The sequence below is a fragment of the Clostridium lacusfryxellense genome, assembly GCF_018861735.1.
In the GTDB taxonomy this organism is placed as follows: Bacteria; Bacillota; Clostridia; order Clostridiales; family Clostridiaceae; genus Clostridium_AD; species Clostridium_AD lacusfryxellense.
In genome coordinates, this window is sequence record NZ_JAHLEB010000016.1 from 57672 (window position 1) to 98297 (window position 40626).

Annotated in this window: 45 protein-coding genes; 2 read left to right on the forward strand and 43 right to left on the reverse strand. The window is 29.0% G+C overall.

Features of this window, described 5'->3' with window-relative positions; translation table 11 throughout:
• Positions 1-36: 36 nt before the first annotated feature.
• The 4 genes from KPL55_RS11245 to KPL55_RS11260 all read right to left on the reverse strand — a co-directional run bounded on the left by KPL55_RS11245 (position 37) and on the right by KPL55_RS11260 (position 3165).
• On the reverse strand, positions 37-357 hold the full coding sequence (locus tag KPL55_RS11245; protein ID WP_216306811.1) for a hypothetical protein: 321 nt from the start codon (positions 355-357) through the stop codon (positions 37-39).
• 113 nt (positions 358-470) lie between these two features.
• Complete coding sequence (locus tag KPL55_RS11250) at positions 471-2078, reverse strand: hypothetical protein (RefSeq protein WP_216306812.1); 1608 nt, start codon at positions 2076-2078, stop codon at positions 471-473.
• A complete protein-coding gene (locus KPL55_RS11255; RefSeq protein WP_216306813.1) occupies positions 2071-2781 on the reverse strand; it encodes an ABC transporter ATP-binding protein in 711 nt (236 codons plus the stop codon). Before KPL55_RS11255 ends, KPL55_RS11250 begins: the two co-directional genes overlap by 8 nt.
• 81 nt (positions 2782-2862) lie before the next feature.
• Positions 2863-3165, reverse strand: coding sequence for a hypothetical protein (locus tag KPL55_RS11260; protein ID WP_216306814.1), 303 nt, complete (start codon positions 3163-3165; stop codon positions 2863-2865).
• Between the two features lie 221 nt (positions 3166-3386).
• Between KPL55_RS11260 and KPL55_RS11265 the strand changes: the two genes are divergently transcribed.
• On the forward strand, positions 3387-3872 hold the full coding sequence (locus tag KPL55_RS11265; protein WP_216306815.1) for a ferritin family protein: 486 nt from the start codon (positions 3387-3389) through the stop codon (positions 3870-3872).
• A gap of 143 nt (positions 3873-4015) precedes the next feature.
• Here KPL55_RS11265 and KPL55_RS11270 read toward each other — a convergent pair whose 3' ends face one another.
• The 5 genes from KPL55_RS11270 to KPL55_RS11290 form a co-directional block, all read right to left on the reverse strand.
• The gene (locus KPL55_RS11270; protein ID WP_216306816.1) at positions 4016-4864 is read right to left on the reverse strand and encodes a carbohydrate ABC transporter permease; all 849 of its coding nucleotides are present in this window, start codon (positions 4862-4864) and stop codon (positions 4016-4018) included.
• A 26-nt stretch (positions 4865-4890) separates the two neighbouring features.
• Positions 4891-5781, reverse strand: a complete 891-nt coding sequence (locus KPL55_RS11275) for a carbohydrate ABC transporter permease (protein ID WP_216306817.1) — start codon at positions 5779-5781, stop codon at positions 4891-4893.
• A 101-nt stretch (positions 5782-5882) separates the two neighbouring features.
• Positions 5883-7181, reverse strand: a complete 1299-nt coding sequence (locus tag KPL55_RS11280) for an extracellular solute-binding protein (RefSeq protein ID WP_216306818.1) — start codon at positions 7179-7181, stop codon at positions 5883-5885.
• 114 nt (positions 7182-7295) lie between these two features.
• The gene (locus tag KPL55_RS11285) at positions 7296-8894 is read right to left on the reverse strand and encodes a response regulator (protein WP_216306819.1); all 1599 of its coding nucleotides are present in this window, start codon (positions 8892-8894) and stop codon (positions 7296-7298) included.
• Positions 8887-10644, reverse strand: a complete 1758-nt coding sequence (locus KPL55_RS11290) for a sensor histidine kinase (protein WP_216306820.1) — start codon at positions 10642-10644, stop codon at positions 8887-8889. The genes KPL55_RS11285 and KPL55_RS11290 overlap by 8 nt, the downstream gene beginning before the upstream one ends.
• Before the next feature lie 208 nt (positions 10645-10852).
• Here KPL55_RS11290 and KPL55_RS11295 point away from each other — a divergent pair, with 208 nt between their 5' ends.
• The gene (locus KPL55_RS11295) at positions 10853-11071 is read left to right on the forward strand and encodes a hypothetical protein (protein ID WP_216306821.1); all 219 of its coding nucleotides are present in this window, start codon (positions 10853-10855) and stop codon (positions 11069-11071) included.
• Between the two features lie 57 nt (positions 11072-11128).
• Here the strand turns inward: KPL55_RS11295 and KPL55_RS11300 are convergent, their stop codons facing one another.
• The 34 genes from KPL55_RS11300 to KPL55_RS11465 all read right to left on the reverse strand — a co-directional run bounded on the left by KPL55_RS11300 (position 11129) and on the right by KPL55_RS11465 (position 40434).
• The gene (locus KPL55_RS11300; protein ID WP_216306822.1) at positions 11129-11668 is read right to left on the reverse strand and encodes a hypothetical protein; all 540 of its coding nucleotides are present in this window, start codon (positions 11666-11668) and stop codon (positions 11129-11131) included.
• 137 nt (positions 11669-11805) lie between these two features.
• A complete protein-coding gene (locus tag KPL55_RS11305; protein ID WP_216306823.1) occupies positions 11806-12309 on the reverse strand; it encodes a hypothetical protein in 504 nt (167 codons plus the stop codon).
• 164 nt (positions 12310-12473) lie between these two features.
• A complete protein-coding gene (locus KPL55_RS11310; RefSeq protein WP_216306824.1) occupies positions 12474-13616 on the reverse strand; it encodes an acyl-CoA dehydrogenase in 1143 nt (380 codons plus the stop codon).
• Positions 13617-13662: 46 nt separating this feature from the next.
• Positions 13663-15096, reverse strand: coding sequence for a D-lactate dehydrogenase (locus tag KPL55_RS11315; protein ID WP_216306825.1), 1434 nt, complete (start codon positions 15094-15096; stop codon positions 13663-13665).
• 162 nt (positions 15097-15258) lie between these two features.
• Positions 15259-16197 (reverse strand): electron transfer flavoprotein subunit alpha/FixB family protein, encoded by a 939-nt coding sequence (locus KPL55_RS11320; protein WP_216306826.1) that lies wholly within the window; start codon positions 16195-16197, stop codon positions 15259-15261.
• Between the two features lie 19 nt (positions 16198-16216).
• Positions 16217-17002, reverse strand: a complete 786-nt coding sequence (locus KPL55_RS11325) for an electron transfer flavoprotein subunit beta/FixA family protein (protein ID WP_216306827.1) — start codon at positions 17000-17002, stop codon at positions 16217-16219.
• 377 nt (positions 17003-17379) lie between these two features.
• Entirely contained in the window at positions 17380-17520 is a 141-nt protein-coding gene (locus KPL55_RS11330; RefSeq protein ID WP_376770440.1) for a GMP synthase (glutamine-hydrolyzing), read from the reverse strand.
• Positions 17521-17961: 441 nt separating this feature from the next.
• Positions 17962-18153, reverse strand: coding sequence for a holin (locus KPL55_RS11335; RefSeq protein ID WP_216306828.1), 192 nt, complete (start codon positions 18151-18153; stop codon positions 17962-17964).
• A 28-nt stretch (positions 18154-18181) separates the two neighbouring features.
• A complete protein-coding gene (locus tag KPL55_RS11340) occupies positions 18182-18868 on the reverse strand; it encodes an N-acetylmuramoyl-L-alanine amidase (protein ID WP_216306829.1) in 687 nt (228 codons plus the stop codon).
• Positions 18869-18886: 18 nt separating this feature from the next.
• Positions 18887-19150 (reverse strand): BhlA/UviB family holin-like peptide, encoded by a 264-nt coding sequence (locus tag KPL55_RS11345; protein WP_216306830.1) that lies wholly within the window; start codon positions 19148-19150, stop codon positions 18887-18889.
• Positions 19151-19369: 219 nt separating this feature from the next.
• Complete coding sequence (locus tag KPL55_RS11350) at positions 19370-19627, reverse strand: hypothetical protein (RefSeq protein WP_216306831.1); 258 nt, start codon at positions 19625-19627, stop codon at positions 19370-19372.
• Positions 19627-21489 (reverse strand): hypothetical protein, encoded by a 1863-nt coding sequence (locus KPL55_RS11355; RefSeq protein WP_216306832.1) that lies wholly within the window; start codon positions 21487-21489, stop codon positions 19627-19629. The genes KPL55_RS11350 and KPL55_RS11355 overlap by 1 nt, the downstream gene beginning before the upstream one ends.
• 18 nt (positions 21490-21507) lie before the next feature.
• A complete protein-coding gene (locus KPL55_RS11360; protein WP_216306833.1) occupies positions 21508-21948 on the reverse strand; it encodes a hypothetical protein in 441 nt (146 codons plus the stop codon).
• Positions 21949-22027: 79 nt separating this feature from the next.
• A complete protein-coding gene (locus tag KPL55_RS11365) occupies positions 22028-22555 on the reverse strand; it encodes a YomW family phage-derived protein (RefSeq protein ID WP_216306834.1) in 528 nt (175 codons plus the stop codon).
• Between the two features lie 30 nt (positions 22556-22585).
• Positions 22586-23824, reverse strand: a complete 1239-nt coding sequence (locus tag KPL55_RS11370) for an Ig-like domain-containing protein (protein ID WP_216306835.1) — start codon at positions 23822-23824, stop codon at positions 22586-22588.
• A 10-nt stretch (positions 23825-23834) separates the two neighbouring features.
• On the reverse strand, positions 23835-24149 hold the full coding sequence (locus tag KPL55_RS11375; protein ID WP_216306836.1) for a phage head-tail connector protein: 315 nt from the start codon (positions 24147-24149) through the stop codon (positions 23835-23837).
• Between the two features lie 71 nt (positions 24150-24220).
• Positions 24221-25033, reverse strand: coding sequence for a phage major capsid protein (locus KPL55_RS11380; RefSeq protein WP_216306837.1), 813 nt, complete (start codon positions 25031-25033; stop codon positions 24221-24223).
• A gap of 82 nt (positions 25034-25115) precedes the next feature.
• A complete protein-coding gene (locus KPL55_RS11385; protein WP_216306838.1) occupies positions 25116-25745 on the reverse strand; it encodes a DUF4355 domain-containing protein in 630 nt (209 codons plus the stop codon).
• A 165-nt stretch (positions 25746-25910) separates the two neighbouring features.
• Entirely contained in the window at positions 25911-26798 is an 888-nt protein-coding gene (locus KPL55_RS11390) for a structural protein (protein ID WP_216306839.1), read from the reverse strand.
• Positions 26798-28132: a phage portal protein gene (locus KPL55_RS11395; RefSeq protein WP_216306840.1), complete on the reverse strand. Its 1335-nt coding sequence runs from the start codon at positions 28130-28132 to the stop codon at positions 26798-26800. The genes KPL55_RS11390 and KPL55_RS11395 overlap by 1 nt, the downstream gene beginning before the upstream one ends.
• A 33-nt stretch (positions 28133-28165) precedes the next feature.
• On the reverse strand, positions 28166-29923 hold the full coding sequence (locus tag KPL55_RS11400) for a terminase large subunit (protein ID WP_216306841.1): 1758 nt from the start codon (positions 29921-29923) through the stop codon (positions 28166-28168).
• Positions 29924-30588: 665 nt separating this feature from the next.
• Entirely contained in the window at positions 30589-31389 is an 801-nt protein-coding gene (locus tag KPL55_RS11405) for a recombinase family protein (protein ID WP_216306842.1), read from the reverse strand.
• A 301-nt stretch (positions 31390-31690) separates the two neighbouring features.
• Positions 31691-32110: a hypothetical protein gene (locus tag KPL55_RS11410; RefSeq protein WP_216306843.1), complete on the reverse strand. Its 420-nt coding sequence runs from the start codon at positions 32108-32110 to the stop codon at positions 31691-31693.
• Between the two features lie 152 nt (positions 32111-32262).
• Complete coding sequence (locus KPL55_RS11415; protein ID WP_216306844.1) at positions 32263-33075, reverse strand: hypothetical protein; 813 nt, start codon at positions 33073-33075, stop codon at positions 32263-32265.
• Positions 33076-33335: 260 nt separating this feature from the next.
• Positions 33336-33803, reverse strand: coding sequence for a putative toxin-antitoxin system toxin component, PIN family (locus KPL55_RS11420; RefSeq protein WP_216306845.1), 468 nt, complete (start codon positions 33801-33803; stop codon positions 33336-33338).
• An 8-nt stretch (positions 33804-33811) separates the two neighbouring features.
• Positions 33812-34060: a hypothetical protein gene (locus KPL55_RS11425; RefSeq protein WP_216306855.1), complete on the reverse strand. Its 249-nt coding sequence runs from the start codon at positions 34058-34060 to the stop codon at positions 33812-33814.
• A 446-nt stretch (positions 34061-34506) separates the two neighbouring features.
• Entirely contained in the window at positions 34507-34680 is a 174-nt protein-coding gene (locus tag KPL55_RS11430) for a hypothetical protein (protein ID WP_216306846.1), read from the reverse strand.
• A 16-nt stretch (positions 34681-34696) separates the two neighbouring features.
• Positions 34697-34834, reverse strand: a complete 138-nt coding sequence (locus tag KPL55_RS11435; RefSeq protein WP_246599406.1) for a flavoprotein — start codon at positions 34832-34834, stop codon at positions 34697-34699.
• 98 nt (positions 34835-34932) lie between these two features.
• Positions 34933-35544, reverse strand: coding sequence for a GIY-YIG nuclease family protein (locus KPL55_RS11440; protein ID WP_216306847.1), 612 nt, complete (start codon positions 35542-35544; stop codon positions 34933-34935).
• Between the two features lie 328 nt (positions 35545-35872).
• A complete protein-coding gene (locus KPL55_RS11445; protein ID WP_216306848.1) occupies positions 35873-36244 on the reverse strand; it encodes a hypothetical protein in 372 nt (123 codons plus the stop codon).
• Entirely contained in the window at positions 36244-36510 is a 267-nt protein-coding gene (locus KPL55_RS11450; RefSeq protein ID WP_216306849.1) for a hypothetical protein, read from the reverse strand. Before KPL55_RS11450 ends, KPL55_RS11445 begins: the two co-directional genes overlap by 1 nt.
• 308 nt (positions 36511-36818) lie before the next feature.
• On the reverse strand, positions 36819-38276 hold the full coding sequence (locus tag KPL55_RS11455; protein WP_216306850.1) for a hypothetical protein: 1458 nt from the start codon (positions 38274-38276) through the stop codon (positions 36819-36821).
• Between the two features lie 288 nt (positions 38277-38564).
• Positions 38565-38732, reverse strand: coding sequence for a hypothetical protein (locus KPL55_RS11460; protein WP_216306851.1), 168 nt, complete (start codon positions 38730-38732; stop codon positions 38565-38567).
• 55 nt (positions 38733-38787) lie between these two features.
• Complete coding sequence (locus KPL55_RS11465; RefSeq protein WP_216306852.1) at positions 38788-40434, reverse strand: hypothetical protein; 1647 nt, start codon at positions 40432-40434, stop codon at positions 38788-38790.
• Positions 40435-40626: the final 192 nt, after the last annotated feature.

Genomic DNA, 40626 nt, shown 5'->3' on the forward strand with positions numbered 1-40626 from the left:
AAAATAAAAATATATTATAAAATATTTTTTAATTATTTACATTTTTTTCATAGTTATTTGAATATTTCGGTCTATTATATCAGCTTGTAATTTAGTAATGGTACCACATTCAACCAAATATCCCAATACATAAGTATTACCTCTAGCTTCTACTGTATTTCTTAATACCTCTACAATCACTTTATCTGATTGCGACTGAGTTATTGTCTTAGAAGTAACTAGTTCCTTAAGAGTATTACTATATATCTTATTTGTTATGTTTACTGTAGCTTCCATTGGATCAGAGCCACAGCCAACAAAAACTAAAATAAATATAATGGCTATAATTAATATTGAAGTACTTTTCATATTTTTCATAATTTCACCATCCTAATGCCATACGGTTTTTATTCTAATATCATTGTTTATGATTAGAATATTTAGGTAGAAATATACTTACAATATAAAAAATAAATTATAAATCCCTATAACTATTTCAATTTAAAAGTTTTTGGAGCTACTTTGTAGGTTAATATCAAAGCAAGTACCATATATACTACAGTTATTATAATAACTCCTGCCGTAAAATAATATGATGATGTTTGAACTTGAAGACACCCATAACAAGCAAAGTATACTAACATGTTTATGAATTTAAACAGCGGACTTTTTACTGTTAACTCTGCTGTATAAGGCTGCAGAACATAGTACATAAACAAGTGATGTATTGAGAAGAAACAAGATAAGCATATTATGCATAAAAATAATGGTACCATGCTAACAAGTTGCAAGCTGTACCCACTTGTTAATATAATACAAGATATAGATACACATAAAGCTATAGCAGGCATTATATTAAGAATAACCACCCTTTTAAGTCTTGAGGTAAAGTTAGATAAAATTACACTTGCCTCGCGGTAGTATGCATATCTTAATAAACTAGAATCACAATTATAAAACATAGCTTTGCAAATTCTTTCCCCCGTTGACATACAATACATTACGAATACCAATACTGGTATGCTCTTTTTTATTCCGGTTAGTATATCAGCTCTTTTATCTGGCATAAACAATACAAAATACATAGCAATTAAAAATAAAACACCAATAAATGCAACTCTTTGTTTTATAGGATTTACCATTATTCTTCTAAAACGAAGAAAAAATATTGAATTTAAATATTCATATCCCTTTTTTTCGTCATATTTTCTTGTATTTAATTCTTCATTCTTCATTTTATTTTCATCTAATTTTACAGTTGCGAAAGTTGCTGCATTTCTAATAGCCTCTACATTAAATAGCTTGTCCTTTGTTAATAAAAATTTTGCTATCTGAGTATACTTTCTATATTTCCATAGATATAAAAATGATAACACTCCTAAAGCTAAAATAATAATTACTGTAAATATGTTAAATAATATTATATTAAAATTAATTACTACTCCAAATATCGGTAACACATAGGCAAGAATAAGTCCGCTAAGAACTACTAACGCCATAAATGTCACTTTCTTTTTGATCAAGATTTCTGCCTTGTCATATACATAAAGCTGTAACCATTCGCCTATTAATTTCAAAGCTATTAATTCAATAACCAACACTATAGCATTTAAGGGCGAAAATCCTAGTATTAAACCAATAATGGCCATAGGAACTATAAAGTATATAAAATCTGTTGTGTTTTTATATACTATCTCCCCAAGGTAGTATTCTCTAGCGTCTGCTCTCATTAAAGTTACCATATTAAATGCTGCTTTATTGTTTTCATCAAAAATTACATTTTTTACAATTGGCCCTAAAACAAAACTTAAAAAGAAAAGTATATGTATAAAAACAGGTAACATCTTTGTTATATCTTTAGTAATTAAATATGATGGTAAAATAATCATTACACCTAAATATATAGTTTTGCCTATGAATCCTCCAAATACTCTTAAAACTTCTCGTATGACACCTATAATCAGTTTAGCCTTAGTCCTTTTGTATAAGCTATCGGGAATCTTTTTTCCTAAGAGAGGTAACCTTTTAAGAAAAAATATAAAGGTATTCGCTCCTTCTACAAAAGATACCTTAAAACTATTAATGAATGTATTAATCATTACCTCCCTCCTTTAATATCTCCATGATCTTTTCTTCAAATTCAGTACTCTTTAGAACCTCACTATCCACTTCTTCTAGAACACAATTATTTAAAACTAATATTTCATCACACAAATCTGTAGCAAGTTGAAGAATATGAGTAGAAAATATAATAATGTGATCACTCTTCATTTTCTTAAGCAAATTCTTAATCTCTAATGCTACTACAACATCAAAAGAAGTCAGTGGTTCATCAAGCAAAATAACAGCAGGTCTAGTTATCAAAAGACAAACCATCTGCATTTTATTTTTCATTCCATGCGAATATCCCTTTATTAAACGATATCTATCATCTTCATTGATTTTTATAATATCAAAGTACTCATCTATAGTTAGTAATTTCTCAATCTTATCTTTATTAATATCAATATAGAATTTCAAAAACTCATACCCAGTCAAGAATTCTGGCAGCACTGGCTCTGAAAAAACATAGCCTACCTTTCTATAATCTATTTCCTTGGCTGCTTGTCCATCTTCAATAATGCTCACACTACCACCTTCATATTTAAGTTCCCCGCTTATGCAATTAAATAGAGTTGTCTTACCTGCTCCATTTCTCCCAAGTAGCCCATATATCTTACCTTTTTCAAATGTATAAGATGCTTTTTTTAACACCTCTTTTTCTCCATAACTTTTTTCTATATTTTCAATTACTAATCTCACTATATTCCTCCCCCTTTAACCCAATTATAAAAAATAAATAGGAACAGAAAAAATCTCCTGCTCCAACTTATCTTTACTTTATTATTTTTTTACATCTAATTTAGGTGTTTCTAAATTATGATTATCAATTTCCGTATATTTCGGTTTTTTATTAGTAGCATCTATTTTTTTTACATTTTCTATATCTTCTACTATCTCTAACGAAGATATATGCATAGAGCATATTATAGTATTATTATCAAACTGTATAAACTTATTGGTAAAAGTTTTAGTTGTATCCCCCATAGGTAATTTTGTATCCGAATAACATTTTTCTAATATCTCCTCCGGGCTTTCTTCTACAATGTATTCTTTTCCACTATCCATTATAATTTTTGTTACCATATCTAATCACCCCTTAAAATATACATTCTACATTTGCAAGTAAATTCCTTCATAAATTACATGTTTTGGATTACTTATATTGTAGCAGATGTTCTAATAATATATAATTATTAAAATAAATATATATAAATATAGAATATTTATCTTTTACATTAAGCAATATAAATAGTATACTAAAGAATATTAAGTATATTATTAACAATAATAAAGGGGATGTTTTTATGACAAGTAGTACTTTTAGTGCACTTGAGATGTTTAAGATCGCTATATTAATGGAAGAAGAAGGTTATAATTTTTACACCAATGGAGCTAATTATACAAAAGGAAAGACTAAGGAATTTTTATTAGTTGCTGCTGGTCAAGAATTCATTCATAAAGAAAAATTTACAAAGCTTTTTAACGAATTAAGTACCAACAAAGAAAACGATTCTGAATATCTCTTCGATCCAGTCGTAACTAAATATTTAAGAAACTTAATAGAAAATCAAGTATTTAATAAAGAAGAACATCCAAGAGATGCTTTCACAGATTTAAAGTCGGCACTTACACATGCTCTCAAATCAGAGGAGCTTTCAATAAGTGTTTATACAAAAATGTATGAAACAGTATCTCAAAATGACGTTACTGGCATATTGTCTATTATACTCGAAGAAGAAAAGGCTCATGCAACGTATTTCTCTAAATTACTTAAAGAAATAGTAGCTTAGTTATTAAACTAGTATGATATGCAACTATTCTTACTCAGAACAAAAGAAACTACATCACGATAATGGTGTAGTTTCTTTTGTTTTATTTCTATTTAATAGTTTGAGCTTCACTGCATAATCCATAATACATTAACTCCTCTCCATTATCCTTTAATAGCACCCGCCATTAGGCTCTTTTGTACCTGATTGCTTAGAGGTATATATATGAGAATAGTTGGTAATGTTGCAATAACAAGGCCTGCTAAAATCGGACCCCACTCAGTAGCATGTTGTCCTGCCATTGACATTATACCAACTGGCAATGTCTTAAGCTTTGGATTATTCAAAAATGTGTTTGCAAACATCAATTCATTCCAACTTGATAAGTACGTAAATATAGCAACGGTTGACAATGAAGGTCTTAATAGTGGTAATACAATTTTAAAGAATATTTGATATATATTGCACCCATCAATACAAGCTGCTTCCTCAAGCTCCCTTGGTATACCTTCAAGAAAACTAGTCATTACAAATATACCCATGGGAAGTGCAAATGCTACATACGGTATAATTAGAGACAAATAAGTATTTAATATATGCATTTTTCTTAAAATTAAAAATAAAGGTAATAAAGTAGAGTGTATTGGCACCATCATACCTAATAAGAAAATAACTAGTGTCAATTTACTATATTTCCAGTTCATACGAGTAATAGCATATGAAGATGTTGCAATAAGAACGCTTGAAACAATAATTGTTGTTGTTGTTACAATTACGCTATTTAGAAAGTATATACCTACATTACCACTGGTAAGGGCACTAGTATAATTAGATAATTTCCATACTTTAGGTAGTCCAAGAACATTTCCTCCGAAAATTTCTGTATTGTTTTTAAATGAAACTAATACAAGCCAAATTAGGGGATATAACTGAATTACTGCTATTATAATTAAAATAGTTATTAATATTAAACTTTTAGCACTTATTTTTTTACGATTTTTCACCTGTTCCATAAAAACTCCTCCTGTTCTTATTAATATTAAGCTTGATTACTTTTTCTAGCTTGGAACAATTTGCCCATGATTAAAGTAAATATTAGACATTCTACAATAATAAACGTGGACATAGCACTTCCATAACCGTACATGTACTTATTAAAAATAGTATTATACATTAATGTGCTTGGTACCTCACTTGCATGTAACGGTCCTCCATTTGTTATAATGTAAATTAAATCAAAAGCTTTAAATGAACCTGTAACCGCAAATACCACACATACCTGCAAGATTGGTTTAATAAGTGGAATGGTTATTGCAGTAGCCATTTTAAACTCTGAAGCCCCATCTATTTTTGCTGCCTCATATATATCTGGCGAAACCGATTTAATTGCGGCATACATTAGAAGCATATGATAACCAATATATTGCCATATAATTGGCACAAAAACTGCAAACAATGCTATTTTAGGGTCTGCTATCCAAGCATGTGCATATTTTTCTAATCCAATATTTTTAAGAATAATATTTAACATTCCGTAATCCGGATTATATATTTTCATCCAAAGTTGACCAATAACAACCGTTGACATTATTACCGGTATAAAATATATAGTTCTAAAGAAACCTTCCCCCTTCACACCTCTAGCTAAAATTAAAGCTAATGAAAGTGCTAAAGGCAACTGAATAACAACTGAGGCTATCGCTAAAACAAGTGAATTTTGAACTGATTTTGTAAAACCATCTGTATTATTTACAAATAAATTCACATAGTTCTTAAACCCAATAAATGTAGCTTTTCCGATTCCGTCCCAACTTAATAAGCTGTAATATGTCGACAATATTATAGGAAGTATGATAGCTATAAAAAATATTAATAGAGCTGGGAACACAAATATAAATATAGCTTTTTTATCTTTAAAAACCTTATCCATGTCTTGCTGCCTCCTTCTACTTTTAAGTATAGTCCATAAAATTTTTATATGAAATATCTCCTGTCAACTACTTCTAAGTTGTAATTAACAGGAGACTTTATCTATTTTTTATTTATTACTTGCATCTGCTTTGCAAAATTTTCTGGGGTTATTTGTTTACCAAAAAGCTGTGCAACTAAATCCTTATGAACATCTGCATCTGCACCATCGAGGTAAGTATCCCACCAAACAACGTTGTCTGTTGACTTTTTAGCAATACCCGCTATTTGTTTAGTTAATGGCGGAATCTTTGATTCGTCAACATCTACTTTCCAAGTTGGTATACCAGCACCTGTTGAATATAATTTCTTAGATATGTTTTCAGTTATATATTTAGTAGCTTTTGCGGATTCATCTTTGTACTTTGTATTTGCATTAACCATAAATCCCATAATAGCTCCACCTAAAACCTCATCTTTAGCGCCTTTACCATCAGTAGAAGCTGGGAAATTCATAGCTATAACTTTACCTTTAACAGCTGACTTAGCATCATCTATAGTACCGCCTAACCAACTTCCATTATAATACATAGGAATCTTTCCTTGAAGAAATGGCACTTCAGATTCATCACGAGTTAAGCCAAGCGCCGCAGGATTATATGCACCTGCATCTATAAGTTTTGTTAATTTTGATGCTGCATCTACGAAAGCAGGATCTTCAAATGATGCCTTTTTAGCTAGTGCATCATTACTAAGTTTTGCACCGCCAGCTCGAAGAGCTAATGCATCATAGTAGAACATTCCTGGCCACTTATCTTTTTCTCCAACAGCCAAAGGCGTAATTCCTTTAGCCTTGAATGCCTTAACTGCAATTAATAAGTCATCATATGTCTCAGGTATTTTTATTTTGTTAGTTTCAAACATTTCTTTATTTACATAGAAAATACCGATATCACTGGTGTAAGGTAATCCATAAGTTTTATCATTATATGTTAAATAAGTAAGTGCTCCAGTTAATAATTTTTCCTTAGTTCCATCCTTTAAGTAATCATCTAAAGGCAAAACCTTACCTGCATCTATAAAAGGTTTAGAAAAGCCAGCTCCCCAGGTTACAAATATATCTGGTGCTTCATTAGCGGATATAGCTGTTTTTATTTTTGTCTTATATGCCTCATTTTCAGTCCCCTCTGATTCAATCTGTACATTAGGATTAGCAACATTCCACTCTTTAATTACAGCTTCTACATTTTTCTTATTTGAGTCAGTATCTGATGTCCAAATATGCCAAAACTTTAATGTTATTTTTTCTTGTGTTCCCCCAGATTTTGCCTTATCAGCAGCCTTGTTACCACAAGCCATAAGGCTTGAAGTTAATAATATTGTTAATAACAATGATGAAATTTTCTTAAATCTTTTATTCATATAAATCCCCTCCAATTATATAAAATTGTTTACGTTTACAACACTAATAATAAACCATTATCACTTTAAAATAAATTTAGAATTTTTACTTTTTCATTAGATTTTTTTACCTTTTTATTTAATCTTTTTATATTCAGTAATTGAAAATCCCGTGTATTTTTTAAAGCAAGTACTAAAATAGCTTGAATCAGGTATTCCTACCTTTTCTCCTACCTCATATGCCTTTAAATCCATATTATTAAGTAATATTATCGCCTTATCAATTCTAAGTTTAACTAAGTAATCCAAAAAATTAATTCCCATTTCTTTTTTAAATACTCTGCTTAAATAGCTTGGATTAACGAAAAATATATGAGCTACTTTTGATAGAGACAGTTCACAATCTCCAAAGTTTATCTTTACATATTCAGTTATGTCATCAATAAGTTTATTTGATTTCTTACTCTTATAATAATTTATTATTTCAATTACCTTATAACTAATATCCGTTACATACTTTTTGATATCTGGAATTGTATCAATTTCAAATATTTCCTCGTATATACTGTATTTTTCAACATTAAGCACTTTAATATTAATATCAAGATCTTTTAAAATTTCTAGAATAGTAGATACATAGCTAAAAGCATACTCCCTTATATTATTTATCGACAAATTCATATTGGTATTTTTTTTATCAAAAATACCGTCTATTATACCTTGGATTATCTTATGAGATCCAGATAAAAAATATACTTTAAGCTTATCGTCAATTTTAATTATTACATCCTTTTGAGTTTCCATATGTAAATTTATATCCTCATATCTTATCATAGAATTATTTCCAACAATTATCCTGTAATTAAGAGCTTCTAATGCCTCCTTATATGATTTCTCTATGTTTTCAACTTCATTTTTTATTGTTCCAATTCCAATACAGTAGTACCATTTAATATCAGATAAAACGTTTACTATTATATTTTGAAACGCTTCTTGAAAGCAACTATCCTCAAAGTTATTTATAATAATTATCCTATAATTATCATCCAGAAAAATGTTAATACCCTCATGTTGTTTTAAATAATCCTTTAACTTTTCAATAATTGTTTTATAATAAATTACGTTTCTCTTATCATGACTATCTTGAATCTTTAATATTATTTCTATAACAGCTACTTGAAAAGTATCATACTTAAACCTGAAATCTAGATAATCCATTTGTCTTTTTATCTCGATTATAACTACACCAGGCTTAATAAGTCTATTTAAGAGCCTTTCTTTTAAAAAAGGTAAATTTCTTATAATTTGTTTTTTCATCATAGTATATTCAGAAATAGATTCTCTCTCTTTTTCTATTTCTTCTTTCATATTCAGTGCAGTCTCGAGAACAACCTCATCATCGATAGGTTTTAGCAAATAAGCCTTAATTCCTGCTCTAATACTTCTTTGGGCATATTTAAAATCATCATATCCTGAAATAACAACTACTTTAATATTAGGATTCATTTTTATTACAGCATCAGCAAATTCTATTCCATAGATATTAGTCATGCAAATATCCGTAAAAATTAAGTCCGGCTGATATTTATAAACTAACTCTATTGCGTCTTCTCCTGAGGATGCTTCGCCTATAATTTCCATACCAATAGAGTCCCAATCTATACATCTTTTTAATAGATTTCTTACTAAATGTTCATCATCAACTATTAAGACCTTTATTATATTACTACTCATTACTTCCCTCCTGATCTATAGGAATATAAATTATAACTTTTGTTCCTTCTCCGAGTTTACTCTCAACCATAAACTTGCTTTTTCCATTATAAAAAATACTTAATCTCTCCATTGTGCCTCTGAGCCCTATACCTTTTGTGCTTAGCTCCATTATACTAAGAAGCTTATCCTCGCTTATTCCAGCTCCATCATCTTGAACCACAAGTTCAACATAACCATTTTTAACAGATGTGCTTATAAAAATTTTCCCCTTTCTCCTTGTGGGCTTTATCCCATGATAAATTGAGTTTTCTACTAAGGGTTGTAGAACTAATTTCAATATCCTATATTTATTGACGACCTCATCAATATCCATACTAACTGTAAATATATTATCATACCTTATTTGTTGAATAGTAATATAACTTGTAACCGTCTCAAGCTCCTCTTTTACAGTTACAACTTCCCTTCCATTACTAAGGCTTGTTCTGTAGAAAGCACCCAAAGCCTTTATGATTTTATATACTTCATCATTTCGCCCTTCTAATGATAAACAACTTATTGCATCAAAAGAATTATATAAAAAGTGAGGTTTAATTTGTGACTGTAACACATTTAGTTCTGCCTTCCTCTTTATCTTCTGCTCTCTCTTAATTTGCTCTATTAAATTTTCAATTTTATAAATCATAGTATTATATACATTTTTCAATTTTCCAATTTCATCATTTCCTGTATCTATATTTACTTTTTTAAATTCTCCGTTTTCAACAGCTCTCATAGATTTAATTAATTTATTTATGGGCCTTGTTATACTAGCCGATACAAATATCAGCCCCGAAAAGCTCATAATACCACTCAAAATAAGCATACATAGTATTACAAGCATATATACATTTGACTGCTTTGAGATCTCACTAAAGGGAACTATACTGATTATTGTAAAATTCAAGTTATTCTTTAGATATGAAATAATATAATTACTCCCCTTAACCTTTTCAATATGAAAGTAATGATTTTCTTTCATATCATACGTTGTGCTTTCTTTAATATTAAATTGAGAAACATCCTTTGTATGAATAATATCGCTATTCTTCTCATCCCTTAACAGAATGCCAATATCACCTTTTTGTGTTATATTTTTAAAAGAACTGGCAATTGCTTCTTCAGGAATATTTATTACCATTGTCCCAATAGGCCTCTGTGTTTCTAAGTCATTTATAACCCTTATAACTGATACAAAAGTCTGATCGGGCTGATTAAACAATCCCCCGCCATTAATTTTTATTAAATATCCACCTCGTGCTTTTTGAAGCTCGTCATACCATTCACAATTCTTTACATCTTCAAGACTAAAAGACTTATGCACGTTCTTATCCACAAAGTATCTATTTCCATAATTATCAAATATATATACAGATGAGATTAACATATTTGATTGTATTACTTCTGTCAAATTTCTATTAACAGTAGTTTGACTGTTGTAATTAAAATTATAGTTAGCATTTTTCAATATGTTTTGCATATTCTGGTTAGATAAAAGAATTTTAGATTCGTTATTAACTGTATATATTAATAAATTCAAATTTGAATCTATAGTCTTAAGGGTTTGTACCGCCATTTCGCCTACTTTCTGCGTCATTATTCTTTTATTTATTTCTTGATATATAAAGGTGCTAAAAGATATTGATAATACAGCAATTATAAAATAACATACTATTATTTTTGTGCCTATATTGAAATTCTTAAATATACCCATAATTTTTTTTAGCATATAATACTCCCCCAAGTTTAAATGAATACCTATCTGATTAACTATACAATCCCTAACTATTCCATATTTATAGTATATCAGCTCTTGAATACTTTTTAAACCGATTTTATAAAGTATTTTAACAGAAAATATAATAGATACTCTTCATTCGAAGTCTATTTTTACTTTTTTTACCATATAATATAGTATATATTAAGGAGGCTTTATAATGGTTACAAATAAAAAAATAGAGATATTTATAGGTTTATTATATAGTATACTGACTTTAATGCTAATACTTTTAGGATTTGTTTATACGGTTTCCTTTTTAGGTGCAGCTATAAGTGGTCTTATGGCATATATTGCTTTTCGTGGTGATAACGTTACTAATAAATTTGCAAAATTAAAAAAGGGATTCAGACTAAGAAAAAGCGCTAAACATATTTGAATATAACCTTGATTTAGATATCATAAAAAATATCTAAATCAAGGTTATATTATAATATTATTGCTCTTTAAATAATCTGTTAAAATTATTTACTTTATCACTTTTCTCCCGTATAATTCGCTCCTCCCTTTTTACTTTCTCAGTTTCAAGTTTAAATTTACAATTATTTATTTCTATTTCTAATTCATTAATTTGGGATATTATATACCTACACCAAGTTCCTTTTATCGTCCACTTAATTGCATCATTTTTAATTAACACTTTACAACATGACAGCTCATCATTTGCTTTTATTAAAAGCTTTCCAGAATTCTTTTCTCTTACATATAATATAGGGGATTTATATACAGTAAGCACATTTGATTTATCATCAATAAGTTCTATTTCAACATTATGCTCTTCCTCTTGTAAAGATGTGTCACTCTTTACTAAATCGATTATATTTACTTTATCTAGTTTCACTATTATTTTCTTATATCCCAAGGCAACCATATATTCTGGCTCCTCTATGTTAGCATCACTTAATCTTATCTCCCTTATTGTTCTAATGAGTTTATCCACAGTCAAATTAGGCTTTTTATTAAAAAATTTAAACATAATATAAAATTACCTCCCTCTCATCGATTCCACTATTAAATATATGCTTTTATATGTAGATTAATAACATATCCACCCTAAGATTAATATGTTCCAATAAAAAAGAAGCTCTTTTAAAGGGCTCCTCTTCTACGTCTTTATAATTTAATTGCCTTATCTACATATTTAGCAAATAATCCACCTCTATTGCTAAATTCATCTTCATTAATTAATTTACAATCTTCCCTTATTGTTACCTCTGGATTCCTTAATATTAGTTCTATGTTTCTCCCATGCCTGGTCCTTAATTTATTGTAATTATTTTTCACATATTCTAATGAACCCATCATATCATTAATCTCACACTTACCATCTAAAACTTTTTTCCTTAAATCCATTACAAAATCATCTTCTATACACAGATTACCTGAAAAATAATCTAGATTTTCTTGGCACCAGATAGATTTGTCATTTAAATCAACATCAAGTTTTAAAACACTAATTGGTATTTCTAATAATAATTCTACTTCATCAGAGGTTAGTTCTCCCATTGAAAATCTTATTTCGTCTATTATAGTTGCCACTGTACTTAAATTAAAATCACCTGTTTTAAATTTATTACTTATTTTTAGAAATCTTTTCTTTAAAGTTAAACTTCTCATAAATTTTCACCCCCATATTTTATATTCAAGGCGTAGTAATTTTATGTATAACAATTTCATAACTCCTGATATTATTTATTGAAAAACGTTAAAAAAGTGGTTATGATGTGCTAATAATTTAATAGCACTATCATAACCACTTTTTATTTAGTTTTAGTTATATATTATTTAACGCCCATCCATCCAGCAATAACCATCATTTGAACTTCTGATGTTCCTTCATAAATTTCTGTTATTTTTGCATCACGCATCATTCTTTCAATTGGATAATCACTTGAATATCCATATCCACCAAATAATTGTAAACAACGTCTTGTTACATCGCTGGCATTTCTAGAAGCAACTAATTTTGCCATAGCAGCTAAATGTGTAAATTTTTCATGATTATCCTTTGCACATGCAGCTTGATATACTAAAAGTTTTGCAGCTTCTGTATTTGCACGCATTTGAGCAAGTTCAAATTGTGTATTTTGGAATTTTGAAATAGTACGTCCAAATTGAACACGTTCATTAACATATTTAATAGTTTCTTCTATGGCACCTTCTGCAATACCAAGAGCTTGTGCTGCAACACCGATACGGCCTCCATCAAGAGTTGCCATCGCAATTCCGAATCCTTTTCCTTCTTGTCCTAAAAGATTTTCCTTTGGAATTATGCAATTATCAAAGAATAATTCACATGTAGATGATGCTCTAATTCCCATCTTTAATTCATGAGTTCCAACAGAAAAACCTGGGAAATCTTTTTCAACGATAAATGCTGAAATACCCTTTGTTGCCTTACTCTTATCTGTCATAGCTAAAACAATATATACGTCTGCATATCCTGCATTAGTAATAAAAATCTTGCTACCATTTAATACATAATGGTCTCCTTCGAGTACTGCAGTTGACTTTTGCATAGAAGCATCAGTTCCAGCAACTGGTTCTGTTAATGCAAAAGCACCTAACTTTTCACCTGAAGCAAGAGGTTTTAAATATTTCTCTTTTTGCTCATCTGTACCATATGTGTAAATTGGTGTTGCACAAAGACTTGTATGTGCTGAAACAATAACACCAGTTGTTGCACAAACTTTAGATAATTCTTCTACACATTGTACATAACTTAATGTATCCATTCCAGCTCCGCCGAATTCTTCAGGAAATGGAATTCCTAGAAGGCCCATTTCAGCCATTTTTGCTACATTTTCTTCTGGGAAGCGCATACTTTCATCAATTTCTTTTGCGATTGGTTTTACCTCTTTTTCCGCAAATTCGCGGTACATTTCTTGTAATTGTTGGCTATCTTCATCTTGTTTAAAATTCATATCAATTCCCACCTTTTTTTTATTTATGTTTATCGATTGTCTTTTATTAGCTTAAACCATCTAAAGTACAGCATACTTTACCTGGATTCATAATAGTATTTGGATCAAAGGTTTTTTTAATTCCTCTCATTAACTCCATATTTATATCTCCAACGCACTCTAATAAATAGCTTACCTTTCCACTACCAATTCCATGTTCTCCTGAAACAAGTCCGCCACAATCTATTGCTTCTTTATAAATAATATCAAAGAATTTCTCAACTCTTACTTTAAATTCTGCTTCCTCTAAATCATTACTACATTGGTATATGTGAAGATTTCCATCTCCTGCATGTCCAAAACTTCTAATAGTTAAACCACACTCTTCTCCAGTTTTATTTGCAAAAGCAAGATAAGAAGCAATTTTATTTATTGGAACTACTACATCACATTCATCGAGTAACTTTGTTTCTGCCATAATTGCTTCTAAGAAACTAGAACGTGCAGCCCATGCGTCTTTAATTTTTGCAGGTGTATCAGCTACAAGAACATCAATTGCTCCTGCTTCTAATACTATTTCACTTGCTTGTTCTATAAGGTTATTTAATTCATCTTCATCACTTGCGTCGATTGTAACAAGTAAATAAGCATTTGCAGTTACGCCATCAACTACTTGAGGGAATACGCTCTTGCCAATAAATCTTTCACTAGATAATACAATTTCTCTTTCCATAAATTCCAATGCTTGTGGATTCATGTGTTGCATTTTAAATTTAGGAACAGCAGAAATACAATCATCTAGATTTTCGAAAGGAATAATTAAACTTGCAACTGCCTTTGGTGCTATCATAGTTTTCAAAGTAAGTTCTGTAATAATTCCAAGTGTACCTTCTGAACCAATCATTAAATTCAAAAGACTATAACCTGAACTTGTTTTTGATACTGTAGCCCCAAATTTAGTAATTTCTCCTGTTGGAAGAACAACTGTCATTGCACGTACATAATCACGTGTTGCGCCATATTTAACAGCTCTCATTCCGCCGGCATTTGTTGAAACGTTCCCACCTAAACAAGCGGACTTTTCGCCAGGATCTGGAGCATATAATAATCCTTGTTTTGCACAATCCTCTGCAAGGTCCTTGAGAAGTACTCCTGCTTGTACATGAACAACAAAATTTTCTAAGTCATAAGAAAGTATTTTATTCATCTTTGTAATATCAATTAAAACTCCTCCGAGTAGTGGAACTGCACCTCCTACAAGTCCTGTTCCTGCTCCTCTTGGTGTTACTGGTATCTTATTTTCATTACATATTTTTACTACTGCAGCAACCTCTTCTGTAGAGTGTGCCACAAGTACAACTTGTGGAGCTTTTGTCCCATAAATAGGCATTTCATCATGAGAATAATCATCATTAATATCTTCACCTGTTAAAATATGTCCTGGAGCTGCCTCCTGTAATTGCAAGATTAATTCTTCTGTCAATTGATTATACATAGCCATAATAATCCTTCCTTTCTAAACTTTTTCTTACTCTATGATGTTCATGTTTTGATTAATTTCTATAAAAATATTGTTTGGTGGTACTATGGTACTACCACTTTTCTTAAGTTTATCACAATATATATAACAACTCAATCATTTATACAAATTTAATGTAAACATTTACTTTGCTATAGCTTTCTTCATTTCTTCAATCATAACTGGAAGAATTTCAAGTACATTTCCAACAATACCTATATCTGCGATATCAAAAATTGAAGCTTCTTCATCTTTATTAATTGCCACAATATATTTAGAACCTGACATTCCAGATGTATGTTGTGTTGCTCCAGAAATACCACATGCAATATAAAGTTTTGGTGCTACAATCTTTCCTGATTGTCCAACTTGGTGTGTACGACAAATCCAATCACTCTCAATTGGTGGTCTTGTTGCACCTACTACACCACCAAGTACACGTGCTAATTCTTCAACAAGCCCAAAATTTTCTATACTTCCCATTCCACGTCCACCAGAAACAATAACTTGTGCTTCTTCTAAATTGACAGATTCACACATTTCTTTTACTTTATCCAAAATTTTCGCCTTAACAGTACTAGCTGGAATTTCTATTTTTTCCTCTGTAACACCTGCATTTGAACTAGCCTCCGGCTTTGAAAAACTTCCATTTCTAACTGTAACCACGGCTGTTCCGTCTACTTCAAGGCGTTCTAGAATTGTACCACCAAATGCGGGCCTTGTGTATATAACTTTACCGTCAGTTTTATTTATTCCTATTACGTCACTTACACATCCAAGGTTCATACGTCCTGCAAGACGTGGTGCAATATCTTTAGCCATTTCTGTATTTGCGAGTAGTACAATATCTGGGTTTTGTTTCTTAACGATTTGTGATAATACTTCTGTCAATGTATCACAATTCGCCGCAGCCTCTGTAAAAATAACTGGAATTCCTAAAGCAGCTACAGTATCTGCCGCAACCCTGTTACCTACTACAAGAGCTGTTCCTTCTGCATCTAATGCTTTTACTGCACTAATCAGTTCAAGGCTTCCGCCTAATACTTTTTCTCCATCTGTTTCAATAAACAATAATGCTTTCATACTTTCGTTACCCCCTCAATTAGATTGTCTTATCTTTTTTCATTTGCTCGATAGCAGCTTTTACTGCTAGTGTAGCATCCTTTTCATTAATTTTGATACCAGCCTCTCTCTTAGGCGGCTCAACATATTCAATCAAACGTACTTTTGCTTGTTTTACCTCTCCAATTTCTGCTGCAGAGTAAGTTGGAATGACTGCCTTACGACTTTTCATCTTAGTTTTAATTGTAGGATAACGTGGATCATAATTTGGTTTACTTACTGTTATTACAGCTGGAGATTCTATAGAAACTAAATTATATCCTTCTTCAGTTTCTTGATGAACTTCAATGTCAGCATCTTTCAAATTGATCTCAATTGCACTACTAACATAGCTTGTCTTCATTTTTTCAGCAAGTATTGCTCCAACCTGACCAGTAATTTCATCTGTGGATTCCTTTCCACAAAGAATTAAATCGAATTTTTCACCTTTGTCTTTTTCAATTTTATTAATAACATCTGCCAAAACTTCAGCTGTTGAAGTAGCGTCTAAATCTGCATATAAATCATCTTTTGCAAAAAATGCTTCTTTAGCTCCTACAGCAAGACAATTTTTTAACGTATTTAAAGCATCCTCTGCTCCAACAGTTACTACACTAACATCTCCTCCATTAGCTTCCACAAAACGAACTGCGAGCTCTAATGCATATGTGTCAAATGCATTTGCTACCATAGTAACTCCATTCAAATTAGGTTTATTCGTCTTATTATCCAAATGGATTTCAATAGAATCATCTGGAACTTGTTTTACACATAACAGAATTTTCATATTTTCCCTCTCCTTTACGCTTTTACATTATTAAACCGTTTACTTGATAGAACAATTGTATATTTAAATTTTTATAAAGTAGCATTTTTTAAAATTAATTTATATAATAGTACTGTCGATTGGTAATATGGTCCTACCACTTAATTTTATTTTATCACAATGTTTAAGACAACTCAACCATTTATAAAATTTTCTTTATTCATAATTTTGGCATAACGATCTAACCCTAGTATCCACGCCATTGTTGATAGCTGAACGCTTGGTCATGAAAATATATCAACTATCTTAAAACCATATTTGTAGATGATCTTGAAACATCAAAGCATAAAAAAAGTCCGCAAGCACTTATTTTATAAGACTTGCAGACTTTATTCATTCTATTCCCACTCAATAGTGGAAGGTGGCTTACTTGTTATATCGTAAACAATTCTGTTTACTCCCTTAACTTCATTAACTATCCTTCTAGACACCTTATCTAGCACGAGTGGTTTAAATTCTATACAAAATATGTTTTTGATTTACGTCTAATTATTTCAATTATAAACTACTATATTTATAAAATCAATACCCTTTAATATAAACAAGATAACTATTTAATTTAAATGTGAAACACTCTTATATAAGATACGTGCTATATAACCTTTATCCCAATTACCACTAACAAATTTGTGAATGAAGATATCAAGTTCTCTCTATTCACTCCTATCTTATTGTAATTTTTATTTGTTGCTATTACTACGCTTGAACGGTGTAAAATAGTGTCTGTAGAGTAATAGGGTATACCATAGAGTATATGTTGATGGTCTAACACATTTGAGGTCATTAGATATACTCTATGTAAATAAAGCACTTAATTAAAATCTAACTAACCTTAATTAAATCCAACTAAATTTAATTAAGTTGGATTTAACAGAAAAAAGAAAAAAGACCATAAGCGATATAAAGCCTATAGTCATTAATTATTTATCTATGTATCCTGTACCCGAGTTCGGATTGCTCAATATTCCACCTAGAACTAAAATACCTAATAAAGAGTTTGTAACCTCTATGTAGTTTTCTGGTAATACATTTATATTAAAAGATTGTAGTAATAGCGGTATAAAAGCAAATATTGACACCCATAATCCGTAGTTTTTAAATTTTTCCTTCATTTATATATCACACTCCTATTTTTTATTATTATTCTTCTTTGATAAATGGTTTATAGCCTAATTTTTCTAATTCTTTTTTAAGATCATCTGCATTGGATTTTACACCAAAAGCACCAACTTGAACTTTAAATAAATTACTTTTTACTTTCACAGGTGTAAGAGTTGCAACTTTTCCAACTTCTTTATAAGTAATTCCAAGTTGTGATAATATAGCTTTTGTAATAGCCTTTATTATTTCATTTCTCTTGCTATCAAATAAATTATTATCATTCGTATTATCCTCAAATCCAGTTTCTATGAGAATACTTGTACATTTAGTTTCTCTTAATACGTGGAAATTAGCTTCTTTTACTTTCCTATTTACAAATCCTAGAGCGACTAAATTAGCTTGTACTTTATTTGCTAAGCTCTTAGCTTTTGCACTACCATTAAGATAAGTATATACTTCTACTCCTTGAGCTTTCTCAGGCTGAAAAGCATTCCTATGAAAACTAATAAAGTAATTATAAGCTTTTCTATTTTCAAAACTACTTCTAGCACCTAGACTTACCGTAGAATCATTTGTTCTTGTTTCATCAACTGTAATATTATGTCTACGCATTTCACTTGCTACTTCTTTACCTAGTGCTAATACATCATTACTTTCTTTTCTACCTTTATAACATGCTCCACCGTCTGAGCCACCATGCCCGTAATCAAAACATAAACTTGCCATATTAATACATCACTCCTATTATTTATTATCTTTTTTTAATAATTCTTCTACTTTAAGTTTTATGTTTTCAACAACACCACTAATATTATTAATCATTTCAAAATTTTTAGTTAATTCTAAAATAACTTGTTGATAAGTTTTTTCACGTTCTCCACTTTTTTCATCTCGTGCATCTTGCTTTAAATCCCTATCCTTTTGTTGCTTGAGAATATATAACAATAGCCAAACAAACAAAGCATAGCCTAATCCTTCACTCAGTGCCTTTGCAATAATCACTTCCATATGCTCACCTCCAAACCTTATTTTCTTTACTTTTTATAGTTTTGTGTGTATGATAAGCGTATATACTTTCATTAGTGTATATTGACCTCTAAGGTGCATTTAACGATTGCCTTAGAGGTCTTACTCATTTACCTTACCAAAACCAAATCCACCACCACAAAAATATCACCATTCCTTTCTCTATTTTTTTTGCATAAGAAAAGACACTATTTCAAGTGCCTACTTAACATGAACTATTGATATTGGTTTATATATTTCTGTCTCAATCCCAACATCAAACAATACTTTAAAATCACCTATAATTGTGGCACTAAATAAAGCAATTACCTTGCTACCTTCTATTTGTGCCATGCCTGTAGATAATTCAATATCTAAACTATCTATAATCTTATAATTAGCAGAACCTATAACAAAAGTTTCATCACTTTCAAACTCAAAAGCTACTTCTCTTACTTCTCCCACTTTTAAAGTAATCATTAAACCACCTCACAATATGTTATTTTTGACTGTAATTCTGAATACTTGAATCTTGACTGTTTCTCTAAATAAATTACATTATTATTAATCTCAGAATATTTTAAATTATCTTTCGATTCTGAATATGTGAATTTATCCTCTAGTTCTCTGAATGTTATTTCAGAACCTCTCAATATATAAGTATAAACAACTATATTATTAGCTTGTAAAATATTATCTATTGAATTTGATACAATAATTATATTTTTAACTGGAATACTAAGAGGACTAATCCCTTTCACAATATTATTAGCTTTACTAATTATTACACTTGTATTTCTTGTAGTATTAACTCCCACATTACCTACTACACTTGTATTATTTAGTAATATACTTTGTATAAATACGTTCTGACTGGCTTGACCACTAGCAATAACAATAGGAGTATTAGGAATTGTAATGTTTTCTATTACACTTGTAATAATATTTACATTCCTATTTGTTGCTATGCTTATATCATTAATTACACTTGTAACTTTTAGTAATTCATTAACAATATTTATATTTCTACTAACACTAATAATAGGATTATTTGCACTAGAGTTTATTATTAATAAATCATTTGCCACAATTATATTTCTACTAGCAATTATTATTGGATTTATAGGAATTAATGAATTTATTAATAGATTACTCACAATACCTACATTTCTAGTTGTGCTTATTATTGGATTATTTGCATTTATTGAGTTTACTAGTAATTGAACAACAATATTAGTATTTTCAACTGTTATTGTTGATATAGTTGGATTAATGCTTGTTAATGTATTTTCAATAACAGGAACAACAATATTTGCATCAAGTACAACTTCTTCATGGAAATATTTTAAAGTTGGATTAGTTGCACCATCAAGTATTTCCCAATTCATAACCATATTCCATCCAGTAAAAGTTGATGCAGTCGACATTTGTAAAGTCGTTTTAGATGTACCCATTGCAGATACACTAACTCCTGCTTTTTCCTTATCATAAAATTGGTATGTATAAGAAACATAACTTGATGTATAAGAGCCACAAAAACCATATATATAATTTGGAGTAACACCTATTCCAGTAACTTGACCAGTAGAAAAATTGTTATTTAAATATGTGGTATAACTAGATGTTGAATATAATGAACCTACAAATCCACCCACATAATAACGTCCTGTAACACTACCAGTAGCATAACAATTTTGTATAGTTACTTTGTATAGAACTCTACCAAATAAACCACCTAATGTAGTAGCAATCTCGTCTCCTATAATATCCATAGAACTATAACAAAAAGATACAAGTCTTGTAGTGGAACTTTGACATGAGATATAACCTACTAACCCACCACTATAACTAGTTTGAGCATGAAGAACACCACTAGTCATACAATTAAGAATTATAGTTAGTGAAGCATAGCCAATTAATCCACCACCATACCCCAATGTATTATTAATATTACCATTTATAACTCTACAATTTTGAACTGTAACACTAGTAGCTGAACCACAAATACCTCCAACATATCTTGCACCATAAACAGTAATATCTTCAAATCTTACATTCTTAATAATACAAGGTGTATTAACATATCCAAAAGGAGCAGAATTATCATTAGTATTATTAATATACATATTTGAAACTGTATACTCTCCACCGTCAAAACTTCCTAAAAATTTATTTGTTAAATCTCCAATAGGTACAAATCCAACACCCTCATTATAAGGACTAATATTCATATCTATATCATTTGTTAAGAGATAATAAGCAGATAAATTATTTCTAATATCATTAAATTCATCAGCCGAACTAACTAAATAAGGACTTGCACTTGTTCCTAATCCTAACATCTAAAAACCAACTCCCTCCTATGCAGTAGCCACTGTAAATATGCCATTCGCATCAAAAGTTATTATAAAACTACCATTGCTTGAAATTTGATCTGTTTCAAAATCTATATAAGCTATTAGTGGCATGGTTGTAGCAACTCCACTAGTAGAATCATATATAATTCCAAATCTTGCAGTAATAGTACTATTTGCAAGTGTAATATCTGCTCCATCTACTGTAATAGTATTAGTAGAGCCATCATAAGCAACGGTAACACTTGATATAGCTATTCCCCCACTTGTATATCCTGTGCCTACTACCTCATTTGTGATAGAGTTTTTATATATATGTGTTTCTTGATTAGGAACATAAGCACTCGTACACAACATTAATTTTAAACCTGTTGCACCATTACCTAAATTTACCTCTTTATTTAAAGCTTTTAATAAACATTGTCCATACATTTTAGCAATTGCCATATTAATCATTCCTTTCGTTTTATAATTTTACATTAAAATAAGGACTAATAAATTAATATTAATCCTTTCATATATTTATCTATACAGTTACAACACTTGAAGAATCTATTTTTAATGTTAATTTAAGAAGTGTATAGTCTCCACCTTCAATTACTGAATAATCATATTGAGTAAAGTTAAATTTACCTAATCCATCAAATGGTATTGTGTCTAATACTTTTAAAACTTCCTCACCTATCTGACTATTTCTCCTAGCACCTTGACCAACTAACATATTATATTGTTTTGGTACTAACACATCTATATTAAAGAAATTATCTCCTAAAGTAGTATCTTCTGTAAGTTTGCCTGTTACTGGATAAACAAAAATTCTAACTTTAGGAATATTATTAATTCCATCAACGAAACTACCCACTATTAATGAAGGTAAATCACAATTATATATGCTAGTTATAATATCTGGTTGATAAACCCACTCTCCATTAACTTTATCTTTTGCACCTAATGGTAAATTGGTCATATAAGTAACTAACCTCTTTATTGTCTGTGACTCGTCTAAAGTTGAAACTATTTTATTTTGAATATCATCTATTATTTTAATTTTCATTTAATTATCTCTCCTTTTGGTTTAATTATTTTACATTCCATAATTTCTAGCATCTATGTCCATGTATAAGAAACTTCCATCTGTATTACTTGTTGCAGTAAGTACAAACCATCCATTACTTGAAGTTGTTTTAGTTTTTAATTGGCAACTTGTTCCAGTAGGTGTACCAACGAAAACTGCTAAACTCAAATCATCAATTGTCCATGTATAACTATCATTTTCTATGGCTGAACTATCATCATAGCTAACACTATAATCTTGAACATTGCCACTAGTAGTATATAATTCATCTGAGCCATTCATTATTACTGGTTTATTAACTATTACGTCTGATATATTAAAATTCATTGTTGCTCCAACATTTTCATAAGTTGCATTAATATTAACTGTTCCACTAGCTACCATAGTAACTAAACCATTATTATCAACTGCAGCAATATCCTCATTTGTAGATGTATATGTAACTACTGGATTTATTACATCAATTGCCCCATCATTGCAAGTAGGTACAATTTGAAACGTATTTCCTGTATAAGAAGTTGTAGGTGGAGTATTAAGAGTTATTCTAAATGTATAAGTTGGTAAAATAAGTTCACATCTTAGACTTACCATATTTTCAATAGCATCATTTATCGCCATAACCTTATATTCAGCATTATGAAATATAATAGAACTACTAAGTGGAATATAGGTTTTATTATTAACAGTTACTATTATTTCTTTATCAACTACAGGATTAAATCCATCATCAACAACGTCATATACCCTACTTTCAACAATTCCATATAAAGTTATACCACTATAAGTAATTGGTCTACATTTACGCATAGTACCTTTTGAGAATGTACCACTTTTACTAATTTCACCAATTGTAAGCCATTTCAAGCCTTGATAATCAGACATATCACCAATAGTTAATAATTGATTAGATAATATAGTTTTATAATCAATATATTTATCTGAACTATCCTCAAATATAATACTTTTAGCAATATTATTAATCTTAATTGCTTCAACTTCACTAACAAATACTTCCATGCAATCCCTATATCTTATTATTTTAACTACTTGGAGAATTTCATCATCAACTTTTAAATATGTTCCCTCTTTTACACTTGGCTCAATTTCTAGGTACAAACGTTTATATCCACTAATTGAATAGTTTTTTAATTTAACATCTTGATTATATTCCTGTACGTCTACAAGTATACTTTTGCCTGTGTTATTAGGGTTATCCCCCAATACTTTGATTTTTGTATTTAAAAACATATTATACCTCCTAACCTAATAAATTACAACTTGGACAAGGTAGTAAATCTTTCATTTCATCAGTAATACTTATTGCTCTATAACTTACACTTGTAGTTCCAAATCTTTCATTGGATATACGTTCTTTACCTTTAATATTGAAAGCACTTAAAACACCTACAATAATCGCATCTTGAAAATTCTCTTCAATATTAGTATCTGTATAAGTTTCACTATTCAAGTAGTGTTTTATTGCAGTCTTTGTTCTACGTATCAATATATTTAATACATCATCAGACTCACTATTTTTACCTAACATTATATTTAAATCATCTAATATAACCATAATATCCCTCCTAAATTATTAAAATCTAAAAAATGAGAGAAAGGTTTCCCCTTCCCTCAAATTAATTATGCTTAAACTAATGCTACTGTGTAGAATAATACTGCTACTGCATCATCTCTAAGAGTACAAGCATCATATATTGCAAGACCTCTAATACCATCAGCGAAAGCAGTCTGTAACCGCAGAGCTTCCATTTCATCTAACTGTTTGCCAAATCCAATAGCAGACTTGTGCATAGCAACAACTTTACCTGCTCCAACTTCCTCGGATATAACTACTGCCATACCATTGATATTAACTCCATCAACTAAGCCATTAGCAAGAACTACTGGATTAAGAGTAAATCTAGCATCTTTTTGTAGTAAGTTTAAGTAATCTGCATTAACTACAACAAATCTATCACTAACAGGAGTTTTAGATTTACTAAGTTTAGTTCCTAAATCAACTATAAGGTCATAAGCTTGAGTAACTTTTGTAATAGATATAGGAGTAGCAAGTAAACCTATTTTATTAGCTGTTTTAACTCCAACTTGAGCAACGCCTAGTACATAAGCATCAATAACTTCTGCTAATACTTGAGCATGTTCCAAAGTTGTAGCATTAAGAACATCACCAGCTAATTGAACTTTATCAGCATCATCAAGAGAAAATGCAAAATATTTCTTTTGAGCGAATATTAATTCTATAGGAGTAGTATTGATAGTGTCCCAAGCTATAGCACCTGTATAATCCTTAATTGCTCCTGTTCCAACTCTATTGAATGTAACCTTAGAACCATTTACGTCAACGGGCGCAGTCGTAATAGCCTCTGCGATTGATACTGAATGAAAATTAGCTAGTAAAGAACCTTCCCATAATTGTTTCTTGAATGAATTGACTGACATATAAATAACTTCCTTCTTTTTATAATGTGCTTGTTTAATGTCGAGCCACCGACTAAGTTGTTAATATAATTATTAATTCAACTTATTTATTTTTGATTTTTGCAAACGCTTGAGCAATTTGTTCGCTAGTCATGGTATCAGCATTTTTTAATATATCTGCGTAAGAATCATCATTAACTATTGGTGAACCTTTTGGTGGTGTACTTCCACTACCTTTTAATCTCTCAGCAACCATTTTCTCTATGTGTGTAGCAAATACTCCCTCTAATTTTCCAAGATTAGCAATTGTAGTAGGCTCATCAACTCCTATAAAGAAGTCCATCAAGTCCATAGGCAATTTCTTTTCTTGAGCAATTTTCATTGCAGAATTAGTTAAGTCTTTGTGTGTACTCTCCTTTTGCATATTTTCAATCATTAATTTTAATTCATTAACTTTTGCATCTTTTGGATCTAAAGTTGGATATAGTTCTTTTACCTTAGAATCAACTAACCCTTGAAGATTATTTGTTTTCCAAGTATCTAAACTTTTCTGACTATATTTATCATTACTAGAGTCCATAAAACTTTTGAAATCTGCATCATTTAATTTACTTTTAAATACCTCAAGAGTCGGTGCGACCTTCAAACTATCCATATATGTTTTTACTTCATTACCCTCTACATTGTTAGTTGTTAAATATTCTTGTACCTCTGCGAAATTTTCTATTGCCATAATAATTACTCCTTTTGCCCCTATGGACTCTTACAAACCCAAGACGCATTTTATTTTTGTTTTTATCTGTTGAATGTTTTTTTCAGTTCTATTACTTACAAAAGAACTCGTTGTAATAATTTTTTGCATAATAAAAAGACTAACTATAAGAGTTATCTCAAATAATTAATCCTCTGTATCAAAATCTATTTCATTATCCATTAACCAATTATCAAAATCTTCATCAGCAAATAGCATTATTGATGGTGTAATCCATGTAATACTCTCAATCCACATGCACCTACAAGCAGAATGTTGAGGAATACTAGGTCTAGTGCTATCAAATATAGTATAAGTATTTCCATCAAAACTTCCACAATCACTACAAGTACGTTTATCTAAAATAGCAGAATATTCTTGCATTTCAATACTCATTGCAATTCCTAAACTTACTATAGCTTGAGCCTGTATTCTTGTAATCTCTGACTCAACTAATCTGTGCGTTTTAAATGAATCTGTTGCCATAACTTTAGTAACATCATTTGTAACAACATCTAAATAGGATTTTCCGACTATAGCTAATTTAATAACATCTTTTAGCTTATTAATAGTCTCAAGTTTATTTTTCAATATCCTATCTGAATATAATTTGCCATCAATTGCAGTGTTAACTTCTTTAGCAGCAACTTTTTTGTTAAGTTTATTGAATTTTAGTGGTTTTTTAAGTCCACTATTAATTACAAAAGCATTACGATAATATGTATTTTGATAATTTCTTGTTAGAATATCAGTTACATTTTTTATCTCATGCTTTCCTAATTCATTACCAATTATTTCTAATTTATTATCAATATCCTTAATAAGTCTCTTTTGATAAATAGAAGTTAGCTTGAGCAATCCTTCTTTACTATCTGTTGTAAATAGTAATGCTAATAGTAAAATTATTTCATCAAGTTTTTTCTTTTTCTCCTTATATACAACTTTCATTTCTTTATCAGAATAATTATACCCTTGTCTTGCTATATCCTCTATCAATGTTTTATATTTAGGATTTAGCTTAGATTTTTTAGACATTATTCCTCACCACCAATAGTTTTAACTGGCTCAACCATAGGCTTAACATCAATAGCACCTTTAGTTTCTGCATCTGTTAATAATCCCATACCAATACTAGTTTCCTCTTGTTCAGCCTTAATCTTTTGACGTTCAATAAGACTACTATCAATAAAACTAAGTTGTGATAATCCTGTATCAAGACTTAATTTGTCCCCTAGATTATTAATAATTTGACTTAAAATTAAATCATCTTGAGGTAAATTGCTAGTGAATTTAACAGTAATATCCCTAACATCATATTCTTTTCCTGTTAACTTTTTAAGATATATGAATAACATTTCAATTCTAGTTTTAATAGTATCTTCAAGTGCTTGTTGATTAAGTTTAGCTTTACTGGATAATCCAATTATTTTACTTCTCAATGCAATACCGCTCACATTGCTAGAAGTTTTCTCATTCTGATTAATATGGTCGGTTAATTGGTACATTTTATCTTCTAAATTATTCAATGTATTCTGAATAAAACTATCATTAAGATTTTTAAGCATATACTTAGCATCACCATCTTTAGAAGTAATCTGAATAACACCTTTTTTCTTTAGCTCTGGAACGTCTTTATCCTCTAATTTTGTACCTTTTATAACAATATAAGAACTACGTGTATCTGTTAATTCATTACTTGAGTCACTAGTATTAGTTTCTAAGGCATCTTGTAACATCTTGATTTCTTTATATATAGTGTTATCGGTCTGTTCCTCACTTAATTGTGCTATAGCAATAGGAACTCTACCGAAATAATGTGGTTTACTTGGAGCAACTTCTTTAAAATTAGCATCTAAATGTAGTAATTCTGTATCAGTATATAAATCTATGTATACTTTAGTATCAAAATTCTTCTTAAATATGTACATAAAGAATTGTAATTCACCATAATCATCAGCATAAGCATAGCCACTTGTCGGTGGTATGATTTTAGCCATGAACTCACCAGTAACCTCATTTATATAATATAATTCATATGCTTGAGAATATATTAACATTTGTTTATCTAAATTTGTGTTGTGACTTGCACTCCACAAGCACGTATAAAATTCTATATCCTTAATTATTTGGTCATTATTAGATTTACTAGTTATTTGTAAGGGTACACCTAAACTAAAGGAAACCTCTTCCAAAACAAACTTTTTAACATAGTTCATACCAATTACATTATTTGCTCTATCAGTTTGAAATTGATAATTCTTTTGAGCATCTGTATTTCCTTTGAAATATTCATACATTTTCTCAAATAGTGGTTTCTTTTTCTTAAAATCTGCATAGCAACTCTGTAATAATTTCTTATTTATTTCCATATATTAAATACCTCACTTTCTTATTTATTTATTTTAGAATAATCTCCTATCAAGTAGTGTAATTACTCCAATTGTTTCTATGCTCATTATGTCTATTAAGCCTTGTGCAATATTATCAATTCCATCATCGTGCAAAGTATATTTTTGCCCCTGAAATAAGAGTATTTGGTCTGTATATTCCTTATCATCTTCATTAAAAATTATTTGACCATTATTAATACTATCTACACAAGTCATAATTTTTTCATCCTTATTAGTTCTTTGCATTTTATTAATAAAAGTAATATCCCTAGTGGATAGTTCATCATCTAATGCCATTAATTCTTGTATTTTAAGAACATCAGTTCCCATATATAGATTTTTCTCTATTGAAACATGAGTTATTTGTTTATCATCTTTTATCATTTCACATATTTTCTTACACAAATCAATAAATCCTAGTTTGATTAATTTTGCAGTAGGCACATATGTAAATCCATTAGCATCACACTCTTTTAATACTGCAATTGCTGAATAATCGGACTTATCTTTAGTTGAACTAGCTGGGTCACAAATTAAGAGACATCTATCGAAATTATGTTCGTTTATTTCCTCTGTTGTCTGTTTCCTAATAGACTTAAACCACTTAACACCAACATTCTTAGAGTCACACTGTAATTCTTGCATGAAAGCGATACGTGAAGTAAAGTATTTTTGTGCTAATACATCACATTGATATTTTTCCCAAATAGTAGGAAACTCCATTTCAGATTTATGTTTTGTATAGTATTCCTTGAGCATAATGTCTTTATCTTCTTTATCAATTTTATCATTTAAAAGTAGAGTCCTATAGAATTGCCATTGAACATGATTTTCAAAATATTCATCAACATCAAAATTACACACTTTTCTATGAAATACTTTAAATGTAGCATCATTCTGAATATAATTTACAAAATCATCGCTAGCTAAAGGTGTCCCTATAATCAAAATTTTTGAAGCTGACTTGATTTTGACTCCATTTCTCCATACCTCTGTATCTCCAACTTCTGAAACTTCTTTAGTAAATTTATTAATAACCTTTAATTTAGCATTATCATTGAGAATATCATCTTCTGATAAAATATCGTCAAGAATAATTGTGCTAGGTCTGAATATTCCTTTTAAACTACCATGCACTGTTCCACGAACACTAGAACCCCAACTGAAAGCCATAATTTTACAATAGTTAGTTAATTCTAGTTCCTGTTTATTAATAACATTATTTCTCTTATCAATTAACTTACCAAAAGACTTAACTATATATGGATTTTCTAACATAACTCTTGTGTCACCAATAAAAGACTCTGAATCACTGGATTTATTACCTATTACTATCGTGTATGGAGATAACTCATAACAAGCTAGAAAACAACTTAATGCTTTATTAATTATTGTTGATTTTGCTATTCCTCTGGGGAGAATAAATTCCTCTTTATCATATAAATCAGCTATAAACATTTTTTCAAGTTCCTTCCATACTAATAGATGTACTTGGGCTAGGTTACGAACGAGGTTATTTTCCTTAGGTATAAATGTATCTTGTAGATAATACATACAAAAGTATTCCAGACTTTTTCTACCAATAGATACACTTAATCCATTTTTACCGAATAAATTATCACTATGTTTCTTGATTAATTCTTGTGTAGATTTATCTGCTTGTATTTCAGTTGCTCCATTTTTTAAATATTCTCGTCTTATATATTTGTAAAGTAAATATCTATTAAATTTATCATTATCAAGTTCAAAATCTATATTATCGTATATCATTTTATCTCTCCTTTCTGAAATTTAGGCATAAAAAAATACACCTAAATTTACATAAAGGTGTTCTTAGGTGTTATAGTTATATAATTGTGTTGCACATAAGTTACTTAATTGAGTAAATAATACACATATAATACGTTTGTAATATATGGAAATATATAGTAATAGTTAATCCTCAATTGGTAGTAATAGGTAGTAATGTTCACAATCGCCATAAGTGGCTTTAGTGGAATAGTTGTATTACTATTATGTTATAGTTGTATTATTGTTATTATTATATTAATGTTATTATTATATTACTGTAGTGTTACTGTTGTAGTAGAATTATATTATTATAGTTGTAGTATGGATGTAATTTATTAAAGTTATAAAAATATTATAAAAAATATTAGTGGATATAATAGTATGGTAATTGATGGTAATAGTTTAGTTGGTAATAGTTTAGTTGGTAATAATTTACTTTTATTTTATTATTGCTAAAGTTGAAAAATTATATAAAAACTATAGTGTCTACTACCAAGCATTATTTTTTATCCTAATTAGAATGGTGGGTATATGTCGAATAATATATATTTATATCTAATCACACCATTTAATATATTCACATATCTATATATATCACAGTCAATCTTGTTGCATTAAAAAAGACACTAACATAAAGTTAATATCTATTTATTACTATGGCTATTTAACATTGATTGAACTCTACCAAATACTATCTTGTTAATTATTACTGGCTGATTACCTAGTTTCTTTATATCTGAATGAGTTAATATTCCTTTATAAAAATCATTAGTTAATATATTCTTTATAGATTGCTTAGTGAATTGTTTACCTATATTTGTAGTATATCCCTCATGATCTAAGTACCTCTTAACTTTACCTAATGATTGTAGTTCAATATACTTCTTATATATTAGTAATACTATCACTGCTTTATCATTATCTATTATAATCTTAGCATTATTATCCCACACATATCCAATAGGTGCTGTACCACAAGCCTTATCACCCTGTATAACCTTAGTCTTTCTACCTTTAGCTAACTTCATTCTTATTTCATTACGTTGAAACCTATCCATAGCAGTTACTACATCATTAATAAATCCATCAGTTGCATTAGTTTCATATAGATTGAATGTTGGTTGCTCTATACTTATTACATTAGAGTTCAACTCTATTAGCTTACGTTGTGTGTATGCTTGAGAGTATATGTCTCTCCACAGTCTTGATGTATTCATTACTACTACTGTATCTATACCATTAGTTAGACTACTTAGTAACTCATTGAGTCCTTCTCTTGTTTCATCTGTACCACTTATCCCTCTATCCTCATATATTGTTACTAACTCTAAGCCATTAACCTTACAATAGTTCCTAATAGATTGCTGTTGTGTCTCTAATCCATATCCATGTTCAGCCTGTGTTGATGTACTTACTCTTATATAACCATATACTTTATTACTCATACCATATCACACTCCTTATCCATCTAAGATAAGTATAGCTTTTAACTATATAAGTGTCAATGGTTATTCATAACCTTATACATTTTTGTTTAAAAAGTGTTGGTATTACTATGTTTTAGTGCAATATATCTTTTATAAAGATAAGCATATAAGTATATAGATATATATATACTTCCCTTTTAAAAAAGAGATACCTACTACAGCGGTAACATAGATGTAGTCTACTTATATAGTAGATATACTATACCTTACATATACTACACTTATGTTATACCTCTATTAAAATGATGGTTTTATTTACTTATTCATTACTAACAACCTTAAACTTAGTAAACTCCTCATTCAATTCATCTTCACTAATCTTACTATCTGTCTCTTTCTCTGTTATATCTTGATTCCTGTTGATGTTCTTACCGAATGAACTCTCATATATAAATATTGAAGCATCTAATTTAATCTTCTCACTACTTGAATTATTAGCTAAATTGATTATATTATCAATAGCCATCTGTCCTTTCGCTATCATTCGACATTTCCCTTCCACTTCTAAGGCAAGTTTTAATTCAAGTGACCTTGTCTGTAGAGAAGCCTTAAACTCTTCATTCAATTTCCATCTATATAGATTCCTAGGTGTAGTCTTACATTTCTTAGCTATATCCTCATTCTTCATCTCTCCCAACGATAATAATTCTACTGCTAATAGTTGATTTTCTGTTAACATTTACTCACATCCTTCCTGTCATTTCAGTCATATCATTTGCATTTATTGGGTACAATAAAGTCCTGCTGCAATCACATATTGCTTATTTATAGACAAATAAAAAACACCCAAATTAATGAATGTTCATTTACTATTTTAATTTCTCATATTACTTATATAATTATTAAATCCATTGAAATCATAATACCAATTATAGTTGCAATTAAGGTTAATAAAGCAATTGTAATTATAATTATATTTGTTACAATATTTCTTTTATCAGCTTTCTTAGTTGATTTCTCTAAGTTTTCCCTTGCTTCTTGTTCCTTGCTTAATAATTCAACCATTCTTAAACTATATTCATTATTTTGCAGTTGATATTCTCTTTCGTTTTGTCGCAGATTTATTATATTTTTATTAAGTTCCGACAATAATCCATTAGTTTTATGTTGAGGATTTATAGGCGTAGGAAGCATATCAGGCATTGATCCAATTTTGTAATCTAAGAATAAATTATCATGTTTTATTAATTTTTCCGTACCACTATCTATTGATGGCAATGTTAGCTGACCCATATTACCAATTATTTTTAATAAAGGTTTCATTGAATCAGAAATCTTTGTTGTCATATTACCGATGCTTTTACTAACTTGCCTTCCCATTTCACTCCATTGTCTTTTATGTACAGAATAAAAAGCTTCAAAATAGTCTTCCTTAAAATATTCCTTAAAGTAACTCTTTAGTTCCTCTTTTTCAAGATATAAATTCATTAATTTTATCAAATCATCATCAGGAATCAATTCAATGCTTTCTAATTCTATAACTTTATCATCTGTAATATTTCCCTTTACATCAATCATGGCAAAAATTAAATTACAAAATGCTTTTCTATAATTTTTATCCTTTTCGTACGATTCAAAATATATTTTTTCAGCCTTCATGTTAATCCAAATCGGAATTATAACCTTTTGACCGGCTATTTCCAATTCAGTGTATTTTAATTTATCATGAGTTAGGTCTAAATCTATGTGTTTTGATTCATTATCTTCTATAATATTCTCCCCCTTAACATAATTCTTACATTAATGTTAAGGAATAAAGTCCCTTTTGTCAAATAGAATCTCACTCTGATTATGAATTTTATATAAAATAACTACTTACTTTTAGCAAATAAAAAAGAGCATCTATTAAGACACTCTTATATTTCTGAACATTATAAAAGCTTAAATAATTTTGAGTTTGGCTTTTATAAACTTTTTAATTTATATAATCTAATAAATTGAAATGGAGATATTGCTGTAATACTTTGACCTTTTTTATTTTGGACATTGGTTTTTTCAAATAAGTGACAATCTATACTTATGATATATTTAGCATTACCATCTATGGCAAGATTAACAACTTTATCATCAGATTTATCAGATAAATACGTATCATTCGTTTTAACATCTACTTTTTCAGCATAATTACATATAAAATTAGACATTGTACTCGCTAGTTTATATGCAATTCCCTTAATCTTAGAATCATTCACATTTTTAGTTGTATTTGCTTTAAGCACGAAGTTAGTTGGGGCTAACAAATATTCTGTCAATATATCCTGAGAATATATCATCTCAATTTTATGTTTTCGTACTAAATCTAATACTTGTCTTTCAACTGTTTGCCCTAAAGCTCCTGCCATCATAGCACAGGTGTCAATAACTACCTTCATAATATCCCCTATCTTTTAAGCAGGTTATAAATATCTTCTTCATTTAAATTAAATAAACTCTTTATTTCTTCACCACATTTTCTCATTTTTTCAAAACTGTTATCCTTATTACGTGTATCTTTCCTAGGCAGTGAAATCCCTTTAAATGCATTAGGTTTTTTAATTGTAAATGCTTCCATATATTTATCATCACCTTTCATCTTAATTATGTATAATTTATATGTTTTTTTATTGCTTGTCCATAGCTTTATATTCATATACTACCACCTTTTACCTCTATTTGCAATATTTTTTAAAGAGTATGTATAAAATTGTTACAAGTTGGATATAATAATAATTAGTATATTTATATATTACCATATTTTGTAATTAAATTCTTAACTTTAATAACAAAATTTTAGACAATTTAGTTGTTAATTATTTAATTCAATTACATTTAAAGAAAATAACCTTTTATTTTACATTATTTGTTTATTTCCCTTCATATCTTCTTTGAAAGTTTTTTCCCAACTTTCCTCTTCTTGTCTATCTAACATTTCTCTATAGTTATCTGGATCAATACTTTTATTAAGATAATCAATATAATCTTTTGATTATATAGATATGCACTCAACTAATTTTTCTAATTTACTCAACCGCTGCGTTTCCATTATATAAAAACAAATAAATATTCCTATTATTATTCTACCATTAATTATCGTCATTATAATTTACCTAATATTTTTTGTAAATCTTTTTCAATTTTATTATTCCTAGCATAAATCATCTTATTAAAGTTATCATTAATAATATCCATTTTTTCATTATGCTCTGCTTGTAATTCTAATATTCTTTTTAAACCTTCCTCAACTATTTTTAAAAACTCTAAATCTTCCATAATCAGCCCCCTAATTTTAGTTTAATATAATATATCTACTGCACATTAATAACCCATTACCCAAGTCCTGGACTGCATAATTATTTTCACTATATTCTTTTGTTAGCCTAATTTTCTCTTTAAAATTTCTATATAGTATTGCTGTAATATCCATTAATAAATCACTCCCGATAATTAAAATAAGAGTGCCGTATTATTCAGCACCCTCTATGTATTAAATATGTAAAATGTGTTATACTGTAAATAATAAGATTAAATATTTATATAAGCAGAGGTTGCATCTACGCCAATAGATACAATCTTTTTTATTTTTATCTCTGATTCTTCTGTAAACCAATTTGGTTTAGTAGCAATAACATTAACCCATCTGTCTTTTCCAACTCTATTAACTACATTATTTTTACATCCATACATTTCAGCTATTTTACATTGCTTCATTTTAGTATTATTTTTTAGCCATAAAATTTCCGATGCTAACTGTTCTGTTAAAACTGTACAATTACCATTCTTTTCTCCACTTGTAGCAATGCTTCTTTTAATCCTTTTTCCCTCTGCTTCTTCCTCAGTAAGAACTTTCTTTTTAACATTAACAACTCTATTTTTGTTATACATACAACAATCACTATATTCATTTAACCAAAACTGTTCTCTTTTAAATAAATCTTCAACGCTACATTCTTCCAATGTGATATATTCAAAACTTTCCTGACCATAATTCATTAAATCCTCTAACATTAATTTATTCCCTTTACCTTTTCTCAATTCTGCTTTATACGTGCTAAATCTCTTTGGCATATTTGTAGCAGAACCCACTCTTACATTTTTTGTTTGATTGTTTTTAATTATGTATACTCCTGTTTTCATAATAATCTCCTTATCCGTCCATAAATATAACTTGCCTCATAACAAGTCTGAAAGGTATTACCAAGGTGAATACAACATCACCTCAGCCCGTACAAGTTGGTTACCAAGCAACATTACTTGGATTCCGTTCAATTAATTACCAAGCTTCATCACTTGGGTATCCTTAAATCAGTACACCATTTTGATGTATTCATTTTAAGATTTAATTTAACAATAATATTTTTGTTATTTACGTTGACAAGTTCAATTAGGTATGAGATAATAAATTGACAAAGTGTTTTATAATTGCTTAAAAAAATATATAATAAAAAGCGACATATCATCGCCCTTAATTGTTATATCTTATATCTCTCATTATTGACTCATTTTGTATTAATCCAGTTCTTACAACATGACCTATATTTCCAGTATTCATAATCAAATTAGCATAGAAACTTTCTTCTCTATCCACTTCATTTTCATAATTATCTGTTTCATTTAAATCAAACAGCTTAATAAAATCATCGAACTCCAAAACCTCTTCTAATGTATCCATTGTATCTACTATTCTCGTATTCAATTTATACATTTCTGTTTTAACATTGCCTAACATTATTGCACTTTTATAAAGTAATTCTTGACCGCATAAATATGTACACTGCTCTTGAATCGTGCCTTTGTTTTCTAATTCAATCAACGCTTCCATAATTTTGTCCATCATTAAATACCTCCTTGAGCGATTATAACTCTTACTCTAATTAGTTCTTTATTTAGTTGCTCAAGAGCATTTTCAGGTGTTACTAACTCTGATATGTAAACTGACATTGAATCTACATAATGTTCATCTACAAATAAATCTATTCCCACTTCATTAAAAGTACCATCCGTTGAGACACCTATACAATAATCAATATCATATACAATCCCTAGGTTATCCATTTCTTTTTTTAATAGTTGTCTTGATAATTCCATGTTATTTGTTTCCATTAATAATAGCCTCCGATTTAATTTAAAATTATTTTAATTATTTCCTAAATATCTATTGCAATTTACTTTCATTGTGATATGATTATGGGTTATAGACATAAATATGTAAAAAAATACAAATGCATAATCTTATTACAAATTATGCACTCTAATACAACCTACTATAGTTTATTGTATATTTGGAAGGTATATTACTTCTCTTTTACATTCCTATAACGGTATCATCTACCCCTTATAAACGTTGGTATTAAGCCATCTATATAAATAAGAACGAACTTTTAGAGGTCTTTTTGTCATTTTTATACTGTTTAGAATGGATTTGCATAACCATTAAAAAATTCTGTTACTTTATTAAACATATGGTCTGTTTGTGTTGCAGATAATTCAAACCATTTTAAACCTTTAAATTTTTCATCATATTTACTTTGAATTTCCACTGTAGAGTCAGAATACTTATCTATTATAAAGAGTGATATATCTGTCATTTTATCTTTCTTTTGCGAATCAATTATAGTTTCATCTAGCTTTTTTATTGGTTCTGGAGTAACTTTAATTGCACCAAATAATCCTTTATGTTTTGGCTCAACTTCAACTTCTTTATTTTCTCTAATATGTTTAGATACACAATTAGCATAATAATCATGCTTAGACTCTATATAGTGAGTTACAGTCCATTTATAATATTCATAATCAGTTAATAGTTCATTAGTTTCTTCATCTATCAGTCCTAAGTCTACTTCTAATTTATACCATCTATCTGCTGTTTTATCATTTGTTCCATCCCATATACTACTTAAAATTTCACCATCATTTTCTTCTAGCAACTTATTAATTTCAAATTCACTATCATTATTCTTCTTAGCATTTTTAAGTTCTAATTTTTCTTTTTTACTTTCTAATTTAGATGTATCTTTGTTTTTATTTTGTTCTGATTGAATTTTACCTTTTAGCCCTTGTATAACTTTTAGATCTGCATTAGCTTTTTTACCAATTATCTGATAACCACTGCTTATGTAAAATAATTTTGATTGCTTTAATGCGTCTACTAGCTCAGCTTCTTTAATACAATAAACATTATTAGCTGAATGGCTTTCTTTATTTTTCTTAACAATTCCAACGTTATCATAATATAGTAATCCTATTTCATTTAATTCTTTAATATATAAACCCCAAGTGTTCTCATTAACATCAATATCTTTACATATGGCTTCATAACTATCATAGAAACATTCTGCTTTACCTCCAAATGCTCTAATATCATTCGTTCTTTTCTTACCATCAACAATCTTAATTTCCCTTCTACTTAACCTTGAACTTATATAGTAATATGTTTTTAGTAGGTTCATCTTATTTAATTTACCTATGTAGTTATCCATTATCGCTAAGTAACTTTTATGAGGTACATTAAAAAATCTTGTATTTTTACCATTACTTTTTTCTATAGGCATATTGAATTTACATTTAATAAGAGTGACTACTTTAATATTATCAAAATCTATAGTAGTTTCTATAATATCCTTTTTTTTCAAATCAATAAGTATATCCTTAAATTGGCTGAATGATTTACCTTTATGTGTATCTACTTTAAGTCCACAATTAATTATCATATCTTCCATAGTGAAATAAGTTTCTCCAAAATTATTAGTCATTCTTTGTAAGTAAGAAAATATATGCAATATCTTATCTCCATACTCCTGCGTGTAAGTTTTAGTTCTGTCCTCATTATTCCATATTAGTTTATTCGGTATCATTATAAAATTTTCCATATTTTATCCAATCCTTTCAATATTATATTAGTTTAATAGTTATTGTAATGTGAATCTAATCCTAACCTAACTCCAAAATGTAATCTGTTGCGAACGTTTTTAACGTGAGTATAAGTTGGTTTCTTTCTTGTTATATAGGTTTCTTTATTGTTATACCCTAATAAAGTACACGTTTCATGTACCTCGACATTTACATTCACCCGCATCAAAGTACACGTTTCATGTACTTTAGAGTTTTAACCCAATTTAGGTATAAATGTCAAAGTACATGAATGATGTACCGTAGAGTTAGTTTAATTCTCTACGACACCATTTATAAAATAGTGGTTTACTTGCTTCTTTATCAAATAGCCATACCCATTTATCTATGCTCCAGTATATTTTTATAGGTTCTAATCCATTTTTTACATAAGCTCCACTTTGTATTGGATTTACTATTCTAATTGTTTCATTCATAATTTTATCAATCCTTTCGTATTTTATTGATAGGGAAATTTAGTTCCCTATCCTATTAATTTGCTATGTATTCTAAGTTGTATATCTTTATAATTTCTTTGCCTATAATGTCATCATTTTTATGTACTAATCTAAGCTTTGGTATGTCTTCTTTATGTTCTGCAAATATCCTTATAAACTCTGTTGTATGTGATTTAAATAAAATGCTCAATAGCTTTCTAGCTATTCCCGTTAATTCACACTCTATGATTTCGGCACCCTTATTCTTCCTCTTTAGTTGTTGAGCTTCGTCTAAATTCTTAATAATTTTCTTAATTGTTTCAGCGTTAACTTTCATTTTACTAATTTCTTTTATATAATTATTCTTTAAATCATTCGCTCTTTTATACTTCTCTGTATTCTCTAAATTCTCATTATTCCATATTTTTGACGTTTCATTTTTAAGATTATATACACCATTAACAATTACATCAATCTGTTTTTTGTTTGCATTTTTCATTTTTATTTCTGAGCCTAATGTAAACATTTGTGTAAAAGTTGAAAATCCTTTATCTAAGCTATCTCTACGTTTAATTTTATCCTTTCTATATTTCTTTTCTATAATAGTCTCTATGTAATCCATAGATGTGTGATATGGTTGAAATATATAATTTTCTAAATATTTTTTATCCATCATATATTGCATAAAATATGGTCTAATTTTCATTTCTTTATAGTCTTGTAAATTATATTTTTTCATAAAATATTTATAATCTTGACCATCCTTTTTAAGTAATATCATTTCTTGATACAACTCTTTTATAGAATCCTCAGCTACTTCATGCGTTTTATTTTCTTTTACAGTTCCATCTTTTAAAGTTTTTTGTATTATAGTTTCTTTAACTAATTCAGTTTCTTTATATTTGTTTCTTAATATTTCTAATTCCTTACTTATATTAATAGAGAATTCTTTTTTTGCAGAATCTATTTCTATACAACTCATTATTGCTAACTGGCACACATCTGTAAAGACATTCTGTACTTCTATAGATTTCGCTTCTAATCCTGTATTTATCATGTGCCAGATTTTTGTGTTCAGCTCTTGGCTGAGATTAATAATTTCGCCAATCTTGTTAACTGAGGTCTTTACATCAAGATCTGCTTTATCTTCCCATGTGTTTTTCCTATTTGTTTTCTGAGCCACTGTTAAATTTGTTGGGACTAAAAAGTTATTATAATTCTTTTTAACCGCTAAAATTATTTGCTCAGAATCAGTTACAAGCATCGCATCGCTATCAAAATCACAACTATTGGCACGTTCTAATATATTATTTTTTATACTGTTAACACATAAAATCTGCTTACTGAGGTTAAAATATGTATCTATGGCTCTGCACTCTACATTTTTGCAGAGATATAAATTTGACATTGTGACATGGGGAGACCTACATCCCAACAGTGGAACATTATATTTAAAGTTAATATTATGTACTACATCTATTCCTAAAACACTAACACCACTAAATGCCATTGGGTGTTCTTTATCTTTGATGGTTGCTTTTAACATTTCCAATCCATTACCGAAAAGCACACTATAGTTTCCTTCAATAAGTAGATGAGCTTTCTGCATATTTCTTTTGTAGGAATCACATGCATCTTTCCTAAAGTTATAAAACATATCAGTATTTTCAACTTTATTATTAAGTTGTAGCATTGTTAACATAAAATCATCAGTAGAATTAATTTCTTTAGCTTCAATATTTTCCTTTTGTTTAATATGTAAATGTTCTCTAAATACTCTTATTGTAGTGCGTCAAAATATAGCTTTATGAAACTGCATTCCTAAGTCAAATTATAACTATAATACTAATAATTATCTACTGGTTATTTGCTTTTTTACTAATCAAATTATTAC

What these genes read in the sequence shown, in the direction of transcription:
- KPL55_RS11250 (WP_216306812.1), bottom strand. Translation starts at nt 2,078, where the DNA reads ATGATTAATACATTCATTAATAGTTTTAAGGTATCTTTTGTAGAAGGA.
- KPL55_RS11410 (WP_216306843.1), bottom strand. Translation starts at nt 32,110, where the DNA reads ATGTTAACAGAAAATCAACTATTAGCAGTAGAATTATTATCGTTGGGA.
- KPL55_RS11380 (WP_216306837.1), bottom strand. Translation starts at nt 25,033, where the DNA reads ATGTCAGTCAATTCATTCAAGAAACAATTATGGGAAGGTTCTTTACTA.
- KPL55_RS11460 (WP_216306851.1), bottom strand. Translation starts at nt 38,732, where the DNA reads ATGAATGAAACAATTAGAATAGTAAATCCAATACAAAGTGGAGCTTAT.
- KPL55_RS11400 (WP_216306841.1), bottom strand. Translation starts at nt 29,923, where the DNA reads ATGATATACGATAATATAGATTTTGAACTTGATAATGATAAATTTAAT.
- KPL55_RS11325 (WP_216306827.1), bottom strand. Translation starts at nt 17,002, where the DNA reads ATGAAAATTCTGTTATGTGTAAAACAAGTTCCAGATGATTCTATTGAA.
- KPL55_RS11345 (WP_216306830.1), bottom strand. Translation starts at nt 19,150, where the DNA reads ATGGAAGTGATTATTGCAAAGGCACTGAGTGAAGGATTAGGCTATGCT.
- KPL55_RS11375 (WP_216306836.1), bottom strand. Translation starts at nt 24,149, where the DNA reads ATGGTTATATTAGATGATTTAAATATAATGTTAGGTAAAAATAGTGAG.
- KPL55_RS11275 (WP_216306817.1), bottom strand. Translation starts at nt 5,781, where the DNA reads ATGGATAAGGTTTTTAAAGATAAAAAAGCTATATTTATATTTGTGTTC.
- KPL55_RS11430 (WP_216306846.1), bottom strand. Translation starts at nt 34,680, where the DNA reads ATGGAAGATTTAGAGTTTTTAAAAATAGTTGAGGAAGGTTTAAAAAGA.
- KPL55_RS11340 (WP_216306829.1), bottom strand. Translation starts at nt 18,868, where the DNA reads ATGGCAAGTTTATGTTTTGATTACGGGCATGGTGGCTCAGACGGTGGA.
- KPL55_RS11440 (WP_216306847.1), bottom strand. Translation starts at nt 35,544, where the DNA reads ATGAAAACAGGAGTATACATAATTAAAAACAATCAAACAAAAAATGTA.
- KPL55_RS11390 (WP_216306839.1), bottom strand. Translation starts at nt 26,798, where the DNA reads ATGTCTAAAAAATCTAAGCTAAATCCTAAATATAAAACATTGATAGAG.
- KPL55_RS11355 (WP_216306832.1), bottom strand. Translation starts at nt 21,489, where the DNA reads ATGTTAGGATTAGGAACAAGTGCAAGTCCTTATTTAGTTAGTTCGGCT.
- KPL55_RS11290 (WP_216306820.1), bottom strand. Translation starts at nt 10,644, where the DNA reads ATGCTAAAAAAAATTATGGGTATATTTAAGAATTTCAATATAGGCACA.
- KPL55_RS11420 (WP_216306845.1), bottom strand. Translation starts at nt 33,803, where the DNA reads ATGAAGGTAGTTATTGACACCTGTGCTATGATGGCAGGAGCTTTAGGG.
- KPL55_RS11395 (WP_216306840.1), bottom strand. Translation starts at nt 28,132, where the DNA reads ATGGAAATAAATAAGAAATTATTACAGAGTTGCTATGCAGATTTTAAG.
- KPL55_RS11445 (WP_216306848.1), bottom strand. Translation starts at nt 36,244, where the DNA reads ATGATGGACAAAATTATGGAAGCGTTGATTGAATTAGAAAACAAAGGC.
- KPL55_RS11455 (WP_216306850.1), bottom strand. Translation starts at nt 38,276, where the DNA reads ATGGAAAATTTTATAATGATACCGAATAAACTAATATGGAATAATGAG.
- KPL55_RS11350 (WP_216306831.1), bottom strand. Translation starts at nt 19,627, where the DNA reads ATGATTACTTTAAAAGTGGGAGAAGTAAGAGAAGTAGCTTTTGAGTTT.
- KPL55_RS11385 (WP_216306838.1), bottom strand. Translation starts at nt 25,745, where the DNA reads ATGGCAATAGAAAATTTCGCAGAGGTACAAGAATATTTAACAACTAAC.
- KPL55_RS11425 (WP_216306855.1), bottom strand. Translation starts at nt 34,060, where the DNA reads ATGAATATAAAGCTATGGACAAGCAATAAAAAAACATATAAATTATAC.
- KPL55_RS11270 (WP_216306816.1), bottom strand. Translation starts at nt 4,864, where the DNA reads ATGGAACAGGTGAAAAATCGTAAAAAAATAAGTGCTAAAAGTTTAATA.
- KPL55_RS11320 (WP_216306826.1), bottom strand. Translation starts at nt 16,197, where the DNA reads ATGAAAGCATTATTGTTTATTGAAACAGATGGAGAAAAAGTATTAGGC.
- KPL55_RS11260 (WP_216306814.1), bottom strand. Translation starts at nt 3,165, where the DNA reads ATGGTAACAAAAATTATAATGGATAGTGGAAAAGAATACATTGTAGAA.
- KPL55_RS11245 (WP_216306811.1), bottom strand. Translation starts at nt 357, where the DNA reads ATGAAAAATATGAAAAGTACTTCAATATTAATTATAGCCATTATATTT.
- KPL55_RS11370 (WP_216306835.1), bottom strand. Translation starts at nt 23,824, where the DNA reads ATGTTTTTAAATACAAAAATCAAAGTATTGGGGGATAACCCTAATAAC.
- KPL55_RS11450 (WP_216306849.1), bottom strand. Translation starts at nt 36,510, where the DNA reads ATGGAAACAAATAACATGGAATTATCAAGACAACTATTAAAAAAAGAA.
- KPL55_RS11310 (WP_216306824.1), bottom strand. Translation starts at nt 13,616, where the DNA reads ATGAATTTTAAACAAGATGAAGATAGCCAACAATTACAAGAAATGTAC.
- KPL55_RS11265 (WP_216306815.1), top strand. Translation starts at nt 3,387, where the DNA reads ATGACAAGTAGTACTTTTAGTGCACTTGAGATGTTTAAGATCGCTATA.
- KPL55_RS11335 (WP_216306828.1), bottom strand. Translation starts at nt 18,153, where the DNA reads ATGAAGGAAAAATTTAAAAACTACGGATTATGGGTGTCAATATTTGCT.
- KPL55_RS11435 (WP_246599406.1), bottom strand. Translation starts at nt 34,834, where the DNA reads ATGGATATTACAGCAATACTATATAGAAATTTTAAAGAGAAAATTAGG.
- KPL55_RS11465 (WP_216306852.1), bottom strand. Translation starts at nt 40,434, where the DNA reads ATGTTAACAATGCTACAACTTAATAATAAAGTTGAAAATACTGATATG.
- KPL55_RS11405 (WP_216306842.1), bottom strand. Translation starts at nt 31,389, where the DNA reads ATGAGTAATAAAGTATATGGTTATATAAGAGTAAGTACATCAACACAG.
- KPL55_RS11305 (WP_216306823.1), bottom strand. Translation starts at nt 12,309, where the DNA reads ATGAGAAGTTTAACTTTAAAGAAAAGATTTCTAAAAATAAGTAATAAA.
- KPL55_RS11365 (WP_216306834.1), bottom strand. Translation starts at nt 22,555, where the DNA reads ATGAAAATTAAAATAATAGATGATATTCAAAATAAAATAGTTTCAACT.
- KPL55_RS11315 (WP_216306825.1), bottom strand. Translation starts at nt 15,096, where the DNA reads ATGGCTATGTATAATCAATTGACAGAAGAATTAATCTTGCAATTACAG.
- KPL55_RS11285 (WP_216306819.1), bottom strand. Translation starts at nt 8,894, where the DNA reads ATGAGTAGTAATATAATAAAGGTCTTAATAGTTGATGATGAACATTTA.
- KPL55_RS11280 (WP_216306818.1), bottom strand. Translation starts at nt 7,181, where the DNA reads ATGAATAAAAGATTTAAGAAAATTTCATCATTGTTATTAACAATATTA.
- KPL55_RS11360 (WP_216306833.1), bottom strand. Translation starts at nt 21,948, where the DNA reads ATGGCAATTGCTAAAATGTATGGACAATGTTTATTAAAAGCTTTAAAT.
- KPL55_RS11295 (WP_216306821.1), top strand. Translation starts at nt 10,853, where the DNA reads ATGGTTACAAATAAAAAAATAGAGATATTTATAGGTTTATTATATAGT.
- KPL55_RS11300 (WP_216306822.1), bottom strand. Translation starts at nt 11,668, where the DNA reads ATGTTTAAATTTTTTAATAAAAAGCCTAATTTGACTGTGGATAAACTC.